Origin of the sequence: Rhodobacter aestuarii, from assembly GCF_900156655.1 — a bacterium.
GTDB classification, from domain to species: domain Bacteria; phylum Pseudomonadota; class Alphaproteobacteria; order Rhodobacterales; family Rhodobacteraceae; genus Rhodobacter; species Rhodobacter aestuarii.
Genome location: NZ_FTOG01000012.1, coordinates 1 through 56,897, shown reverse-complemented (window position 1 = coordinate 56,897; position 56,897 = coordinate 1). Strand labels below are relative to the sequence as shown.

Below are 56,897 nucleotides of genomic sequence, written 5' to 3'. Positions count from 1 at the left end.
CCGCGCTTCAATATCGAGGATATCGATCCGGCGCTTGGTTCTGGCGCCCATCCGGCCTTTATCGTCAATGGTGTGGCGCGCAGTGAGATTTTCGTCGGAAAGTATCTGGCCTCGGTCCATGATAACCACGCCCTGTCCCTGCCGGGCCAAGACCCTGCGGCCTCTATCAATTTCGACACTGCCGATGCCCGCTGCAGCATCAAGGGGCCGGGATGGCACATGATGACCAATGCCGAATGGTCTGCGGTTGCGCTGTGGTCGTGGAAAAACGGCACCATGCCGCGCGGCAATACGTATTTTGGGCGCGATTATGACCAGAAATACGAAACTGGTCGGCGGCAAGACGGTGCCGCGCCCGGCGATGCGACCGGCAGTGCGCGCACTCTGACTGGCTCCGGCCCTGTGAGTTGGTTGCATGATGGCAGCCCGGCAGGCATCGCTGACCTGACCGGCAACGTGTGGGAATGGCAGCGCGGCCTGCGCCTCGTGGATGGGGAAATCCAGATCATCCCTGACAATGATGCAGCGGCCACAAACGCCGACCACAGCGCCACCAGCGCGCTCTGGCGGGCCATTTTGCAGGATGGGACGCTCGTCGCTCCCGGCACGGCCGATACGTTAAAATGGGATGCCACTGGCGCAACTGGGACGGGCAGCCCTCAGCTTGCCACCGCAGTAACAAGCCAGTCAGACGGAAGCACTTATATGTTCGCGATGTATAAAGATCTCGGTGCGGCATCTGGCGTCACGGCTCCTAACCTGCTGAAACTTCTGGGGGCCTTCCCGCATGACACCACAATAGAGCGAGGCCGCGTCTATGTTCGCAATATCGGAGAGCGTCTGCCGCTCCGTGGGGGCAACTGGGGCAACGGCGGCGATGCCGGCGTCTTCGCCCTCAGCCTGAGCGGCCCGCGTTCGCGCGTGGACGCGGGTATCGGCTTCCGGCCCGCTTTCGTGATCTGACATCTGATCACCTGATTTCTGCCGGGGTGGGCGATAGCCCGCCCCTTGACCTTGAACCAACGAAGGAGGCTGCGGTGGAAGACCTTAAGATCCGCCGTAAATGCGAGGACATGATCGCATATGGCTATATTGTGTTGCGGCAATTTCCCAAGGCTGAGCGCCACGTGCTCAGCCAAGAAATCCGCAACACGATGTGGAGCCTGCTTCGTTTGATCATCATCTGCAATAAGCGGTACTTCAAGAAGACCACGATGCAAGATCTGGATGCGGAGCTCGACTTGCTGCGCAGTCAGGTCAGGATGGCCCAGAAGCTCGGATACCTCTCCTTTAAAAGCTACGAAGTCTGGAGCCGCCATCTTGATGAGATCGGCCGCATGATCGGCGGCTGGTTCAAGAGCTTGCAGGAAAGGGGCGCGGGTAATGTGGCTTGAGCGTCTGCCGATCCGTGGGGGCAACTGGAACAACGGCGGCAATGCCGGCGTCTTCGCCCTCAACCTGAACAACCCGCGTTCGAACGTGAACGCGAGTATCGGCTTCCGGCCCGCTCTCGGGGATTGCCAGAAGTCGCAGCCTCAAGGGGCTGCCTCCAGCGCACCTTCGAAAGGACCCGCGCTCCTCGGCCAAGCGCCGAAAAACGTGAACAGGCCGGAGCGGGACAGTATTCGCCTTATGGTGCTGACCCCTCGCTCCGGCCGCTCTCGCAATGGCGGCGACAATGGCTAAAACTTACAAGAACATATTTGAGCGCATGACAACATTTGAGGCTCTGCATCGCGCCTATGGCCGCGTCGTGAAGGGTCGTCGCCATCAGATGGATGTGATCCGCTTCGAGGCAAGCCTTGAAAGCAACCTGATCGAGATCCAGAACAGCCTGCTCTGGAAGAGCTACCAAACCGGGCCTTACCGCAACTTCAAGGTCTTCGAGCCGAAAGAGCGTGACATCGCTGCGCTGCCAATCAAAGATCGCATTGTGCAGCATGCGCTGGTCGAGGCGATTGACCCGATATGGGCTGCGCGCTTCATTTTTGACACCTATGCCTGTCGGCCGGGAAAGGGCACCCATGCGGGCGCCGATCGCGCCCAGGCGTTTCTGCGCGCAACCCTGCGCGAGCACGGGCAAGTGTTTGTCCTGAAGGCCGACATTGCCAAGTATTTCCCATCGATCTGCCATGACGTGCTGAAGCGGCTGATGCGCCGTCGCATTGCTTGCGATGACACTCTGTGGCTGATTGATAACATTATCGACAGTACGGCCGAGGCTGGCGACCCTTTGCCGCGCGGGATCCCGATCGGCAACCTGACCTCGCAACTCTTCGCGAATATCTATCTTCACGAGCTGGACGAGTTTGTGAAATTCGACCTCCGCGAAACGCAGTACCTGCGCTATATGGATGACTTCGCCATCGTTGGGCATGACAAGGCGCATCTCCATGTGGTGCGCCGTGATATTGAAGATTTCCTGCATGCCCGCCTGGGCCTGCGCTGTAATCACAAGACGCAGATATTTCCTGTTTCACTCAGCAACGGCCGTGCGCTCGATTTCCTCGGCTACCGTATCTGGCCGACGCACAGAAAGATCAGGAAGGACAGCGCAGGTCGGATGCGGCGCAAAATGAAGCGCATGGCGAGGCTCTATCACGAGGGCAAGATGACCTGGGATCAAGTCCATCAGGTCATCATGAGTTGGATCGGCCATGCCGGACATGCCAGCACCTACAAGCTGCGCACCCGCGTCCTGTGCGATGTGCCGTTCGTTCCGCCGCCGCTCGCTGTTTCGTATTCGGCGCCCGTGTCGACAGGGCCTGACGCAGGACCCGCAAAGGTATGCGGTGGGCGCATATGACGGTGGCGCGGGCGTGCCGGGTATTTTTGTCGTTTTGTGCCGTCCACGTGGTGCGTCCAGCACCCTATCTACCGTCAGGATCGCCCGCTGGGAAAAATTTCTCTGCCAAAGCTGGTGCGATTTACTGCCAAAGCTGGTCGCACGCTACAATCGGACAAACTGACAGAATAAAACCCTTTTAAACAAGGACATTCTGGATGTCATTCTATATCTTTGGATGGTAAAGTGGTGGCGAGGGGGGGACTCGAACCCCCGACCCCGTGATTATGAGTCACGTGCTCTAACCTGCTGAGCTACCTAGCCACTGGCGCGCTGACTAAGGGATGGCGCGCGGGGCGTCAAGGGCGAAATCTGCAAAAACTTGTTCGAGGGGCAAAGCCCGGGATGGTTCTGGAAATCGCGCCGCAAAACCACCCATGCGCGTTTGCATCCCCTGCCCCGGAGGATTGATTGCCGAAACCAAATGCGGCGTCAACAAACCGAGCGGACGCCCGCAGGGTGGAATTGCCCCCAAAAGCCCCCGCGCGGCATCCGAACCGGAAAGCGGGATCAATAAACGGTAACGGGCGTGCCCATCTCGACCGTGTCATAAAGCGCGATCACATGGTCATTCACCATGCGCAGGCACCCATTCGACACCGCATGCCCGATTGAGGAGGGTTCGGTCGTGCCATGGATGCGGATCGCCGTATCGCGCCCGTTTTGGTAAAGATAAAGCGCGCGGGCCCCAAGCGGGTTGCGCGGCCCACCGGGCATACCGGTTTCGGCATAGCGCGCGTAATGGCTGGGGGAGCGTTGCACCATTTCAGGCGTGGGTTTCCAGCTTGGCCATTCGACCTTGCGCCCCACCACCGCTTGGCCACGGAATTTCAACTCGGCCTTCCCCACCGCCACGCCGTAGCGCATCGCCTTGCCGGGCGCGGTGATGTGGTAAAGGAAGAATTTGTCGGAGACGACGATGATCGTCCCCACCGGGATCTCTGCCTTCACATCGACCGGGGTGGGGTAGAACTTCGGCGCAATCGGCCATTTCGGGGCTGCAGGCGCCACCTCCGGCGAGGCAGCAGGGGCCGCAACGGCAGGCAGACTGGAAGTTACCAGCGGCACCGTAGCGAGGCTGGCAAGAAAGGTGCGACGGTCCATGCGGGTCTCCGGGATCGTGGTCAAATCAGGCTAGCAAAGCGCCCTCTACCACTCAACGATAAAAGGAAAGATTCGGTTCCCGACTTTGGGTGGTGGGTCTTTCGCCCTGCCACCATGCAACAACGCACAAGAAGGTCGCGCCCCGAGCACAAGAAAAGCCCCTTGCCTGCCCCCTGCGCAGTGCTAGCTCTGAAGAGAAACAAGGCCCGATCAAATGCTTCTAGATATTGCCATTTTACTTCTCGCCGCCGCAGTGTTCGGGGGGATGTTTTTACCCAGCTTGCGCAATCGGCCCCGCTGGCGCGCGATGATCACTCCGCTGGCTTCCATTATCGGCTCGGGCTTTTTGGTACTGGGGCCAATTTTGCAAAGCCGCTTTGGCGTGCTGGCCCCTTTGGCGATGGCGGTGCTTTGTCTTGTCGCTTGGGCGTTTGGGGCTGCCATTCGCGTCACGATCGCGGCGGAATCCGAACAGGCGACCACGACAGTTGCCAGATTTCAGAGCCTTTCGCAGGCAATCCTTGCCTTTGCCTATGTGATTTCGGTCGCCTATTACCTCAACCTTTTCGGGGCTTTCGCGGTTGCGCTGACGCCTTGGAACAGCGAACTCGCCGCCAATCTGACGACGACGGCGATGCTCGCATTGATTGGGGTGGCCGGGTTTCGGGGCGGATTTCGCGCCTTGGAGCGGATGGAATATGGCTCGGTCTCGCTCAAACTGGCGATCATCGGCGGGCTGCTTGTGGGGCTCGCGGGGTATTTTGTGACGCGCGTCCATGCAGGGGCCTTGATCTTTAGCCCGCCCACGATTGGGGCTTGGGATGCGTTGCGCCTTGGCTTTGGCCTGATTGTCACGGTGCAAGGCTTTGAGACCGCGCGCTATTTGGGCAAAAGCTACGATGCCCCGACGCGGATCGCGGCGATGAAATGGGCGCAGATGCTCTCGAGCGCGATTTACATGGCCTATATCGGGCTGCTTGCGTTCCTCTTTGCCCCAACGAGCGAGATGTTGAGCGAAACCGCGATCATCGACATGATGCGCGTTGTCTCCCCGATCTTGCCGGCCATGCTGGTGGCCGCAGCGCTTGCAGCGCAACTTTCGGCCGCGGTGGCCGATACCTCTGGCGCGGGCGGGCTGACGGCGGAACTCAGCCGGGGCAAGTTGCCTCCGCAACCCGCCTATTTGGCACTGGTGGCGGCCGGCATTGTGCTGACGTGGAGCACCGATCTTTTTGCCATTATCTCTTATGCTTCGCGCGCCTTTGCGGCCTATTACGCGGTGCAATCGCTGCTGGCGGCCTTGCACAGCCACGGTCCGCGGCGGATGGGCTTTGCGGCATTGGCACTTTTGGGCGTGGCGATCACCGTTTTGGGCACCCCAGCTGAAGGCGGATAAGTGCCAGCTTAACCCGGCAAGACAAGGCAGGTTGCGCCAAGCCGGTGCAGCTTCGCGCCGGTGCCCATTTTGAAATGCATCAGACCGGCACCGGCTTCTGAGTTTACATCGCCCAAATCCAAAAGCCGCACACCGCGCGCTTTGAGCCGCAGCGCAAGGTGCCAAAGCAAAAGGTTATGGGCGCCAAGGGCACGCCCCTCTGCACCGCTCCAACCCAAGTGATAACTGGCAAGCGCGCCCGAAACGAGCGCCATCACCCCCGCGAGCCGCTGGCCTTGTGCGTCGCGCACCGAAAGTGTCAGCACGCCGTCGGGGACGGCCATCCCCCAAGCTGCAACAAAGCCGGGCGGCAGGGCACGATAGCCGCGGTCGTCCCTTTGGCGCGCCTCGGCCTTAATCAGCCAATCGGTCTCGGTTTCTTCGCACAGGCGCAGCTTTGCCTTTTCCGCCGCGACCAGCCGGTTGCGCCATTTGCCCTGCATCCCCGCGCGCAGTTCTGCTTGTGCGGGGTCAAGATCCCAATGCGCCTGATGACGAGAGGTAATAAGCGGCACAAGCCCAAAGCCTGAAACCGGCACCTCGGGCGTGGCAATTAACACCCCCGGAACCGCCCGCGCGAGCCGCCGCAGCGCCGCGCGCTGCAGATCCGGCGCAAGATCGGGCGCCAAAACCGGCCCGCGTGCGGCCAACCATAGCCCCGCGCGGCCAACCAACTGCGCCAAACCGATCCGTTGCGCCCCAAGCATAATCTCATAGCGGCGCAGCCCGCGCCCGCCACCCGCCGCAATTTCTCCGTAGCCAAAACGGTTTTGCAGCGCCGCTGCGGGGGCAAGCGCCTCCACGCCTGCCTCCCAAACGGGCGCTGCCCCAGAAAATTTGCGAAGCGCGATCTGTTCCATGGTTTCGTTAAACACCTGTTTACCTAAGCTTTGGTTAATGCCCGCAGGACGCACCTCAAGCGTTGATGAAGAAAGACCGCGAGCATTCGAATGACCAAGACCCGACCCGCCGCCGCCCGCAGACCGCGCCCTGCCCCGCCCGCCTCGGCCCCGCTTGACATCCCCGCCCCGCGCTACACACTTTGGGCCGCCCTGCTTTTGGCGATTTTGCTTTCTGGATTTTGGCTTGCGGCCGTGATCACATGGCAATTGATTGGCATCCTCGGGCTTGGCTGAAACCACTAGACACCGGCCCCGCACAGGCGCAGGAGGGGGAAAGACCTGCCGGAGCCCCTCGTGACCAAGCCCCCCTGCCCCGCCACACCAACGCCCACTCTTCCGACATCCGCTGCGCATCCGCCGATTGGCCGTGTGGCCCTTTGGATGCTCGGCGCGATTGGGGGCTTCACCACAATGGCCATGGCGGGCCGCGCCGCCGCCCCCTATCACGACACGTTCGAAATTATGCTTTGGCGCTCGGCCATTGGCATTTTCTTGGTCATGGCTGGCGCCGCACTGACCGGGCGGCTGGGCGACATTCGTGCCCGCAACCTGCGCCTGCATGGGGCGCGCAATATCAGCCATTTCATCGGGCAAAACCTGTGGTTTGCCGCGCTGCCGCTTATTCCGCTGGCACAGGTCTTTGCGCTTGAATTCTCCTATCCGCTGATCGTTGCGCTCGCCGCGCCGTTTGTTTTGGGCGAGGTGCTGACCGCGCGGCGCCTCTTTGCGGCGGCGCTTGGCTTTGCGGGGGTTTTGATCGTCGCGCAGCCATGGAGCGCGGGCACGGTGAACATTGGTACAGCCCTTGTTTTGGCGGCAGCCGTTGGCTTTGCTGGCTCGGCCCTTGCCACAAAAGAGCTCACCAAACGCGCACCCTTGGTAGAGATTTTGTTTTGGCTCACGGTGATGCAATTCGTCTTTGCGCTGATCTGTGCGCTTTGGGATGGGCAGCTGCGTTTACCCAATTGGCATTCGATCGGACCGTTGATTTTCATTGGTTTCGCGGGGCTTAGCGCGCATCTATGCCTAACCCGCGCACTGAGCCTTGCGCCCGCCTCTGTCGTGGCACCGTTTGACTTTGCGCGCCTGCCTGTTTCGGCTTTGGTGGGGGTTGCGATTTATGGCGAGCCACTCACCGCCGCGCTGGTGGTGGGGGCAGCACTGATCCTTTATGCGAACTGGATCAACATAAAATCTAAACCAAACCGTTGAGTTTACTTAATTTTCGTGTCCGTTCCGCCACAGCGCCCCCGCCGATTGTCACACAGACGTGACGTAAACGGAACGCAGAATTGATTCACCTGATCCGCATGCTCTAGGGTTTTGGGCAGGAGAGAGTGCAATAAACTCTGGGGATAGGAACACATGAAAAACATTCTGATGACGGCGAGCGCGCTGGCCCTTTGTGCCACCGCAGCCACCGCGGGCGGGATTGAACGGTCGAGCCAATCGGTCGGCATCCTGTTCGAAGAAGGCAATTACATTGAATTCAACGCAGGCCGTGCAAAGCCGAACGTTTCTGGCGTGCAAGAGGTAAACGCAGGCATAATGTCTTTGGCCGGGTCAAACTCGGGAGATATGGCCGAAAATTACAATACCTACAGCCTGAGCGCAAAATTCCGCATCAACGACAAGCTCGACTTCGCACTGGTCTTGGACGAACCGGTGGGTGCCGATGTTTATTATCCGATGGGCAGCAGTCTTGCTGGCTTTAACTACCTTTACGGGGGATCGACGGCAGACATCAATTCGCTCGCGACGACCGCGATGCTGCGTTACAAGTTGCCAAACAACTTCTCGGTGATTGGCGGCATCCGTCAGATCAGTACCTCGGGCACGGTGGCATTGTTTAACGGCTACCGCATGTCAACGGACACCCAAACAGACTACGGCTATTTGATTGGCGTAGCTTGGGAAAAACCGGAAATCGCAGCACGGGTCGCCTTGACCTATAACTCGGCAGTGACTCATCGCTTCAACGCCAATGAAGTATTCTTGGCGACCCCAGCTTTGAACGCGACGACCGTTTTTGAAACCGAAATCCCGCAATCCGTGAACCTTGAAGGACAAACCGGGATTGCCGCAAACACGCTGCTTTTCGGTTCGATCCGTTGGGTGGACTGGTCCGCTTTTGAAATCGCGCCGCAGCAGTATATGGCAGCTCAAGGCTTGGTGCCGGGGACGAACCCGGCCACCCACAGCGGTCTCGTGTCCTATGACGACGACAGTTTCACCTATACATTGGGAATTGGGCGGAAGTTTAACGAGACTTGGTCCGGCGCCGTTTTCGTCAGCCACGAGACGAGCAAAGGCGGCTATGCGGGGAACCTTGGACCGACCGACGGACAAACCGCCCTTGGGGTCGCGGCGACCTATACGCGTGACAACCTGAAGGTCACTGCTGGTGTTCGCTACGTAAAGATTGGTGGCGCCTCGACCGAGACGCCAGAGCAGGTGGTGATTGGCGGCGGTGGAAGCTGTAGCGCCGGTGGCGATTGCGGCACCTTTGCCTCCTTCGAAGACAACCATGCGGTCGCGTTCGGTCTCCGTGTTGGCTATCGCTTCTAAGCTCGAACACAGTCATTCAAAGGCCCCGCCAACGCGGGGCCTTTTGCTTTGTGCTTGGCACAAGTTCCGGGTGGCTGAATTTGCGTGGCTCGGCTAGCGTCGCGCCACCATGACTGCGCCCCGTCTTACCCCCTTCGTCTGGATGCTCCTTGGCGCGCTTGCGCTGATTTGGGGCACCTCTTTCTTGTCGAACCGCGCAGCCCTCGAGGGCGCGGGAGTGCTGACCGTTGTGAGCTTTCGCGTCAGCGGTGGGGCGCTTGCGCTTTGGCTTTATGTTGCGCTGCGCCGCCTGCCCCTGCCCGCCCATCGCGGCATTTGGGGGCGATTTTTGATCATGGGCGCGCTCAACAATGCCATTCCCTTTTCGCTGATCGTCTGGGGGCAGCAACATATTGAAAGCGGGCTTGCTGCGATTTTGAACGCGTCAACCGCGCTGTTTGGAGTGCTGGTCGCCAGCGCCGTCTTTGCCGATGAACGGCTGACGGTGCCGCGCCTTGCAGGTGTCGGGATTGGCTTTGCGGGCGTGGTGCTGGCAATCGGGCCAGAGGCGCTTTCCAGCTTCACCCTCACCTCGGCGGGGCAATGGGCGGTGGTGGGCGCCTCGCTGTCCTATGGGTTCGCGGGGGCCTATGCGCGCTTTGCGATCAAGGGGCTCGTGCCCGAGGTGGCGGCGGCTGGAATGCTGACGGGCGGTATGATCTGGCTGATCCCGGCGATGCTTCTGATCGAGGGCGTCCCAAGCTTTGACTATGCCACACCTGTTTGGGTGGGCATCGGCTGGCTGGCGCTTGGCTGTTCGGCGGTCGCCTATCTGATTTATTACCGCATTTTGGCGCTCGCCGGCGCAGGCAACCTGTCGCTTGTTACGCTGCTCATTCCGCCTGTCGCCATTTTGGCGGGCTGGGCGGTTTATGGCGAACGGCTTGGTCTGCTGGAGTTGGCGGGTTTCGCGGTTCTGGCGGCGGGGCTTTGGCTGCTCAACCGCGCGCCCAAAACCGCGTGACGCCGCCTGCCCGGCGCGTTAAACCTGCCCCGACACAACGCGAGACGAGGCGGGGATGATCTATAAAACGCGCGCGGACTGGCTTTCGGCAAACCGCAAACGGCTGCTGTTTTTCGGCATGTCGGGCTTGGGCAAAACGCACGTGTCCTCGATGCTGCGCGCGGCGCCCTCGGGCTGGTTTCACTACTCGGTCGATTACCGCATCGGCACGCGCTACATGGGCGAATATATCGCCGATAACTTCAAGCGCGAGGCGATGAAGAACCCGTTTCTGGCGGAACTGCTGCTGAGCGATTCCGTCTATATTGCCTCCAACATCACCTTCGACAATTTGGCCCCGCTTTCCACCTATCTGGGCAAGCCGGGCAGTCCGTCGAAGGGCGGTTTGGCGTTTGAAGAATATATGCGGCGGCAAAACCAGCACCGTCAGGCCGAACAATCCGCGCTGATGGACACGACCTATTTCATCCGCCGCTCGCAAGACATTTACGGCCTGCCGCATTTTGTGTGCGATTCCGGTGGCTCGATCTGCGAAGTGGTGGACCCCGAAGACCCGCAAGACGCGATCTTGAAAGAGCTTTCGTCGAACCTGTTGATGGTTTGGATCGAAGGCAGCGAGGAACACACCGACGAGCTCGTGCGCCGTTTCGACCGTGCGCCGAAGCCGATGTATTACCAGCCGCAATTCCTTGAAAAAGCGTGGCTCAAATACCGGGTGGAGCGGGGCTTAAAGGAAGAAGAGGTTAACCCCGATGACTTCATCCGCTGGACGTACCGCCAAGCTTTGGAGCATCGTCAACCCCGCTACGCGGCGATGGCGCGCAACTGGGGGGTGAAAGTGAAGGCTGCAGATGTCGCACTTGTGCGCGACGAGAAAGACCTTACATCCTTGATAGCCTCGGCCCTGCCAGCCTGACCGGCTCGCTTTGCGGCGCCGCGTAAGTACCTAAGTAACGGACCTAAAATGCCCATCACCTTGCCGGAGAACCTGCCCGCCTTCGATATTTTGTCGCGCGAAGGGGTAATGGTGATGACGCCGGAGCGCGCCGCAACGCAGGAAATCCGACCGTTGCGGATTGGGCTTTTGAACCTGATGCCGAAGAAGATCCAGACGGAGAACCAATTCGCCCGTCTGGTGGGCGCAACCCCCTTGCAGATCGACTTCCAGTTGATCCGCATGACCGAGCATCAAACCAAAAACACCGCCGCCGAGCATATGGAAACCTTCTACCGCCCCTTTGCCGAGGTCGAAGAAAGCGGTGAGAAATTCGACGGCCTCATTGTCACCGGCGCACCGATTGAGCATCTGGCCTTTGAAGAGGTCACCTATTGGGATGAGTTGCAGCGCGTCTTTGACTGGACCCAGACCCATGTGTTTTCGACTTTTGGCGTCTGCTGGGGCGGTATGGCGATGGCCTACCATTTTCACGGCGTGCAAAAGCATATGCTCGATGCGAAATCTTTTGGCTGCTTTCGCCAGCGCAACTTGGCGCCGACCTCACCCTTCCTACGCGGCTTTTCGGACGAGGTCTTGGTGCCGGTCAGCCGCTGGACCGAGATGCGGCAAGACGAGTTGGACGCGGCCGGGTTAAAAACGCTGATTGCCTCGCGGCGCACCGGCCCGTGCTTGGTGGAAGACGCCTGTCATAACGCGCTCTATGTCTTCAACCATTTCGAATATGACAGCACGACGCTGAAAGAAGAATACGATCGCGATGTGGCGGCGGGCAAAGAGATCAACGTGCCCGACAATTATTATCCCGAGGATGACCCGAGCCGGAAGCCGAAGAACCGCTGGCGCAGCCACGCGCATCTGCTTTACGGCAACTGGATCAACGCGATCTATCAAGACACGCCCTATGATCTTTCAAAGATCGGCAAGGGTGCCTGAGCCATTCGTTTTGCCTTTGGCTCGGGCAGGCCGTCCGGGTCTGGCGCGGCCCTTTGCGCAAGCTTCCAACAAGCCGTTCTGAGTAGATAAAAAACTGGCGGGCAAAGCACAGCCCTGCCCGCCAGTTTGGTCAGCTCGCTGCAACGCCATGCGTGCTCGGCGCATGGCCCATTTGCACGCTGGCGGCACCGGGCTGCGCCATGGTCAGTTGCACCGTATCAATCGCGATCATCTTCTCTTCATCGGTCGGCACAACCAAGGTGGCCGCCCGCGCGCTGATGGCGCTGATATTGGGGTGCCCCTTGCGCGCAATCTCATTGGCGCGCGGGTCGATCTCGACGCCTAGGAAGCCAAGCCCCTCGCAAACCTTCGCGCGGATCTCGGCGCTGTTTTCACCAATACCCGCGGTGAAGACGAGCGCATCCAAGCCCCCCATCGCCGCCGCATAGGCGCCAATGGTTTTGCGGATATGATAGACAAAGACATCCACCGCCAACTGGCACCGCGCATTGCCTTTGGCGGCCGCTTCGCTCACTTCGCGCATGTCGTTTGAAAGGCCCGAAAGCCCCAAAAGCCCGCTTTTCTTGTAGCAAATCTCTTCCACTTCTTCGAGGCTCATGCCCCGGTCTTTGACAAGGTGGAAAATGATCGCCGGGTCAAAATCGCCCGCCCGCGTGCCCATCGGAACGCCGCCAAAGGTGCCAAACCCAATCGACGTATCAATGGATTGGCCGCCTTTCACTGCATCCATCGTCACGCCATTGCCAAGGTGGCAAACCACCATCGACAGGCTCTCAATCGGACGGTTCAATAGATCAGCCGCGCGCTGGCTGACATAGCGGCACGAGGTGCCGTGGAAGCCGTAGCGGCGAATGCCGTGTTCTTGGGTCAGCTCATAGGGCAGCGCATACATATGCGCACGCGCCGGAATCGTTTGGTGGAAGGCCGTGTCAAACACCACCACATTGGGCGTGCCGGGGAACATCCGCTGCGCCTCTTCAATGCCGATGATATTGCACGGGTTGTGCAGCGGCGCATAAGACGCGCATTCATGCAGCGCTTTCATCACCGCATCATCCACCAACACCGAGCCAAAGAAGACCGAGCCCCCATGCACGGCGCGGTGCCCGATGGCGGTGATCGCGCGCGGGCATTCGATCACGTGATATTCGGGCGATTGCAGATATTCCATCATCAGCGCAAAGGCGGCGCGATGGTTTGGCACCGGGCAGCGGTGATGCTCGCCGCGATGGCCGACGAAATGGTCGATATAGCCTTCCGGTTCGCCGATTTTCGCAATCATCCCCGAAGCGACCACTTGCGCCAGATCAGGGGTATAGAGTTGGTATTTGAGGCTGGAACTGCCGCAATTGATAATCAAGATCATCGGGGTCGTCCTTGTGGGGTCAGGAATTAGGCAGCGCGACGGAAACCGCCGCGCCGCCGTGATCAAATGAAACGGCTCAGACCGGCAGCGGCACCAAAGCCCAGAAGCCCAAGAAGCTCAGCAGGTTGACCACAAAGGTCATCACCGCAATCGCGCAGGCCGGGGGGTCAACGTGAGTGTCGCCGTGGCACAGGAAGGCGCGGGCAAAGAATTCGCCCAGAAATGCGGAGAGTATACCGATCACCGCGCCCCAAACCACGCTGCCAGATGCCACACCGGCAAGCGCCGCCGGAAGCATGATGTGGTGCGAAACGGGGGTCAGCACGCCAAGGGTCAGGAACAGAAGGCTTGAAGCCGCGATGCCGAAGGCCAAAAGCGCACCGGGCACGCCATAGCTCACGCCAAGCCAGCCGCCCAGCAGCCCGCCGCCAAGGCCAATCACCGCGATCTGCGCAAAGCTCGATTGGAAGGCCAGCCATTTGGTGGCATCGGTCGGATGGAAGAAGCCCCGGCCCGGATCGGCCTTGCCGCAGAACCCGCAGGTGCCCCAAAGGAAGCGCGCAATGAAGGCAGAGATCACCACGCCCACCGCCGGAAGGTCGCTAAACGCCAGGCCCTCGCCAAAGCTCGGCACAAAGGTCAGCGCCCAGAAGATCAGATAGCCGACAACGCCGAAGATACCGCCCACCAGCAGCACATCGGGGCTGTTGAGGCCCATGCCCGCGGTCACGATGTTGCGCCCGCTATCAAGCTTGCCTTTCTTGGCGGCATAAGCGGCCGCGGCCACGCCCGCCGCAAAGCCACCGGTATGCGGGCCAAAGGCACCAAAGGGGATGCCAAAGAAATCCGTCGCTTCCGGCGCCACGGCGAGCTGGATCGCCACACCGATCATCGTCAAGAAGCCGACAAAGGTAAATGCCGGCAAAGCACCAATGGCGGCGCCGAATATACCGCCGCCAAAAGCGACGAGCAAACCAAGTAGTGACATTCTGGTCTCCTTGTATTTCCGGGCGGTCCTTGTTGGATTTTGTCCGGGTCATAGGGCTGTATTTATTTCAAGATGCCATTTGGCATTTGAAACGACAGTCTCCGAAATAAAGGCACGCCAAAATCGGCCCCGGAAAATTACATTTCCGAGTGAACAGCCCGACTTTATTTAAGACGTGATTTCCTCCGATCGCGGATATGCCGATCGGGCATCAAATTACGCGCGCGCCCGCCCATGGATCAAGATGAGCCCCTTGGCCAGTGCGGGTAGTTTCTTGCGACAGGATCACGAATCGTGTGCCCGACGCCCCTACCCCACGTAGAAAAATCCACACAACAAATTGATTACATTAGATTCTGACGCGGATCATGCGAGTCGCCCCACACTGCATTTTGCGCCCTTGCGCAACAGCTCCCACGCCCCACCGGGTCAGCCTTGCCATGCGCACCGGGGCAAGCTTGCGCTCCCCATGACAAGAAATTACCCGGCGCTGTCTTTTCTTGTTCTGCGCGGCACAAGGGTTTTCTTGACGCACGTCACAAAAGCAGGCGCTTCACACAAAAACACCAATGAACAAAGGGCTTGGCAAGTTATTCCCCTTCCATGTCAAGGCCGTCACGTTGCTGTTTAACACCCCCCGGCCTATTCCTTTTTCACGGCGCCGATGAACGGCACCGAAGGAACGGATCTTCATGAAACGCACTGTCGGACATAAAATCCTGATGATCGTCGGAGATTATACCGAAGATTATGAAGTGATGGTTCCGTTCCAAGCGCTCGAAATGCTCGGCTTCGCGGTGGATGTTGTCTGCCCGGGCAAACGCAAGGGCGAAACGATCCGCACCGCGATCCATGATTTCGAGGGCGATCAAACCTATTCGGAAAAACCCGGCCATCTGTTTCGGCTCACCGCCTCCTTCGCGACGGTCAGTCCGGAAGACTATGCCGGTCTCTATCTCGCCGGTGGCCGTGCCTGTGAATATCTGCGTCTCGACGCGCAGGTTCTGGCCATCGTGCGAACCTTCATGACGGAGAACCGGCCCGTGGCCGCGATCTGCCATGGCGCGCAGCTCCTGACCGCCGCTGACGTGGTGCGCGGACGTCGGTTGACGGCCTATCCGGCTGTCGAGCCCGAAGTGCGGGCGGCAGGAGCCACCTTCGTCGCAGTCGCGCCGGAGCAAACCGTGGTCGACGGGAACCTTGCAAGCGCACCGGCCTGGCCGGGGCATCAAACGCTGATGCGCGCTTTCGTGGGGCTCGTCGCTCCGACTCTTTTGACCTGACCGGCTTTCCGGCGCGTCGGCGTCGGGAGGCTTCCACAGCCTGGAGGATGCAATGATTGAGAAGGGCTTCACCCAACCCACCGACCGTATTAAACGGTTGAAGAACCAGATCCTGAACGCCCGGCCGCATGTCGAGGCGGAACGGGCGGTCTTGGCCACCGAGGCCTATAAGGCGACCGAAGGTCTGCCGGCGATCTTGCGTCGCGCTAAGGTGGTGGAGAAAATCTTCGCCGAACTGCCGATCACGATCCGTGACGACGAACTTGTGGTGGGCTCGATCACCATCAACCCGCGCTCGACCGAAATCTGCCCCGAATTCAGCTTTGACTGGGTCGAAAAAGAATTCGAAACGATGGCCGGCCGTGTCGCCGACCCGTTTGAAATCCCGAAAGAAACCGCCGCCGCGCTGCATGAAGCGTTCAAATACTGGCCCGGTCACACCACGTCGGACCTTGCTGCGTCGTACATGTCGCAAACCGCGAAAGATTGCATTGCAAACGGCGTCTTCACCGTCGGCAACTACTTCTATGGCGGCGTTGGCCACGTTTGCGTGGACTACGGCAAAATCCTGAAAATCGGCTTCTCCGGCGTGATCATGGAAGCGATCCGGCTGCGCGAGCAACTGGACGACAAAGACCCCGACACGATCAAGAAGAACCAGTTCTATACCTCGGTCATCATCGCTTACAAAGCCGCCATCGACTTTGCACACCGCTATGCTGACAAAGCCGCCGAACTGGCAGCCGCCTGCACCAACCCGACGCGCAAAGCGGAACTCGAGCAAATCTCGAAAAACTGCCGCCGCGTGCCGGAACATGGCGCGACCACCTTCTGGGAAGCTTGCCAGACGATGTGGTTCATCCAATGCATGCTGCAAATCGAAAGCTCGGGCCACTCGATCTCGCCCGGCCGCTTCGACCAATACATGTATCCCTACCTGAAAGCCGACAGCTCGATCAGCCGCGAATTCGCACAAGAACTGATCGACTGCATCTGGATCAAACTCAACGACGTCAACAAAACGCGCGATGAAGTTTCGGCCCAGGCCTTCGCTGGTTACGCAGTGTTCCAAAACCTCTGCGTGGGTGGGCAAACCGAAGACGGTCTCGATGCGACGAACGACGTTTCCTACATGTGTATGGATGCCGTCGCCCACGTTCGCCTTCCGGCCCCGTCCTTCTCGATCCGTGTGTGGCAAGGCACGCCCGATGAGTTCTTGCATCGTGCCGCCGAAGTTGTGCGCCTCGGCCTGGGTGTCCCGGCTGTCTACAACGACGAAGTGATCATCCCCTCGCTGCAAAACCGTGGCGTTTCGCTGGCCGATGCTCGCGACTACGGCATCGTTGGCTGCGTGGAACCGCAAGCGATCCACCGCACCGAAGGGTGGCACGACGCGGCCTTCTTCAACGTGGCCAAAGTGCTTGAGATCACGCTCAACAACGGCAAAGTGGGCAACACCCAACTTGGCCCGGTCACCGGCGACGCGAAAGACTGGAAATCGCTAGAAGACTTCTATGCAGCCTTCACCGGTCAGATGTCCTTCTTCGTCAAATACCTTGCCGAAGCCGACAACTGTGTTGACATCGCCCACGCCGAACGCGCGCCGCTGCCGTTCCTTTCCGCGATGGTCGATGACTGCATGGGTCGCGGCAAATCGGTCCAAGAAGGTGGGGCGATCTACAACTTCACCGGCCCGCAAGCCTTCGGTGTCGCTGACACCGGTGACTCGGTCTATGCGATGAAGAAATTCGTCTGGGACGACAAAAAACTCACCATGGCGGAACTGAAGGAAGCGCTGGACGCGAACTTCGGCATGGCGATGGGGGCGGATGCTCCGACCGGCGAAATGAGCGAAGCGCAAATCTACGAAGCGGTGAAAAAGGTGCTTGCCACCAATGCGTCGCTCGATGTCGCCGCGCTCAAAGACGAAGTCTATCGCACGCTCTCGAAAGGGGCCGCGCCTGTCGATGCGTCTAAATATGAAGGCATCCGCCGTCTGCTCGACTCCGCTGAAGCCTTCGGCAACGACAATGACGACGTCGACCTGATCGCCCGCAAATGCGCGCAGATCTACTGCAAAGAAGTGGAAAAATACACCAACCCGCGTGGTGGCCAATTCCAAGCTGGGATCTACCCGGTGTCGGCCAACGTGCTCTTCGGCAAGGATGTGGGCGCTCTGCCCGATGGTCGCCCGGCCAAGCTTCCGCTCGCCGATGGTGTGTCGCCGCGCCAAGGCAAGGACCGTCTCGGCCCGACTGCTGCGGCCAACTCGGTGGCAAAACTCGACCACTTCATCGCCTCGAACGGCACGCTCTACAACCAGAAATTCCTGCCCTCCGCTTTGGCTGGTGACACTGGTCTGCAGAACTTCGCATCGCTTGTGCGGTCCTACTTCGACCACAAAGGCATGCACGTGCAGTTCAACGTGATCGACCGCGAAACCCTGCTGAAAGCGCAGAAAAACCCCGAGGATTACAACGACCTCGTGGTTCGGGTGGCTGGTTACTCGGCACAGTTCGTCGTGCTCGCCAAAGAAGTGCAAGACGACATCATCAGCCGCACCGAGCAAGCGTTCTAAGCTCTCCCGCAGGCCCCGCCAGCCCATGGCGGGACCTGCCCTCCGGGGGGCATCGGCTACTCTCCCCTCCCGAGCCGATGCCCTCCGGGCCGTCCCTTCCACCAACAGGTGTTCCGATGACCCGCTACCAAACCTTCACGCCCCGCACCGAGATCGTCTTCGGCGATGGGCTGCTGGAGCGCCTGCACGCCTACCGTGGCCAGCGCGTCGGCATTGTGACCGATGAATTCATGGCCAAATCCGGCCCGCTTGATCGGGTGATGAGCTTCCTCGATGGCTGCGAAGTGAAAGTCTTCGCCGAAGCCATTCCCGAACCGCCGCTCGCCACCGTTTCGGCTGGGGCCCGCCTGTTTGCCGACTTCCGCCCGGATGTGGTGCTCGCCCTTGGTGGTGGTTCCCCGATTGATGCCGCCAAAGCGATCTTGTCTGTGGTGCGCGGCATGGACCCGGCGCATCCGATCCGCCTTGTGGCCATTCCCACCACCTCTGGCACCGGCTCTGAAGTGACCGCCTTTGCGGTGATCTCGGATCCCGCCAACAACCGCAAATTCCCGCTGATTTCCCCCGATCTGATCCCCGATGTGGCGATCTTGGACCCGGAATTCGTGCGCACCGCCCCGCCCAAAGTCACCGCCGATACCGGCATGGATGTGATCACCCATGCGATTGAAGCGGTTGTCGCCAAGGGCGCCTCCAACTTCACCGATGCCTTTGCCGAAAAATCGCTTGAGCTGGCCTTTGCGGCGCTGCCCAAAGCCTTTGACAATGGCAATGACATCGCCGCCCGCGATGCGATGCACCAAGCCTCGTGCCTTGCGGGGATGGCCTTCACGGAAGCGGGCCTTGGTATCAACCACGGCCTTGCCCATGCCATCGGCGGGCAGTTCCACCTCGTGCATGGCCGGATCAACGCGATCTTGCTGCCGCATGTCATCGCGTGGAACGCCGGGCTTGAGGACAACGCGCCCGAGACCCGCGAAACCGCCGCCCGTTATGCCCGCATCGCGCAACGCGTCGGGCTGGATGTGCCCGGCACCCGTGCGGGTGTTTTAGCGCTCATCCGCGCCATCGAAGCGCTGAACGCGCGCTTTGGGATCCCCGCCAGCTTGCGGGGGCTCGGCCTCGATATCGGGGCCTACCGTCGGGCGATCCCCGACCTTGCGGCAGCCGCATTCGCGGATGCCTGCACCGCGGGCAACCCGCGGCGTCCCGGACTTGCGGAGCTGTCCATGCTCCTTGACCGGGCCGGCGGTTGAATCGGGGAGGAGCACGCCTGGCACAGCGAAAAGAACCCGATTTCCCCAATTTAACCAACGTATGAACACCGGAAACCAAGGAGAAAGTCATGCAACAAGAAGCACTCGGAATGGTCGAGACCAAGGGTCTGGTCGCCGCCGTGGAAGCCGCCGATGCAATGGTCAAATCGGCCAATGTGGCGATGGTTGGCTATGAAAAAATCGGCTCGGGCCTCGTCACCGTGATGGTGCGCGGCGATGTCGGCGCGGTCAAAGCCGCCACCGACGCCGGTGCTGTGGCTGCCGAAAAAGTCGGCTCGGTCGTGTCGGTCCACGTGATCCCGCGCCCGCACACCGAAGTCGAAAAAATTCTGCCGGCGCCGAAAGCCTAAGACCCAGCCTAGGAAGGAGGATCAACGATGAAAGACGATCTCGTTGAAAAACTGATGGGTGAGGTTATGGCGAAGATGGGGGCCACCGCCCCCGCCGCGGCCCCCACCTGCGAAGCGGCCCCCGCGCCGAAAGCAGCGCCGAAAAAAGCCTGCAACCTGACCGAATTCGTTGGCACCGCCATCGGCAACACGGTCGGTCTGGTGATCGCCAATGTCGACCCGCTGCTGCATGAGCAGATGAAAATCGACAAGAAATACCGTTCGATCGGTATTGTCGGTGCGCGCACCGGTGCTGGCCCCCATATCTTCGCCGCCGATGAAGCGGTGAAAGCGACCAACAGCGAAGTGGTTCTGATCGAACTGCCGCGCGACACCGAAGGCGGCGCTGGCCACGGCTCGCTCATTCTGTTTGGCGCGGAAGATGTGTCGGACGCGCGCCGCGCGGTCGAAGTGACGCTGTCGGAACTCAACCGCACCTTTGGTGACGTGTATGGCAACGCGGCTGGCCACCTGGAATTCCAGTACACCGCCCGTGCGTCCTATGCGCTCAACAAAGCCTTCGGGGCGCCGCTTGGTCAAGCCTTCGGCATCACCGTGGGCGCGCCCGCCGCGATTGGGGTTTTGATGGCCGATACCGCCGCCAAAGCCGCGACCGTGGAACCGGTGGCCTATTCGTCGCCCGGCAACGGCGGCACCAGCTTCTCCAACGAAGTGATCCTGTGCTTCACCGGCGACTCCGGTGCGGTGCGTCAAGCGATCATCGCCGCGCGCGACGTTGGCAAGCAGGTGCTCTCGGCGCTTGACGGCACCGAACTGGTCTCTTCGACCACGCCCTACATCTAAGACTGAAAGGAAATCGTCATGTCGGAACAAAGCCTTGGACTGATCGAGACGCTTGGCCTGACAACGGCTGTGGCTGCCGCAGATGCGGCGATGAAATCGGCCAATGTCACGCTGGTCGGCTATGAATTCGCCAAAGGCGACGGCATGACGATGGTCAAACTCCGCGGCGATGTGGGGGCGGTGAAAGCCGCTATCGCCGCGGCAGAAGCGGCTGCGGGGCGCGTCGGACGGGTGGTTGCCACTCGGGTCATCGCACGCCCCGCCCGCGGTCTCGCTTTGATCGTTGACAGCCAAGAAACCGTTGGGTTGGCCAAAGCCGAAAGCGGGGACGCCCCTGCCGAGGTCACGCCGCCCCAAGCGCCCGTGCAAGAGGCGCTTACGCTCTCGGAAACGCCCGATGCGGGCGTGACCGAAACGCCGGTCCCCCCGGCGGCGGAGGTCCCGGCCACAGCCCTGGAAGAGACCCCCGCGCCGGAGCCGACCGCCGAAGTTGACCCCGAAATCACGCCCGAACCGGTGGTTGAGACCGCCGCGCCGGAAGCCGAGACCCCCGCGCCCGAAGCGGTGAGCGAACCCGCCCCGGTATCCAGCCCGGAGGCCGCGCAAGAGCCGGAGCCGAAAGCTGAGCCCGCGCCGAAACCCGCCGCCAAACCCACCCATTCGGGCCGTCCTGGCCGGGGGCCGAAGCGCCGCTAAGCCCCCCTGCCCCTTTGTTGAAAGATGTCCGCTATGTCCACAACCTCCACCATGATTGAGCGCATCGTCGCTGAACTTTTGGCCCAAGGCCAAGCCGCTGCGGCGGCCACGCCGACAGGTGCCCGCGACCCCGCGCTGATCCCGGTGGGGGTCTCGAACCGCCACATCCACCTCTCGCGCCCCGATATGGACGTGCTCTTTGGCCCCGGTGCCAGCCTCACCCGTATGAAAGCGATGAAGCAGCCCGGCCAATATGCGGCCAAAGAAACCGTCACCCTGCGCGGCCCGCGTGGTGAGATCGGCAAGGTGCGGGTGCTTGGGCCTTTGCGCAAAGACACCCAGATCGAGGTTTCGGTCGCCGATGGCTTTGTTTTGGGCATCAAGCCGCCGATGCGGATGTCGGGCAAGCTCGATGGCTCTGCTGGCATCACCGTGGTTGGCCCCAAAGGCAGCGTCACCAAAGAGAGCGGCGTGATCGTGGCGATGCGCCATATCCACATGCGCCCCGAAGATGCCCAGCGCCTGAACGTCAAAAACGGTGAAACCGTTGATGTGCTGGTCGATGGGCCGCGCGGGGGCGTGATGCACAATGTGGCCGTGCGCTCCGACGAGGTCTCTGAGACCGAAATGCATATCGACATCGAAGAGGCCAACGCCTTTGGCCTGAAAAACGACGCGCTTGTGCGGTTGCGCAAGCTTTGAGGACCCCCGCCATGCCCGGCATCGACGACACCCTGCGCGCCTTCGGAGATCTTGTCCGTACCGGCGCCATCCTGCCCCAAGAGGCACGCGCCCAAGGGCCGCTGCGGGTGGGCGTCGATCTGGGCACGGCGAACCTTGTTTTGGCGGTGGTCGATGCGGCGGGCCAACCCGTTGCAGGCGCCACGCAACGTTCGGGCGGCATCCGCGACGGGATCGTGGTCGATTGGCCTGCCACCGTGCGCGCCGTGCGGCAAATGAAGGCCGAGTTGGAAGCCCGCCTTGGTCAACCGCTGCCCCGCGCCGCCACCGCCATCCCCCCCGGCATCCACCCCGGCAGCTCCAAAGCCATCGGCAATGTGCTTGAGGCGGCGGATTTTGAACTCGCAGAAATCATTGATGAACCTGTTGCTGCCGCGCGCCTTTTGGGCCTGCGCGATGGCGCGGTGGTCGATGTGGGCGGCGGCACCACCGGGATCTCGGTTCTGGAAGGGGGCAAGGTGCTCGCCTCGGTCGATGAGGCCACGGGCGGCACGCATATGACGCTGGTTTTGGCGGGCGCGATGCGGCTCAGCCTTGAGGCCGCCGAAGCGATGAAACACGACCCCGCCCAAGCGGGCGAGGTCTTCGCGCTGGTGCGCCCCGTGGTCGATAAAATGGCCGCCATCGTGGCCGAGGTTCTGGCGCGCTTTCCGCGAATGGACACGGTGCATGTGGTCGGCGGGGCCTGCAGCTTTGAGGGTTTCGTTCCGGTTTTTGAAAAGCATCTGGGCCGCAAAGTTATAAAACCCGCCGAGCCGCTTTTGGTCACACCCTTGGGCATCGCGCTTTACGAGGGGGCCCGGTGATGGATCTCGACCGTATCTTGATTGATCTGCTTTCAGACAAGATCGTTGCCGCGCTCAAAGCCCGCGCCACGCATGGGATCGTGCTTTTCTCGGACACCGATCTGGGGCTGGAACCCGCGCTGAGCGGGCTGGAAGGCCTACGCGCCAAGGGCTGGACGATGGAATGGCAGGCTGCACCCGCCTTTCGTGACATGCTCGCCCCCCGCCTGCCCTTCGCGGAAGCCCCCGCACAGGTGCAACTGGTGCGGGCGGGCCTTGTGCTGGTGCCGACGCTGAGCCTGTCGCTTGCCGCAAAAGTCGCCACCGGGATTGCCGATGACCCGCAATCGGCCCTTTTGGGCGAGGCGCTGGATCGCGGCCTGCGGATTGTGGCGGCGCGCGATGGTGTCTGCCCCGGCGCGCGTGACCGTGCGGCCCGTGGCCTGACCCCGCAAAACCCTGCCCGTCGCGCGCTGATGAGCGGGCATCTGGAAAGCCTTGCCGCGCAGGGGGTCGAACTTTGTTGGGCCGCGCGCTTGGCCCACACCGTTTTGGGCACGCAAGAGGCCGCTGCGCCTGCCGCCGTGGCGCAAGACACCGGCATCTTCGGCTGGCAACAGGCCCGCGCCTATGGCGCCCCCGTTTTGCGCCTTGGGCGCGCCGTTTTGCTGACGCCACTTGCCGCCGACATTTTGGCCGCGCGCGGCATCGCGATTGAGAGAGAGTGAGGATCAACCATGTATCTCGCCAAAGTCATCGGACGGGTCGTCGCCACCACCAAGGATGTGAGCCTTTCGGGCGCGAAACTCTTGATCGTGCGCCGCCTCGACGCGCAGCTTTCCCCCGAGGGCTGGAACGAAATCGCGGTCGATACCGTGGGCGCGGGTGATGGTGAAACCGTCATTGTCACCACCGGCAGCGCCGGGCGCTTTGCGGGCACCTTTGACCATTCGGTGGTCGATGCCTCGATCGTCGGCATTGTCGATACGGTCGAATGCCAACGCGGGGTGGAGGGCTAAGCGATGTCCACGCTCGACACGATCTTGGCCACCGAACTCGCCGCCCGCCGCCCGCTGACGCTTTCAGAAGCCACGCGCATCGCGGCTTTGGCCGAGATCGAGGCGCGCCGGATCGCCCTGCCGGTCTGCATCGCGCTGTGCGATGCGGCTGGCGAGCCGCTCTTGTTCCACCGCATGGACGGCGCGCTGCCCGCCTCGATCACGCTGGCCCCCGCCAAGGCGCGCACCGCCGCGCGCTACCGCATGGGCACCGATGAATTGGGCCGCCAAACCCAACCGGGCGCGATGCTTGAGGGGTTGGGCGCCGCCGAAACCGGCACGGTGTTGTTTGGCGGCGGGCTGCCGATTTGCGCAGGTGCGGCCGTTCTGGGCGCCATCGGCATCAGCGGCGGTACAGTTGAGCAGGATATGCAGATCGCCCAAGCGGCGACCCGCGGACATTGGGGCGCGGCCCTTACGAAAGGACAAGTAAAATGAAAGACATAGACATTGAAAATGCCGTCGCCCGCGTGCTGAGCGGCTATACCGGCCCCGCCGAAACCCCCGCCCCCGCGCCCACCTCCAAACCCGGCACCACGGGTTGCGTCTGGGAACCTGTCAAAGCCGTTGACCCGGTGGATGATATCATCGGCGGCATGTTGACGCGCGCTTTGGGCGAGCGCAATTGCTCCAACTGCAAAGCGGGCGATTGCCAAGGCAAAGCCGGGTGTCTGTCGATCTCGGATGCTGAAGCACTGGAACTCGGCGATGGCGTCTTTGCAACAATGGACGAGGCGGTGAACGCCGCTGCCGAGGCGCAACGCAAATACCTTTTCTGCACGATGGGTGACCGCAAACGCTTTGTGGAAGGCATCCGCGCGATCTTCACCGATGAAGCGGTGCTGGAGCGCATCTCGCGGCTGACGGTCGAGCAAACCGGCATGGGCAATCTGGCCCATAAGATCATCAAAAACCGCCTTGCCGCCGAAAAAACCCCCGGTGTGGAAGACCTGACCACCGAGGCGCAAAGCGGCGACGATGGGCTCACGCTGGTGGAACTTTCGCCCTTTGGCGTGATTGGGGCGATCACCCCCACCACCAACCCCACCGAAACCGTGATCTGCAACTCCATCGGCATGTTGGCGGCGGGCAATGCGGCGGTCTTCAGCCCCCACCCGCGCGCCAAGGGCGTGTCGCTTCTGGCGATCAAACTGATTAACCGCAAGCTGGCGGCACTCGGCGCGCCCGCAAACCTTGTGGTGACGGTGCAGGCCCCCTCGATCGACAATACCAATGCGATGATGGCCCATCCGCAAGTGCGGATGCTGGTGGCCACCGGCGGCCCCGGCATCGTGCGCACGGTCATGTCGACCGGCAAAAAAGCCATTGGCGCTGGCGCGGGCAACCCGCCCGTGGTGGTCGATGAAACCGCCGATATTCCGAAAGCCGCGCAAGACATCGTCAATGGCGCAAGCTTTGACAACAACATGCCCTGCATCGCGGAAAAAGAGGTGATCGTTGTCGATCAAGTCGCCGATTTCCTGATCTCGGAAATGCAGCGCAATGGCGCGTGGCTGGCCTCTGACCCGTCTGTGGTGGAGCGGCTCGCGCAATTGGTGCTGACCGAAAAAGGCGGCCCGCAAACCGGTTGCGTCGGCAAATCAGCGGCGTGGCTCTTGGGCCAGATCGGCATCCAGGTTGGCCCCGACGTGCGCCTGATCATTTTGGAAACGACCAAAGATCACCCCTTCGTGCAAGAAGAACTGATGATGCCGATCTTGCCGGTGGTGCGCGTGCCCGATGTGGACACCGCGATTGATCTGGCCGTCGATCTGGAACACGGCAACCGCCACACCGCGATGATGCATTCGACCAATGTGCGCAAGCTGACGAAAATGGCGAAACTCATCCAAACCACGATCTTCGTGAAAAACGGCCCCTCTTACGCCGGGATCGGGGTGGGCGGCGAAGGGTATACCACCTTCACCATCGCCGGGCCGACAGGCGAGGGCCTGACCTCGCCGCGCTCCTTCGCGCGTCGCCGTAAATGCGTGATGGTCGAAGCGCTGAACGTGCGCTGAGACCCAAAGATCGAGGACAGAGACATGCAAATTCGCATCATCAACGCCCCGCAGGAAAACCTGTTCGACATGCTGTCGCGCCGCGTCGCGCCACATGTGCGCAAATGGGTTGAAGAGCATCCGGTCTCGGCGATGGGGCTGGTGCAGGCCTCGGTCCCCGATCTGTTCTACTTCGCCGATATCGCCTCGAAATCGGCCAATGTGATGGCGGTGGAGCTGTTTGGCACCTGCCCGCAGACCACCACCACCTTGGCCGTTTTGGGCGAAACCTCGGCCGTGCGCGCGGCAATGGCCGCCATCGAAGAGGCCAGTGGCCCCGCTTTCTGAGCCCTCCCCCACAGGGTCAGACCCCAAATAAGGAAGTCCCTCATGTCCGTCATTGACACCACCGCCGAAGGCACCGTCTTCGATATTCAGCGCTATTCGATCCATGACGGGCCTGGGGTGCGCACCATCGTCTTTTTAAAGGGTTGCCCGCTGCGTTGCCGCTGGTGTTCCAACCCTGAATCGCAGGCGCCGGAACCGGAACTCTTCTTCCGCGCCTCGGCCTGCATCGGTTGCGGACAATGCGTGCCCGTCTGCCCGGTGCAGGCACTCTCCAAGGCCAATCCCGGTTTTGTGGATCGGTCGAAATGCATCAAATGTGGCGAATGCACCAAGGTCTGCCCGACCGAGGCGCTTAAACGCACGGGCCGTCGCATGACGCTGGCCGAAGTGATGCAAGAACTGCGCAAAGACGCGATCCATTACCGCCGCTCGGGCGGGGGCGTGACGCTTTCGGGCGGCGAGCCGCTGATGCAATCCGCCTTTGCCAAACAAATCCTGATGGCCTGCCATGAGCAGGGCTGGAACACGGCAATGGAAACCACGGGCTGTACCACGCGCGAGGTGATCCGCGATGTGATCCCGCATGTGGACAATTTGCTGATGGATATCAAAGCAATCGACCCGGCGGTGCATCAGGCCAATACCGGCGTCGATAACCGCATCATCTTGGAAAATGCGCTGATTGCCGCCTCGCTCAGCCCCAATCCGGTGGTGCGTGTGCCTGTGGTGCCCGGCGTGAATGATAATGAACGCGAAATCGGCGCAATTGCCCATTTTGCGACGCTGATGCCCAAGGTCAGCACGGTGCATCTGCTGCCCTATCACAGCTTTGGTGAGAACAAATACACGCTCCTTGGCCGTCAAAGCCCGATGGGAGCCACCAAAGATCTGCGCCCTGAATCGATCCTGCCGCTCAAAGCTGTGGTCGAGTCTGCGGGGCTCAATTGCGTGATCGGCGGCTAGTCCCTATCCACACAGCACATAAAGTGCAAACAAACCAGCCAGACAGGCCAAAAAATCATTCAAAAACAAGCCGGAAAATTGCGCTAAGTCATGTTGCATACTAGTTTCCGCGCTAAGTTTTGGGGCGAAAGAGCCGAGTCGGAACGGGGTCGGAGCAAGGCCGGGAAACCGGGTGCCTAGGATGTCTGGTCAGCATCCCCGGCAGCTCCCTCTCACCGCTGTGGGAAGCGGCGGAACTGGAAGGGGTTAGCATGGGAAGTGGCATACCGTTTGGGCATTCTGCAGGGTCGGTGCAGGATGTGCTCACGATGGGCTCTGGTGGCGCGCGGGTTGCCACAGAACCGGGCGGCGCGGGCGATCATACAAGCCCTGCCGAAAAAGCAGCCCGACGCCGCAAGCTTGCGGACCTGATGAGCACGGAGATGCTGCAAAAGGTCCAAGACAATTTCTCCGCCGCTGTCGGTGTTGCGATGGTGATTGTGGACCCCGATGGCGCGCCAGTGACGCAGCCCTCGGGGTTTTCGCCATTTTGCTCGGCGGTGCGCAAACGCCCCGATTGGCGCGAGCGCTGCTTTCACTGCGATGCGGTCGGCGGGCGCACCGCGCTGTCGACCGGGGAACCGGCAATCTACAAATGCCACTGTCAACTTGTGGATTTTGCCGCGCCGATCATCATGCGCGGCGAATATCTGGGCGCAGTGATCTGCGGGCAGGTCAAACTCGACAAACGCCACAGCGGCCCGGATTTCGTGGACCTGTCGAACATCTTCCCCACCGAAGGCTCATGGAGCGAAAACGACGGGCTTTTAAAGCTGCACAGCGAGATTGGCGAGATCAGCTATGAGCGGCTGCGCTCTGCCGCCTATTCGCTTTATTACATCGCCTCGCATATCGTCGAAGAAAGCTATTCCAACGGTGTCACGCAGGAGCTTTACGCCAAAAACCTGCGGCTGGCGGAGGAATCCCAGCGCCGGGCGGAGTTGGAGCGCCTTCTGCGCGAGGCGGAATTGCAGGCGCTATCTTATCAGGTGAACCCGCATTTCCTGTTCAATGTGCTCAACACGATCGGGCGGCTGGCCTTGGTCGAAGGCGCGCCGGAAACCGAGACCACCGTGCATGCTTTTGCCGATATGATGCGCTACATCCTCAAGCGCTCCGGCTCGCAATTCGTGCCGCTGCGCACCGAGGTGGAGCACGTCCGCAACTATCTCTATTTGCTCAAAATCCGGCTGGGCGACCGGTTCGATTTCACGCTTGATGCGACGGAAGAATTTGACAATGTGCTGAGCCCATTCATGGTGCTGCACCCGCTGGTTGAAAACTGCATCAACTACGCGATTGAGCCGATGGAAAGCGGTGGCTTGATCGAGGTGTCGCTTTATCGCGATGGCACCGATGTGATCATTGACGTGGTCGACAATGGCCCCGGCATCAATGCTGAGCGCCGCGTAGAGGTGTTGCGCGGTGAGGCCGATCATGGCGGGCGCAAGAGCATTGGCGTCTACAACATCCATGCCCGGATGAAGCAGTATTTCGGCGATAGCCATGGGGTCGAGATCATGAGCCCGTTCCGCCAAGGCCGGGGCACGTTGGTGCGGCTACGCCTGCCGCTCGAATTCGATCCTTGCGATTTCTAAGACCGGAGGCCCCGAATGGCCGATATTGTCATCGTCGAGGACGAAGAACTGGAACGCCGCGCTTTGCGCACGATTTTGGAGCGTGAACTGCCCGATGTGCGGGTGGTGGGCGAGGCCAAGAACGGCGCCGAGGCGGTGCAGTTGATCGAAAGCGTGCACATTGATCTGATGTTGCTCGACATCCGCATTCCACGCCCCAACGGCTTGGAACTTTTGGAGATGTTGCGCACCAAGCAATTGCCCACCAAGGTGCTGATCATCACCGCTTACGATCATTTTGAGATCATGCAAGCGGCCATTCAGCAACGCGCGGATGGCTTCCTGCTCAAACCCGTGCGCACCGAAACGCTGCTCAAATCGGTGCAAGATTGTCTGCAGATGGTACCGACAGAAACTATCCGCCCTGCTCCGGTGCCCTCGCCCCGTTTGGGCCCCGCCCCCTACCCCGCCCAGCCTGACGCAGTAAGCCCCATCGCCTCGGTACAAGACCCGGCGACGATGCGCGAGCGGATCGGCGCGCTGGTGCAGGCCCATGCCTACCGCGATTGCCTGACGCTGGTGCGCCGCCAGATCGAGGCGCTCCACGCGCATCGTGAAACCGCGCCACGCCAAGGGGTGCTCGACCTTTCGGAGATTTTGACCGACCTTGTTGCCTGCACCGGACGCCCCCTGCCCGACGCTTTGGCGCGCAAGATCGACGCGCTGACCGCGCAAAAGCTCGACCAGCGCAACCACTACAAGGTGCAGGAATTGTTCAGCGAAATCACCGATCTGCTTTTTGCCGATGATGAGGATCATGGCAGTTCCGCCGAAGCGCGCATTGAAACGGTGCGCAACTATATCGAGCGCAATCTGAACAAATCCGTCACGCTCGAAGATGCGGCAGAGCATGTGCACATTAGCCCCTGTTACCTGAGCCGGTTGTTCCACAAGCACATGGACATGACCTTCATCGCCTATCTGAAGGAACGCCGGGTTGAGCGCGCAAAGGAATTGCTGGCAGGGTCCAGCCTGCCCATCGTCAATGTGGCGTTGGATCTGGCCTATCAGGACGCGAACTACTTCTGCAAAGCGTTCAAAAAGGCGGTTGGCGTCTCCCCCACCGAATACCGCCGCCAATGCCTGCCCAGCACGCCCCCGGCCTAAGCACCGCGTTGCGGGCGCGCTGAGCCGCGCTTGCCGATCAGCCGCAGGCGCTTATAGTAAAGCACCGTAACATCGGCTGGGAGGGGTTCATGTCTAAGCATAAGGACAGCGCAAAAGGCGCGATCGAGATCCCACATGTGGGCGACATCTCGCATTACCTGCGCAAAGAGGCGCCCGAGGCGATCCGCAAAGCGATTGAGCATGCCGACAAGGATGAAATCCTCTCAAAAAGCTACCCCTACCGCACCGAGCTTTCCAAGAAAGACTACAAAGAGGCGATGGACCGACTTCAGGTCGAACTCGTCAAAATGAGTTGGGGCCTGAAGGAAGCCGGGCGCCGCCTTGTGGTGCTGTTTGAAGGGCGCGATGCGGCGGGCAAAGGCGGCACGATTGAGCGCATCCGCGAAAACCTCAACCCGCGCCAAGCCAATATCGTCGCACTCCCCAAACCGACAGAGCGGGAGGCGACGCAGTGGTATTTCCAGCGCTATGTCGAGCGGCTGCCCGCTGCCGGGGAAATCGCGCTTTTTGACCGCTCTTGGTATAACCGGGGCGTGGTTGAACATGTGTTTGGCTTTTGCACCCCCGAACAGCGCGCGCATTTCTTTGCCCAGCTTCCGGGCTTTGAGAAAATGCTGGTCGATGAAGGGATCACGCTGGTCAAACTTTGGCTGTCGGTCGACCGGGCCGAGCAGCTCAAACGGTTCTTGGCGCGCGAAAAAGACCCGCTCAAACAATGGAAACTGAGCTGGATCGACGTTGAGGGGCTGAAGAAATGGGATGCCTATACTGTTGCCATTTCCGAGACCCTGCGCCGCTCTGATACCGCCTATGCGCCTTGGACGGTGATCCGCTCCGATGACAAAGGCCGTGCCCGGATTGCCGCCATTCAAACGGTGCTGATGGCGCTGGATTACCCCGGCAAGGACATGGAGGCGATTGGCACGCCCGATCCGGTCATTTGTGGGGGCATTGACCACGCCGATGGCTAAGGAAGGTTTGGCAAAGCAAGGCTACCATCACGGCAATCTACGCCAAGCGCTGGTGACAGCGGCGCTGGAACTGATTGCCGCGCGTGGCCCGCAGGGGTTCACGCTGTCGGAAGCCGCCAAGGTCGCGGGCGTGACCCCGGCGGCCGTCTACCGCCATTTCGCGGGCCGCGAAGATCTGATCGCGGAATGCGCCCGCCAAGGCTATGCGATCTTTGCCGATCTGATGGAACATGCGTGGAATGACGGCCAGCCTTCGGCGCTCGCGGCGTTTGGCGCCACGGGCCGCGCTTATCTGGCCTTTGCCAAGAAATTCCCCGGCCACTACATGGCCATGTTTGAAAGTGGGCTGTCGCCCAACCGCTCGCCGGAATTGGCCGCAGGCGCCGCGCGGGCCGAAGCGGTCACGCTCAAGGCGACGCAAGCACTTTCAACCCATATCCCCGAAAGTCGCCGCCCGCCCGCCAGCATGGTGGCCGCGCATGTGCGCGCGCTTTCGCATGGGGTGGTGGAGCTTTACGCACGCGGCACGCCGGGCGGGCAATCCCCCTTCTCGCCCGAGGAATTGCTCGAAAGCGGCATCGGCGTTTATCTGCGCGGATTGGGGCTGATCGCGCCCGATTGAGGCTTAGCGGAACGCCGTCGCAAAGGCCCAAAGGCCAAAGCCCGCCATCGTCAGGCTGGAAATCCGCGCCGTCCAAAGCGCGAAGGCCGGCGGCAAACGGTGGTGCAACCCCGCGACCAAACCGGCTAGAAACGCCCACCACACCATTGAACCGAGAAAGACCCCAATCACCAGTGCGACAAGCGCGCTGGTCGCCGTGCCCTGCGCCAACCCGAGCGCCGCGAAAATGCCCGCAAAAAGCAAGATCGTCGGCGGATTGGTGATCGTCAGCCCATAGGTCACGATCGTGGTGCGCAAAAGCCCGCGCGTTTCAGGCGCTTTGGCTGCTTTGGGCGCATGGCTGTCGCCGCGCGGCCAACCGCGCCACGCCAGCACCATCAAAAACGTGCCGCCAATCAGCCCTAAGGGCAGCGCGATCTGTGCCACCACACCTTCAAAGACCGCAAAACCGGTGGCCGCGAGCGTGGCAAAGCTCAAATCCGCCAAAGCGGTGCCCAAACCGCCCGCAACACCCGCCCAAAACCCGCGCGCCAGCGTGCGCTGAATGCACAAAGCCGCCATCGGCCCAACCGGGGCCGCGATCGCAACGCCAATCGCCAAACCCTTCAAGAACATTGTCAAAATCAGCATCTCAGCCCCTCAGCCGGAATGGCGGTTCGACCACGGTCGAAAGCGCCAGCATCGTTTCTGACCGCGCGATCCACCCTTCCGCCTTCAAAAGCGCCAAAAATTCTTCCACCGCGGCCAAAGACGGCATCCGCACCTGCACCAAATAGGACCACGGGCCAGTGACATGGTGGCAGGCTGTCACCTCGGGGCGCGCGGCAATGAAGCTGCGAAAGCCCGGCTCATCCGCCGCCTCGGGCAAGGCCACCCAGACAAAGGCACTGACCGGCAGCCCCAAAGCCTCGGCGTCCAGATCCGCCAAATAGCGCCGCACCACGCCCCGCTCCGAAAGCCGCCGCAGCCGATCATTGACCGCCGAGGTCGACAAGCCCACCTGCGCCCCGATCTGCGCCATGGATTGGCGCGCATCCGCACTCAGAAGAGTGCAAATCTTTCTGTCAATCTCGTCCATGACCGGAATCTCTATCGCCAAATAGGTCAGATCCCGGATATTCGCCGCATCCTGAGCAATGGCAAGCCCCTTCCGGTAAGCGCCGAAATTTTTCCGATATTTGCCCCACCCACCCCCATTAAGCCGCAAATTTTCCGGCACAGATACCGCCTCCCAGCCCCAATTCGACTGCACCGCACCGATTGCCGATCTGTTGATGTCAAAAAAATGAAAAAACCGGTTGCAAGCCCCGAAGCGGCGCGCTAAATCCCCGCCTCACGAAGACCCCTGACGCGGAGAGGTGGCAGAGTGGTCGAATGCGGCGGTCTCGAAAACCGTTGTCGGTGCGAGCCGACCCAGGGTTCGAATCCCTGTCTCTCCGCCATTCGCCTAAGATGGTAAGTAGATAACATCCTGACAAGACAGGCTCTTTTCTGAAGGCTGGGAGAGGCGCCCCCAAATCTGCTATACTTTTTGCTATACAATTTGCTATACATTGACCCCAGAAATCGGGGTGTGAGCATGGCAATCGTAACACGCAAGGGCACCACAAAAGGCATACTACACCTCCACAAACGCGTGCCAAAACGCTACGCCTCCGTCGAGCATCGTAAATTTGTATGGGCGAGCCTTCACACGGATTCCAGATCGACTGCGGAGCAAAAAGCTGCGGCGATGTGGACCAAATGGTCGCGGCGTGGGAAGCGAAACTTGCAGGTGACACGACCGACGCAGAAGCACGCTTTGAAGCAGCGCGCGATCTAGCTGAGGCGCGCGGCTTTCGATACATGCGCGCCGAACAGGTCGCAAAAGTGCCTCTCGAAGAGCTTCGCGATCGCTTTGAGGCGATTGAGGGCTTTAAGGACACCCCGGCCAAGCCAGACATGCGCGACGCTGCCGCCCTGCTTGGCGCGGAGAAGCAGCCTCCCCTTTCGGTGAGCAAGGCGCTTGATCTTTACTGGACGCTCGCCAAGGACAAGACGTTTGGCAAGTCAGAAGACCAACTGCGACGCTGGAAGAACCCACGCATCAAGGCTGTGAAGAATTTCATCGCAGTGGTGGGCGACAAGGCGCTTCAAGACATCAGCGGCGATGACATGCTCGATTTCCGCAACTGGTGGATGGAGCGACTTGAAGAGGAAGACCTGACGCCCAACAGCGCAAACAAGGATCTGATCCACCTTGGCGATGTTCTGAAAACGGTCAACACCATGAAACGGCTCGGCCTAGATCTGCGCCGCAGGCGCCCGCCATCGCCGGGCAGCAATATCGCCATATCACGCAGTGCATTGGCCGCTTTTTCGCCGGCATCACCGGGAAAGAGCGCGCACCAAGTTTCTGTAGGGATGTATGCGCGCGTGGCATCATACCAACCTTTAATCTCACCTTGGGCCAGTGAAGGTGCATGAATCTCCTGCAGATGCGCATGCTCGGTCTCAAGGAAGCTCTTCAAGCACATCACAAACGCATCGGCGGCATCGCGTTTTTCGCCGAAACGACGTTCATACCAGTCGAGGAAAGCGGCGCGTGCAGCGTCGCTCGCATCGATTTCGCCCCAGCCGGTCAGCTCCATCTCGGTCGCGAGCCACCCGGCTACGGCAAGGATCGCGAAGCGACGGGCGACCCGCTGGATTTGACCATCTGCAGCGCTCGGCAACTCTCGCACCCAGGCGTTCGCGTGACGACGCACTATGTTTGCGATCTTCGCGCCAGAGTCCGACTTCATTGGCACCGACAGTCGCTGCGCAAAGATGCGTCCGACCGCACCATGGTGCTGTTCGGTATCCGCACGCAGGGCATCAGCAAATGCCGCCGCGTCCGAGGCACCGTGCAGATCGTCGAAGACACCATAAGTTCGGGTATCAGCTTCGATGTCGATCAAGCGCACTTCGTGACCGATCTTCGCATCGCGCTTAGCTTCTTTGAGCTTTTCTTCGACACTGATTTCACCCGAGGAGATGAGCGCGAGGCGCCAAGACGCGGCTTCGGCGAGCGTCGCGTTTTTTGTCATGCGGCTTTTGGCGCGACCATTGGCGAGCATGTAGATCGCTTCATTCAGCGCGTTCGGCGCGATTTCAGCGATCTCGTCGAGCGGCAGGACCATATCGTTGAGCGCTTTCGCCGTGCCCTCGAGACCATTGGTCGTGGCGCGCCACTGTCCGATCAACCCGCTCGACCCCCAGACCGAAGCAGCGAGGCGCAAGAGCGTGGTTTTGCCGCTCGAGGAAGTGCCGCGAAAGTGCAACCCGCCGCCCTCGGCGTTGATCCCCCTGAGCAAAGGGCCGGAGAAGGCAAGCGACACCGCGAGGATCATCAGCGGGTTGCCCACGCATTTTTCACCGATGTTTTCGCGCCAACTCTCGACCGTGCCTTTTTCTTTGAGATACTGGGACACCCCATGCCCATGCTCGAGCATGGGCAGAACGTTTTGTTGGCCGATCACGGTGTCACCAAGCACGAAGCTCTGAAAACGCTCATCGGACCAACCAAAGCGGGGAACCGATGTCAGGCGCGCTTTGGGCTTCGAGCACCGCAAGATTTCAAACAGGCTCTCTTTGGCTTTTTTTGAACTACCGAGCGACAGACCGTGATCTTGGAGGCGCGCGAGAACTTCTTTGGAGCTGCTGGTTAGAGCCGAGCGCAGCACCGGCACATCGTGCCATCGACCGTCATCATCACGCACTTGAATAAGAAGGCCCCAAGAACGATTGTCGTGATCCGCGAACTTCGCTTCGATGCGAAGCGGGGAGCAGATTAAAACCGGATCTGCATCGTCACCAAGCGACGCATAAACACCGTCTTCCCAAAGTTCGTAGCCAGGCGGCATCCCACTTTCAGTTTCGATTTGTTGCGCGGCTTTTTGATTGGCGCTGGACGTCGAGGGTGCCGGGACCGATGACATTTCAGCATCAATCGTCTTTTCCGCGACGGAATCGTCCGTCTTTTGGGGGATTTCGATCACTTTGGGGCTGGTTTCGTTTGCCGACGATGGGGCCGGCATGTCTTGGCTCGCAGTCGCCAAGACAGCGTGATCGCGCACGGGCATGTTGATGACATTGCCGTTGGCGGCTTGGGGTGCTTCAGTCGCGGGGATCTGAGCGTTATTAATGGAGAAGTTCATTTCTTTGCTTTCTGCGCAGTGCGCTTTGAACATAGGGGATCGTTCGCGGCCGTCGTGACCGCGTTCGTTTCGATGCTTTTGGGGATAGGTGCCGATTTCGGCGGGTGCCCGGACTGCGCTGCGCGCGGGGACTTTTATGGGGGCAAATAGTCTAGCTTGGTTAGATCATGCGGCAGGTTCTTTCTTGTGATCTGCGGGGAGAGGCGAGGTCGCGAAACAAAAAACGCGTTACAGTCACAAAACTCTGGGCACGCATCATTCATGCCCGTGGAACGGGGTTGTTCCGGGTTCGTCATCGCATTGCGCGATATAATCGTTGAGGGCGCTCAAAGGAGCGCAAGAGGCCGTCCGGGGTGAACGCGAGACTCACCCGGGTCGATAGCAATGTATTTTCATGAGGGCGCGCGGTGACGCGCTTATTCTTCTTCTTCGCCGTTTACGAAGACGATGTTCATTCTGTCCAGCATACCACCTGGCCGCACCATCCACTCTTCAACGGTGCCGAAGAAGATATCTGCTTTCCACCGCGGAAGTGAAAAGCGGAATTCTTTCCGGAGCTCGGCAATCATCGCGTTCAATTCTGTGACCGTCGCGAAGGCAGCGCGCTTGGTCTCTGGGTCACTGAGATCGGAGTTCTCGATTTCAGCAATCCGTGCGCGGATCTCGTTTATCTTGTATTCGTTGACACGGTCAGCGAGGTCAGACGCTGCGTCGAGCATGCAGCCGATTAACACCTCGGCTTTACCAAGCGAACTGCCGCGGGACGCGCCGAAAGGATTGCTGAACTCGTCTGCATCGAGATCCCCTAGATCATCGAGAGTTACACTTTCAGGGCCGCTGTCATCTTCGAAATAGAGTGGCTGGATGCCGGCAAGCTCGAGCGAATTCGCGTATTGTGAATCGTATTGATCATCGAGCGTAAAGACCTCGAAGAAGGGCTTTTGGAACACTGCTGTATTCTGCGTCGACGGTTTTTTTAGTTCCGCTTGCTTTTTTGCTTTCTGGCGCTCGCGGTAGCGGCGCACCTTCTCTGCGTTAGACAGGGCCATCGTGATTCTCCGTTGCGGGAGTCAATGGTTACACCGACACCGACACCGCCGCTATAGGCATTTGCGCACTGCGACAATTTGGCCATTGACAGGCGTTATATTCCACTCAGGAATAGCAAATCAGCTATAATTCGTGAGATTCCGCCTCACGCTGCACGCGATATAGCTGATTGCATATATTTACTTGCATCAGCACGGGATCGGTGCAGAATATAGTCATCACGCTATAAGGATGGGCATGATGATGGCCTCAGATCGCCTGATCAGCTCGGCGCAGGACGCTGGCAAGCTTATTCAGGAGCGGCGGCGCGCCTTGAAGATGAGCCAAGAGGTGCTGTCATCGCTCACCGGTGTTGCACAACCAAACCTTTCAAAAATCGAACGCGGGGGCTCCAGCGCCACCCTCGACACCTATCTCCGCCTCTTCGCGGCGCTTGGGATCGATTTGCGCGGCGAGGCTCGGTCATGAAGCTTGATGTCTGGCTTGAGGCTTTCGCGGCACCGGTGGGCACGCTTTCGCGCCATGACGACAAAAGCCTCACCTTTACCTATGCCCCAGGCTCGCAGCCTACGCAGCGGATCTCGATGTCCTTGCCGCTGCGCGATGAACCCTACCGCGATGCTGACGCGCGCGCTTTCTTTGGCAACCTGCTTTTCGAAGGGCGCGAGCTTGACCGCGTGATGGCCGTGCATGGGCTTGATCGTGATGATATTGGCGGGCTTCTGGAACATCTCGGCGCTGACTGCCCCGGCGCGCTTTCGGTGACGCCTGAGGGCACCGGCCCCGGCAAGCGCCCTGGCGTCTTCCCCGATGATTACGAGGAAATCGAACCGGCACGCCTGCTTTCCATTCTGCGCTCACTGCACTTCTACGGTCGGCTGCCCGATGACACCCGAGACCCATCGCCGATTGCCGGTGTGCAGCCAAAGCTTGCGCTGGTGGCGCGTGACGGGCGGTATTATGTGCCGCGTGCGGGGTCACGCGCGCCCTCCACGCATATTCTCAAGGTCTCGCCCCGCACTCAAAGCGAAACCACGCGCCATGAAGCGGCACTGCTGACATTGGCGCGCACGGTCGGGCTTGATGTGGCCGAGCCAGTGCCCCTCACCTTTGAGGATGATGAGACCGGCGCAGAGATCAACGCGATCCTCTCGACGCGGTTTGATCGCAGCTTCGAAGGGGCAAAGATCACCCGCACACATTGCGAGGATTTCTGCCAAGCGCTTGGGCTGCCCAAGGAGCTCAAATACGAACGTAACGCGGTGCAAGAGGATCGAAAGTTCAGCCTGCGCGCGATTAGCACGATCGCAGAGCGCAGCGCCGCGCCAGGGCTGTTCCGCATGACGTTTTTGCAGCAGATGCTCTTCAACCTGATGGTCGGCAACACGGACAATCACGGCAAGAACGGCACGATCCTTTACAAGGGCACGTCCGGCACCCTTGCACCGCTCTATGATGTGGTCCCGGTGATTCTGGACCGCACGGTAACGCATCGGCTTTCCTTCACGCTGGGTGGCGCTGAATGGAGCGAAGATGTGACGATGGAGCGCTTGATGGACGCGATGCGCGATTTGGGCTTCGCACGCCCGCGCCTCGACCGCCCGACGCGGCTGATGCTGGAACGCCTTGCAAGCGAAGGCCCGGGACAGCTGGGACAAGTGGGACCGCTTGGAGATAAAGCCCTCGCCGATGCCGTGGCCGCGCAGATGACGGTTGTCGAGGAAGGGCTCGGGCTCGGCCTGCCCATCGCACCACGCGACTATTACCCACGGCTTGTGCGCGATGAGAAACCTGAGGGCGGCACGGGTGGCTGGGGCGGCTTGAGTTAACCGGCGGTATTGGGCTTGATCGGCTTTGTTGAAAGCCAGTCGTTTGGAGTGCGTTGGTTCACTCAACACAAAGACATGCGCGCTAGTGCACCACCTCGAGGCGCAACTGTTCAATGTCACGTTTAGGCGGATTGCCGAACTGGCGCGCGTATTCGCGACTGAACTGTGACGGGCTTTCATACCCTACCTGATGCAGCTCCTTCGCCGAACTTCGTGCTGGTCGTCTTGCATGCGTCCAACCTGCAAGAGTCGTCGTTCACTGTCGTTGGCGCGCGTCGGGCAGGCTTGTGTCAATCTCGCAATACTTAGCCGCCTTGACCTGACTTCAGGCTCGGATCCGTCGCGCCCGGCTCTGCGACACTATTGCGCGAGAATGGGCTTTGGGGCGACGCTGATCGCATTGTAATCATTACAATCATTGCACCTAGACGTGCCTCCCCCAGTTCCCAGATCGCCGATTATGCTATTTTACGCTGCTGTTTTGCTCCTTTCCTGCGCCTATGGCATCAGTCTTCCACTGATTGCGATCGCGCTTGACGGGATGGGCGCGTCGACGCGGCTCATCGGTCTTTCGGCGGCCATGCCCGCTTTGGGTTGGCTCGCGGGGCTTCCTCTGATCCCCTTGGCGCTGCGCCGACTGTCACTCACACGATTGGCGCTGGGGCTTCTGGGGGTGGCATTCGCTGCTTGGGGCGCGATGGCTTTCATGGCAGATCCTTGGCTTTGGGTCGGAGCGCGGTTTTTGTTTGGCGGGGCACTCGGTCTTATCTACAGGCTGATTGAATATTGGCTCACCCTCACGGTGCCCGAAACGCGGCGCGGACGTGAAATTGGCTTTTACAATGCAACCTTTCTTGGCGGCATCATCCTTGGATCGGCTCTGCAACCGCTGCTTGGCATCGGTTTTCTGGGCTTCGGCTCTGTGGCCGTGCTGATTGCGAGCGTCGGCGCGGTGCTTTTGCGCCGTAACCTGCTGCCCGCGCCAAAGGTTCATCTGTCTTGGCGCCCGCAAGATTTTAGCACGGCACTGCGTCTTGCCCCGCTTGCCATGGCCGCTGCCCTCGCTTTCTCGATGTATGAAGATATTCCCGCGTATCTTCTGTCGCTCTTCGCGCTGCACCAAGGTATGGGCGAGGGCGTCGCGGCGCTGACACTCTCGGTCTGCGCACTTGGCGCGCTCTTGGGCGCGGTGCCGTTTGGGATGCTCTCCGACCGGATCGGCCGTCGCCCGGTGCTTCTGCTCGCCTCAGGCATCGGGCTTGGCGGCGCGGTGGCAGTGCCGGTTCTGGCCGCGGTCTCTACCCCGCTTTTCCTTGCCGGGCTGTTCCTTTGGGCCTTCGGCATTGAGGGGATTTTCGGCGTGTCGCTTGCCCTTCTGGCCGACCATTTCCGCGGTGAAGACTTGCTACGCGCCAATCTCGCCTATGGCGTGGTCTATGCGTTCGGCGCGCTGATTGGGCCACTCTTTGCCGCAAACTTGATGCAGGCGATCGACCCACAAGGCGTGTTCGTTGCCGCGGGGCTGATCTTCACCGGGTTGATCCTCCTCACGCTCACGCTTTGGAGACGGCCATGAAATCGCAGGCTCTTCTTGATCTGGCCGTGGCGCTGGCGCAAGCCGACGACCCCTTTGCCCCTTTCGCGCAGTTCCTCGCGGCGCGCGGCGGGCGCGGCTTCTTTTACGGCTTCGCGGCGCTTTCGAGCGACCTGCACCAGATCGGCTACACCGACGGGCTGCATTTCCACCATTCCTACAGCGCCGAATGGGAGGAGGCCGTCGGCCCGCAGGCATTAATCGACAACGACCATTCGATCGAGGCGATGGACCGTGGCGCGCGCATGGTCGAATGGATGCCGATGGACTACGCGCCCTTCCTCGCCACGCTCTCGCCCAAACAGCGCAAGCAATTCGAGATCGAGGCCGATCTGGGTATGATCTGCGGCGCCTCGCTTTTGCTCGACGGCCACCGGCTCGGCTTTTCCGGCATGGGGCTCTGGACCGAAACCCAGCGCACACACGAGATGTTCCGTCTACACTGGGATCGGTTCGGGGCCGAACTGACGGCGGCCTCGAACCTGCTCGATGTCGCGGTGCGCGAGGCGCGGCCAAACCTGCTGGTGCGGCTGACCCCGCGCGAGATCGACTGCCTCGCTTGGCTTGCGCATGGGCTGCGGCCCTCGGAAATCTGCTACCGGCTCGGGATTTCGGAAAAGACCTTTGAAAAGCACATCGCCACCGCCAAGGCCAAGCTAAAATCGCGCACCCGCGATCAAGCTTTGGCGAAGGCAGTGCTGTTGAACCTGCTTCCGCTATAGCAGGCGCGCCACATGGGGATTTTTCCCCAATAGGGGCAATTGTCACAGGTTTGTTATCTTCGCGCCAAGCGCGCCCGCAAGCGAGAGGCAGATGCGCTTGCGGATTTGATAAACCCTTGTGAGATTACAACGCGCCCGACCGGTATCTGATCGAGGTTACAGCGTCACACATAGAGAGCGACGCAACGACGATGGTTGACAACCGAAGCCGCCCTGAGGCATCAATGCCGCGATGAAAACGCAACGGACATACAGTCGCTAACTCACGGGGTGGGTAAACCGGTCGGGGACCGGAGGCGACTGCTAATCGTTCTGTTCTTCCAAAGAGAATGTGGTTCGAGACCACTGCCCACCGCCAAGGGTCATCAATCCGATCAGTTTGAAGGCCGCCAGTCGTGCAAGCCTTTGACGGCACAGATTTGACGTCTATAGCTGACAGATCTTCTTTCTGCGCACTGCGTCATGAGGCAGCCCCGTAACACCGTGATCGCGCTGAAGGGAGTGGAGGACATAAGCGCCCCAGTATGGCTGGCACCAAACGCACCCCCATCGCAGCTGCGCCATCCTTCTAGGACTTCGATATTGCACGCCCAGAGCATGGCCCCTCAGAGCCCCGGAGCGAGTCACTGGTGAGTCTGAGGTGCTTTCTGCACCCCACCTACCAGACGCGCCACAAGCGCAGCCAGTGACTCGCTGCGGGAGTCTGGGAGGGCCTTGGGTGGTGGTCCCCGTCTAATTTAACCGATCAGAGATACGGGGGCCGGAGATCACAGCCTTTGGCGGCCATTTCAACGAACGCTGGCGATCAATCCCGCTGTGCTGCCATTCCCCGGCGGACCGGGGCAGCATTCACCCGATGAACCGGTCACGCTGGATGGCCCTTGCGACCGGCTGCGGACTCTGGCTACGAGGGCGGCATGACATTGCCGACCAACGCCCCGCTTCCTTTCGCAAAAACACGCACGCGGCCCTTGCTGCTGGGGCACCAGTTACGGGTGCTGCGCAATAGGCAAAAACGCTTGAAAGGCCGCGTCGCATTGGTGCCCGAGCTGGATCTCAGCGCCTATCGGTTCCGCGCCGTTTTTGACTGGATCGAGTTTCGGGTGCATTTCACCAAGCAAACGCAGGCCCGGTATGTGCAAGATGTGTTGCGGCGTTTTCTCGACCGGGACAGCCATATCGCTCCCGCAGACGAGGGATTGGGCGGTGTCTTCACAGAATGCCGGATCAAGGTGCAAGAACCCCCAAGCATGGCGGTGGTCACGGCGATCCATAAAGCGCTGCAAGATACGTTCGGAGAGGCATCACAGTCGCGCGTGACAGGCATGGAGATCAGTGTCGATGCCTATCCCACCGATCCGGCTGATAACGCGCGTGCGACTCTTTTGGGCGCGATGCAGCGCACGATCTGGACCGACCGGAGCATCTGGGCAGCAACGATGAGCCGCCCGCGCTCGGTTTTCGCAAAGGGGAAGAAAGGGGTTCAGAGGCTCGTGCGCCCTGGTCGTGCGCAAGAACCCGATCTCTTGGGCTTCGTGCCGGAGGATCACCTGCCACCCGCGATAGATGGCACGATGTATCTTGGCGCCAAAACCGACCCAGTGATGATCCGCCTGATGGATAAGGTGATCGACACGCAGCACCCCACGACCGGCCCGGTTCAGCTTGAAGAGGGCCGACAGCGGGTGAGGATTGAAGCGACGCTGAAAGACGGGGAACTGGGCGCGATCGGCGTTTCAGACATTGCCTCGTTAAAAACACTCCGACCAAGCAAGCTTCAAAAACGCTACTTTCAGTTCAAACTGCCAACCTTCTCGCAAGACCGCAAAGTCACAAGAGGTGTCGAGGCGCTGCGCAATACGAAGCAGAACTGGCGTGCACAGGTGTATCTGAGAACCGGGGTGATCGGTTTGATGCGCATGGATTGCGCAACGGAGCTTTACGCGGCCACACAAAAGCGCAGCGTAACGAAGATGGTGCGCGTGCTGACAGGCAAGAAAACCGCCGCGCGTCGACGAAATTTTGCAGGCAAGCGTCTCACGCCACCGTTTGTTGCTTGGGAAGAGATGAACAAGGTGGTGAACGTGGCTCTTGTAAGCCTAGAGAAGCGTGAGGCTACGGCTTGGGGGAGGTATGGTGTGTAGGGGTGAGGGTGTGGTGAGTAGATGGGTGTATAGTAAGCACTTATAGAGCAGTTAGAAGGAGCGATATTGCGATGATATCGGTCATTCCTTTCGGGGAAGGCAAATCGCGATCTGGCAGCACCCTGACGCGACCCCAGATCGGTTGAAAAAAGCTGCACAAATTTGCACCTGCGCCTTTGTGTGCGCCTGTAGGGCGTGCCAAGAGTGGAGGGCGCAGGCACGCAGCCGCAAGGCAACAGACCGCGCCCGGCGCGCCAACACTCCACCCCTTCGATAAGCAAATTCGAGACGCCCGGCGGCGTTGCTTCACCGCTCTACGTGCGAAACCTTCGCCAGACTCACTGGGGCGCGCGCTGAGCGACATCCACAGTCTTTCAGGTGGTCACAGTGCTGCGCGCACATCAGACTCGCCAGTGACCGCCCCACGCGCTCTGACAGATCAAGCAGAAGGTCCGTTGGTGGATCTAGCTATTTAGCTGGTCCGCAACAAAGCTACGGAGCTCTTTAGCTGCTTCGGTTTTTCCCCGGACCTGCGCCACGCCTCCTTTCGGTTGCGGTGCTGCGCAGACAGACCACCAAAATCGAAATCCGCGCCATACGCATCAAAACGCGCGTGCCTCTTTCGATCGTATTTTGCCTTATTTCGATTTTGGGTGCCGTTTCCTGCGGTCCGTTTCGTAAGGGAAGAACGGCCCAAAGTTGCTTTTCTGAGGGGGCTTCAGGTTGCATTTTGGGGCCGAAAAAGTGTTTTCGGTGATTTTTGTCAACCTGATGGCTCGAAAGCCCTTATTTTATTGGGTTTTGTGGTTGCGCAAGGTTGCGTTTTTCGGGTCTTTTGCGCAAAACGCAACCTCTTTTGGGGTATTTTGTTACAGCTTTGTTATCGTTTTGCCCAAAAACGCAACCAAAAGGCAACCCAAACGCAACCTTCTGCGGACTGCGTGATGAGAGCCTAGGCGATCTCATGGCCCTTGGTTCATCGAAGAGCGCCATACGCTTGGTGGGGCGGTCTGCCCGTCTGGTCTCATGGGCCCAACGGCTTGCCCCCCTTTCCCCGGTTCCTTGCTGGGCGCGTCAGGGGGCAGTCGGGCCGCCCAGATCTTCAAGGATCGGGCAATCGGGGCGAGCATCGCCGCAGCAAGCCTCGGCCAGATGGCGCAAGGTGTCAGCCATTGCCTGCATCTCGGCGATCTTGCGCTCAAGGCTTTCGACATGGTCAAGCGCGAGCCGTTTCACATCGGCGCTGTGCCGATCCCGGTCGCCCCAAAGGGCGAGCAATTCCTCGATTACCGGCACGGGAAAGCCTAGATCGCGCGCGCGGCGCACGAAGCGCAGAATTTGCACCTCGCGCGCGCCATAGCTGCGATAACCCGAATCCGTGCGGGCCGCCTCGGGGATCAGCCCGATCGATTCATAGTAACGGATCATCTTGGCCGAAACGCCCGAGGCCTTGGCCGCGTCACCGATATTCATGTTTGACCTCCTTGGGGCGGTGCAAAGCGCTTGAGCCGCAGCGCATTGCCCAGAACGAAGACAGAGGAAAGCGCCATCGCCCCGGCGGCGAAGACGGGTGAGAGTAGCAGCCCAAACGCTGGCCAAAGCGCCCCGGCCGCCAGTGGTATCAGCGCGGTGTTATAGGCAAAGGCCCAAAACAGGTTTTGGCGGATATTGCGCAGCACCGCGCGGGACAGCGCAATCGCCTCGGGCACCGCGCCCAAACGCGGCGACATCAAGACCACATCGGCGGCCTCGATCGCGATATCGGTGCCACTGCCCACGGCAATGCCAACATCGGCGGAGGCCAACGCCGGGGCATCGTTGATACCATCGCCCACAAAGGCAAGCGGTCCGATGCGTTTCAGCCGGTCAAGCGCCTGCACCTTACCCTCTGGCAGCACTTCGGCCACCACCTCGTCAATGCCAAGCTGCCGCGCCACCGCCTGCGCGGTGCGGGTGGTGTCGCCGGTGATCATCGCCACTTTCAGCCCCAGCCCATGCAGCGCGGCAATCGCTTGCGGGGCGCTGTCGCGCACCGGGTCGGCCACGGCCAGCACCGCCACCACCTGCGCACCGCGCGCCGCGAAACTCGGGGTCTTGCCCTCTTCGGCAAATTGCGCGGCTGTCTCGGCCAGTGGGCCAGGGTCCAGCCCCAGCGTGGCCATGAACCGCGCCGAGCCGATGGCAAGCCGTGTTCCGTTCAGATGTGCACAAACGCCCTGTCCGGTGTGGCTTTCGAACCCGTCGATTTGCGGCAGGGACAGCCCGTTCTCTTCGGCGGCAATGACCACGGCGCGGGCAATTGGATGTTCTGATTTTGCCTCCAGTGCGGCGATGGCGGCCAGCACCTCTGCGCGGGTTTGATCAGGCGCAAGCACCAGATCGGTCAGGCGTGGTTTGCCCTCGGTCAGCGTGCCGGTCTTGTCAAAGGCCACCACGCGCACATCTTGCAAAGCCTGAAGCGCGGCACCCCGCCGAAACAGAATGCCCATCTCCGCGCCCCGCCCGGTGCCCACCATGATCGAGGTTGGCGTGGCCAGCCCCATCGCGCAGGGGCAGGCGATGATCAGCACCGCCACCGCATTGACCAAGGCAAAGCTGAGCGCAGGGCTTGGCCCGAAGATCAGCCACACCGCAAAGGTCAGCGCAGAAAGCACCATCACTGTCGGCACGAACCAAAGTGTGACCCGATCCACCAGCCCTTGGATCGGCAGCTTGCCACCTTGCGCCTCTTCGACCATGCGGATGATCTGGGCCAGCATTGTCTCTTGCCCCACGGCGGTGGCGCGCAGCCGCAGCACGCCGGTCTGGTTCACAGTGCCGCCCGTGACCTGATCGCCGGGGCGTTTTTCTACGGGGACGGGTTCGCCCGTCAGCATGCTTTCGTCGATCCAACTTGTGCCCTCGGTCACCGCACCATCGGTGGGCACCCGTTCGCCGGGGCGCAAATCGATGATATCACCCGCCTTCAGATCGGCCACGGCAATCTCTTGCACATCTGCGGCGCGCACCACACGCGCGGTGCGCGGTTGCAGCCCCACCAGCCGTGCGATGGCCTGCGAGGTGCGCCCCTTGGCGCGCGCCTCCATCCAGCGACCAAACAAGATCAGCGTCACGATCACCGCCGCGGCTTCGTAATAGACATTCACCGTGCCTGTGGGCAAAAGCCCCGGCGCAAAAGTCGCCACCAGCGAATAGCCCCAAGCCGCAAGTGTGCCCACGGCCACAAGGCTATTCATATCGGGTGCCGCCTTGAAAAGCGCGGGCACCCCCTTGCGATAGAATTGCGCCCCCGGTCCGGCCATGACGGTCGTGCTGAGCGCGGCTTGCAAAAGCCAACTGCCTTGTTGGCCAAATGTCTGCATCGCCACCGCATGGACCGGGGCAAAAAGATGGCCGCCCATTTCGATCAAAAAGACGGGCAAAGTCAGCACTGCCGCCACCAGCAGATCGCGGCGCAATTGCTCGGCCTCTTCCTCGCGGCGCGCGCTGGCGGTTTCAGCCGGGCCCGCCGAAGCCGTGGCCAGACGGGCCGGATAGCCAAGCTGATCGACGGCGGCAATCAGGGCCGCAGGCGCCGCCGTGCCGGTGATCTGCGCACGTTCAGTTCCCAGATTGACGCTTGCTTTTGTCACGCCCGGCACAGCCAACAGTGCGCGCTCCACCCGCCCGACACAAGACGCACAACTCATCCCCTCGATCTCAAGCGCGACTTCATGGGGCCGAACATCATAGCCCAGCCGTTCGATGGTGCCGACCAAAGCCGCGCGGTCAAGCGCCTCGCCTACGACTTCGGCTTTTTCGGTGGCAAGGTTGACATTCGCCGACTGCACCCCCGGTGCCGCCCGTAAGGCGCGCTCCACACGCCCGACGCAAGACGCGCAGGTCATCCCCTCGATTTCGAAGCTGAGCGTCATCGCCGTGTCAGATCTGGTGGCAGTATCTTTCATCGCGGCCTCCTGTGTAGGTTCGGTCCGCTGCACAAATTAGGGCTTCCAATCATGGGAAGGTCAAGAGGCCCACGATTTCGTGACCGAGCCGACCGAGGCTTGACCTTCCAACTGTGGGAAGCCCTATTTCAAATCGCATGATCCGCACCCAGAAAGGAGCCCTCATGCAGTTCCACATCGAAACCATGACCTGTGACGGTTGTGCCCGCGGCGTGACCAAGGCGATTCAAGCGGTTGATCCGAGTGCCGTGGTGCAAGCCGACCCGCCGAGCCGCAAAGTAGAGGTGACCAGTTCCGCGCAGCGCGCAGCTTTGGCTGAGGCCCTGGCCGACGCGGGGTTTGCGCCAACCTGATAGCCCGGCGCGCTGATCAGCGTTGAAAACAATGGTCTTGGCGCGCCATCCATGCGATCAAGATATGGCGGTTGCCCCGCGATCACCTTTAGACACGAGATAACCTTGCGCTGCCTTGCCTTGTTCATATGTTTGACCTTGGGCCTTGTCATGGTTCTTGCCCCGCAGCCTGCGGCGGCAATGGCCCATGAGGGGATGCCGCATGGGGAAGCGGTAATGGCGCTGACCATTGCCACTGATTGCGCCGACTGCCCCGATACAGCGGGCGGACAGGCGGGACAGGATTGCACGCAAAACGGTTTGTGCGCGAGCTGTGCGGGGTGCGCCGCCCCCGTTATGCAAGGGACGGCTTTCGCTCTGCCCGGCGCGGTTTTGCGTCTGAACCAACGGCCTCACGCCTTGCCACCGGCTGACGCACAAAGTGCCTTAGCCCCGGACCCCCGTCCACCCCGCCTGTAAGACTCCTGCATCGCGCCCATTGCCTTGGGCTGTTTCCAACACGACGGCAATTCAGCGCCGTCAACGCATGAGTCTTCTATGAAACACACGCTTCTTTTGGCGGGTGGGGGCACGGCCCTCGCGCTTTCCGCCGCACTCCTTCTGCAATCGCCGGTCACCGAGGCGCAGGCCAATCCGCGTCCGCTGTCTGAACTTGCGCTTGGCGCCCCAATCGTTGAAGCGCAATTGCCCGAGACGTTGTCGCCGCAAGCCCAGATGGGCCAGCGCGCCTTCGACGCTGTCTGCGCCGCTTGTCATGGCTCCAATGGCACCGGGCGCGCGGGGATGGGACCGCCCTTGGTGCACCGGATCTATGAACCGGGTCACCACGCGGATGCAGCATTCTTCCTCGCAGTGACGCAGGGCGTGCGGGCACATCACTGGCCCTTTGGCAATATGCCACCGCAAGCGGGTCTAACGCGCGCCGATGTGGGCAATATCGTGACCTATGTCCGTGAACTGCAGCGCGCCAACGGGATCGAGTGACATGCAAAATTTTCATCTGACACGCCGCGCCGTTCTGGCCGGGCTGGGCGCGACGGCGCTTTCTGCCCGAGCGGGATTTGCCGATCCTGCCCCGATCCCGCTCACCGCGCAGCGCGCGCTGGCCCAAATCGCTCCCGAGGGATACCCCCAAACCGAGGTTTGGTCCTATGACGGGCGGCTTCCGGGGCCGGAGCTGCGCCTTGCGCAAGGCACACGTCTGCAGCGGCGCTTCGTCAATAGTCTTGAGGTGCCAAGTTCGGTGCATTGGCACGGGATACGCATCGAGAATGCGATGGATGGCGTGGCGGGGCTGACGCAGGAGGCCGTGGCCCCCGGCGCCAGCTTCGATTACGATTTCGTCGCCCCCGATGCGGGAACCTATTGGTATCATGCCCATACCCATTCGATGGAGCAGGTCGCGCGCGGCCTGTCTGGCGCGCTGATCGTCCAAGAACGCGACGCGCCGGATGTTGATCGAGATGAGGTGCTGATGTTCAACGATTGGTTGCTCGATCCACAGACCGCGCAAATCGCGCCGGATTTCAGCCATCCGATGGATCTCAGCCATGGCGGGCGCTTTGGCAATCTGATTGGGACGAATGGCCGCTTTGCCCTGACCCTGCGCGCCAAACGCCACGAACGCTTGCGGTTGCGTCTGATCAATGCCGCCAATGCACGTATTTTCGTGCTGCGTTTGACCGGGCTTTCGGGCTGGCAGGTGGCGCTCGACGGGATGCCGCTGCCCGCGCCAGAGCCCGTCGCTCAGGAGATCGTGCTTGCGCCCGCTCAACGTATCGACCTGATCGTCGATGTCACTGCGGAAGGGCAAGAGGCCGCAATCGAGCGGCTTGGCAATGATGCGCAGTGGTCTCGGCAGGTTGGGGTCCAGATTACCGGGGCGGCAAGCCGAAGCCGCCGAGCCCCGCCCGCAGCCTTACCCCCGAACCCGAAAATGGACCGACCCGATTTGGCGCAAGCGCGCCCGCTTGAGATGAAGATCGAGGGTGGTGCAATGGGCCGAATGCCGATGAGCCGGATGCGCGGACTAATGCAAAGCGGCAAGTTTTGGACCCTTGGCGGTCAAGCTGGCCCGGTCGATCCCCCCTTCGCGCGGCTGTTCTTGGGGGAACCGGTGCGGCTGCGGATGGTCAATGACACGGCCTTCCCGCATGCGATGCACCTCCACGGGATGCATTTCCGCGAAGTGCTGGAAGGGGAACGATTTGGGCCGATGCGCGACACGCTCCTCACCGAGGCCGGAGCAAGTCACGAAATCGCCTTCACAGCAGACAACCCCGGCAAATGGTTGCTGCATTGCCATATGCTGGCCCATGCGGCGGCAGGTATGACATCGTGGATCGAGGTGAGCTGAGATGGTGTCAAAAGACGTGAATATGAAACAAACGGTCTTGCCGAGTGTCCTGATCATCGGCTGGACACCGAGATGAATGTGCTGAGTTCGATAACGAAGGGGCAAGCGCTTTCGATGCCGAAGCTCTCAGCAAATAATGCTGCACCATCGCCATTGGGTGCCTCGCCTCTCAGGACTGGAGGGTTCGCGCATCCCCAACCGGCTGGCGCTGGCTGCATCCCCATAACGCCCTTGCCTTTTCCCTAGGACTTCGGTCTCGCTGCACTTCCCATCGTCGTGCATGCAAGTCCCACCCGACGCGGTGCGCGCGCTTCGATACGGTCGTCTCATCAGCAATAAACGTGAGACAAAACCAATGACCACACCGTTCAAAAACAGCGAAGTCGCGCGCTTCATCACCGACCGCGTTGACGCCTTAGCGCATCGCAAAACCCAAAGCGAAATCGCCGCCGAGGCAGGCTTTGCGAATGCGAATTTCGTGTCGATCCTCAAATCCGGTAAGAGCAAGTTACCCTTAGACCGGGTGCCGTCGCTGGCAAAAGCGCTCGAGGTCGATCCGGCCTATCTTTTACGCATCGCGCTCGAGCAGGCAGTGGGTGCGACGGCGGCAAAGGCCATCATCGAGATCTTCGGTTCGCCGGTCACGGCCAATGAACGCGCTTGGCTTGAGGAGTTGCGCGATGCGTCTGGCAACAGCGATCCGCGCATGACCGCGCGAGGGCGGACGACCCTGCGGGGTATCTTCAGCAAATGACCGATCTCTTCATCACACCGATGGGACCACTGGGACAGTGGGACCAGCTTTCTGAAAATGAGAAGGCGTGGATCGAATTCATCCGGGTGATCAGTGCGGGGCGCGACCCAAAGATCACACCAGAGCGCGTGCGCAAGCTGCGTGAACTTCTGGATGCGGGATGAGGCGTCGGAGCGGTGGTTCTGACCAGACTGACGCAAAACCAGTCCCACCTGGTCCCAAGGTTCGCGTCGTTCTTCTGCGCTCTTTCAGGGTAGTCCCGGCGCACATTGGCCGCAAACGCGCCACTTGCCCGCTCGGATTGATCCTATCGGTGCTTTCAGCAGTGGAGGAATTCTCCTCGCCCGCATAGCGTCTCAAACGAATGCTGCCACCGACCCCACACGCGCCGGTGGCAGCCCGATAATGCAAAAGGAGCCGAACATGCCCAGCGATCCCTTCTTTCATCCGGTTTCTGGCTTTGATTTGCCGCGATATGCGGGTGTGCCCACCTTTATGCGGCTGCCCTATGTGGCGCTTGACGATCCCCGGCTGCAAGAGGTGCAGATCGGTCTAATCGGGAGCCCGTGGGATTCTGGCACCACCAACCGCCCCGGTCCGCGTCACGGGCCACGGCAATTGCGCGATTGCTCCACCATGATCCGCGCGCAAAATGGCGCGACCGGTGTGCGCCCCTTTGAGGCGATGAATTGTGCGGATCTGGGCGATATTGCCCCCAACCCGGCCGATATCCACGATGCGATGGCACGGATCACCCGGTTCATGGAGGTGATCATGGCCCACGGCATCCTCCCGCTCACCGCCGGGGGTGATCACCTCAATTCGCTGCCGATCCTGCGCGCGCTCGGCAAAGCGGCACCGCTTGGCATGATCCATTTCGACAGCCACACCGATCTGTTCCACAGCTATTTCGGCGGCAATATGTATACCCACGGCACGCCCTTCCGCCGCGCGATCGAGGAAAACCTGCTCGATCCCAAGCGGGTTGTGCAAATCGGCATTCGCGGCACCACCTATGACAGCGAGGACCGCGACTTTGCCGCCAGCGTTGGCGTGCGGGTGATCCCAATCGAGGAATTTCATCAGCGCGGGGTGGAAGACGTCATGGCCGAGGCGCGCGAGATCGTCGGCACTGCGCCCACCTACCTGTCTTACGACATCGACTTCATTGACCCGGCCTTCGCACCGGGCACGGGCACGCCCGAGATTGGCGGGCCGAATTCCTTCCAAGCCCTGCAGGTGGTCCGCCTCCTTGATGGGGTCAACATCATCGGGGCCGATCTTGTCGAGGTGTCACCGCCCTTCGACCCAACGGGCGGGACCGCATGGCTTGGGGCTTCAGTGATGTTCGAAATCCTGTGCCAAATGGTAAGCACAGCCTGACGCGGTCGCGGGGTCAATCCTGGGCGGGGTTCTTCTGCCACCGAGCACAACCAGCCTCACAGCATGGGACAACGGGACAACGGGACAACGGGACAACGGGACAACGGGACAACGGGACAACGGGACAACGGGACAACGGGACAACGGGACAACGGGACAACGGGACCAGCATTCCTGCGAATGAAGCGCAAGGATAAAACGCGCACCGAGCGACAAAGGAGGGATGGGGCGCCGGAACGGTGGACCTCAGCCATTCCCCAGTAATAGGGCCCCTCTTCTCTTTCTAAGGCCATCAAAACTTGCTATACATTTTGCTATACAAAGCGCAATACCGCCAAAATCTTTTTCATTTTATTTCAATTGCTTAACCGACAAGCGCGCCCAAAAAGAAGGACTGTCTCTCCGCCACTTCCCCCTGAAACGATTGAATAAAATCCCTCTTTCAGGATTATACCCGCCAACGCACCCGCTTTTAATTTTGCGCTTGGTTGCTATGGCACGCGACATCGTTGAAGGTCGCCGAGAGTTGCTCCATGTGGACCGCTTCCCCCGACGCGATTTGTCGGGAGACCTTGGCGTGATCGACATGGATGCTTTGAGCGTCATGCGACTTTGGACATTTCGGGACAACTTGCCCGTCCGTGACGGTTTCACGACGGACTGGCTGTCGCGCAATACAACCAGGAATTACCCGCGTGCGGTATCGCCGAGCCCAAGTTCAAACCAGCTTGCGCTTACCGAGGCAAGCTCAGCCGTCGCAGCCCGCAAAGAAGATGACGTGAAACCCACCCTTGCCCCATAACAGACCGACGATCCAGTATCTGAGATTGCTCACTTCTCGATGGTAAACCTGGCTCAGATCTGAGCAGATTACCTTATTACTTGTTCTCTGGACGGTTAGAACAGTAGCGTCAGGCGTTATCTATTTGGTTGAGCATTACGGTAGAGGTATCGTGCTGAAAATTTGACGGCGCGGCTTCAAATTTCGCGTCCCGAACAGGCCTTTCCAACCCTGGCCAAGGCCCTTACCCAGAAACGCTACACGCCCTTGCGCGTTCGGACGATACCTTGGGTGGCCGACCGCTTTGCGGCGGACAGCGTTACCCCGACCGGCCGGTAAGGGCCGACCATGTCTGCGAGGCCAAGACCAACGTGAGGGGCGGTTTCCGGACCTTGACGTTGCGGCATCGCACCCGCAGCAAATTGGCGAAAGCGGATGCGGCCTCTCGCCTGTCATCGAAGCAGCCCCGCCTCGGCACGCACCCGCCTGTCACACGCGTGCCAACCCACTGCGTCAGTTTCCCTCTTGCGTGACCTGCCCTTTTGGGTAGGTTTGCGCCATCTGATCTTACGAGTGCATTGCATGGCCCAACTTTCCCAAGAGGCCCGGATGGGCCGCCTGTCCACGGTTTTGGGCCAAGATGTATTGGTTTTGCAGCGCTTTTCCGGCGTCGAGCGGATGAGTGATCTGTTTGATTTTACAGTCGATTGCTTAGCTGCGAGCAGCGATATCGACTTTGACGCCTTGATCGGCCCCCATGCCACTGTGACGCTGGAAACTACGGGCGGCGAGCGGGCTTTTGATGGCATTGTGACCGAGGCGCGCTGGTTGGGCGCGGGCGAAAACGGGCAACGCTATAGCTTGCGGCTGCAGCCTTGGTTCTTTCTGGCCACCTTGCGCCGCAATCAGCGGATTTTTCACAACAAGACCGTGGTCGAGATCGTCTCGGAAGTGCTTTCGGACCATGCCGCGGCGGGCGCGTTTGAGGTGCAGCTTTCGGGCAGCTACCCCGTGCTCGAATATACGGTACAGTTCCGCGAAAGCGATTTTGCCTTTGTCTCGCGGATGCTTGAGCGGCACGGTATTTCTTATCATTTCCAGCATGTTGAGGGTGCGCACACTCTGGTGCTCTCGGATATGGTGGAAAGCCATCCGAACATCGGCACCCGCCCCTACCACCCTGATGAGGGGCATCACCAAGAGGAGGTGGAGCATTTCTGGGCATGGCGTCCGGCGCGGCGCGTGACCACCGGTGCGATCAAGCTCACGGACTATAATTTCAAGACGCCGAATGCCGCGATGGTCACGCATGCGACAGGCGATGCGGCCTATGCCCAAGGCCAGATCGAGAGCTATGATTGGCCGGGCGATTACCTTGACCAAGGCCGGGGTAAGGTGCTTGCACGACTTGGGGCTAGTCGCGAACGCGGCCAAGACAGGCGGTTTGAAGCCGAGGGGGATATTCCGGCCCTTGCGGCAGGGACGCGAGTCACGCTGGCGGGCGACACCGTGCCGGGGACTGGCGCAGAATATCTATGCCTGAGCGCGACCCATTCCTATACATCGGATAATTACGGCACAGGGGGCACAGAGGGTGACGGTTTCGCCTATTCTGGGCAGTATGTGTTGATGCCCTCAACCGCGCCGATGCTGCCCGAACTCAAAACCACCCGCGCCGATGTGCGCGGGCCCCAGACCGCGAAAGTTGTGGGCGAAGGCGAGATCGATTGCGACGAATATGGCCGCATCTTGGTGCAATTCCATTGGGATCTCGACGGTGCCTATTCGATGCGCTGCCGTGTCAGCCAAAACTGGGCGGGCGCGGGCTGGGGCGGCATGGTGATCCCGCGTATCGGCATGGAGGTTCTGGTCGAATTCCTCGACGGTGACCCGGATCAACCGCTCGTCACCGGCTGCGTTTACAATGCCGCAAACATGCCCCCTTACGACTTGCCCGCCAACAAGACCCGTTCGGCTTTCAAGACCAAGACCCATCAGGGACGGGGTTTTAACGAATTGATGTTCGAAGACAAGCTGGGCTTCGAAAAGATCTATCTACACGCAGAAAGAGACCACGAAATCCATATCGAGAACAACCGCGCCAAGCGTGTCGACGTTACCGAGATCGAGTCGATCGGCAATTGCAAGCTGAGCGAGATCGGCAAGGATCTGGTCACGCAGGTCGGCGGTGACGCGATGGTGGTGATCGGGGCCAGCCGCGTGCAGTTGACCGCGCCCCAGCCGATGCCACCCTTTGACGAGGGGCTTTTGCAACAGGCCTACAGCGCGACTGTACCGCGCGGCGCGGATCCGGGACGCGGGCACTATCGTGTGATGGTGGCCAAGTCTTTCAATCAGCAAATCGGGACACAAGCGACGACGCGTGTTGGCGACAGCGCGTCACTGGTTGTGGGCACCGGCTATCACCTCAGTGTCGGAGCATCGGCGAAGGAGACAATCGGCAAGGATCGCTTCGAAACGATCGGCGGAGGACGCTACATGCATGTGAAGGACCAGATTGACTTGCGCTGCGGCGCGTCCCGGCTGGTACTCAAGAGCAATGGTGAAATCGAGTTGACCGGGGCGCATATCAAGCTCTCGGCCGGACGCATTGACCTGAACTGAAGGAAAAGCATGACCCTGTCACGTCCCGTAATCGTCTTCGCCGGAGCCGCTTTGGTCGCCGCAGTTGCAGCGTTTTTTATCGTCAGCCAGCGCCAAATCCCCGCGCGTGACGGTCGGATCGCCTGTGACGGAACGTCCGTAGGGCTTGGGGCGGAAGCCCCTTGGCAATATGTGGCGCTGTTTTCCTACGACTGCGCTGCCACCGCTCCGGTCGCAGACCGGGACGCGCGGGTGCGGCTTGCGCTGGATTACGGCTATCCCTCGCTGCTTGTGCGCGATATCGGTGAGGCCGAGACTGCGCAGATCGTTGCAGCAGCGATCGAAGAGGGGGATCGTGGCTTTTTTTCGGCCGATCCGCACATTGCGGCGCGTGTTGCGTCTTGGCCCGAGGCGTTGCGGCCACCCGCGGTGGAGGCATTTTTGTCGACCTTGCCGGGGCTGGTCGCCGCCACCAGCGGCCCGTTCGACGGCCCTATGCTTGATTCCGCGCCGCTCTGGCACGAGTCACATTTTGCACCTCAGATCGTGGAGTTCTGCGCACGCGGAAACTGTCAGGACGGGGAACAGGGATGCGGAGGCCCGGTTTTGAGGGCTGCGAAAGCGCGTGTGGCCCAATCTGCGGCGGCCCTGAGTGCGGTGCAGGCGAGCTGCCAACCGTCCTTCGAGTGGCTGCGCGCATTGCGCCGTGCTGGACTGGTCGATACGGCCTGCTCTTCGGCCTTTCAGATCAACGGCGTGATGCAGGGCCGTCTGGAACTCGACGCGCCCTGCTACGATCCTCAGCGCGGTCTGGGATCATTGCCCGTCTCGAGCCCGGCTGACACGCTGAGGTTCTTGCGGCACGTCCGCGGAAAACGCCCCGATGCCGCGACGATGGAGATCGTGGCGGAATATTTCCCCGAGATTGCAACCTATCTCGCGCAAGAGTGACAGAACGGCCAGCATGGGAGAACAGGATGGGGGAAAACCCGCAGTGGTTGGAGAATTTTTTGGAAAAGACGAGCTTTGATTTCTCCAAGGCTCAGGACTGGCGCGCGTTTCTCAACGAGCGTCGTGAAGGGGGAAGCGGACGTTCCGCCGATGGGCTGCAGTTGCGCGATATCAAAAATTATGCGCCCGGAACAGCGTTCATCAGCACCCATGGTGCGCCAACCCCTATTCAGTTCCATGTCCGGACACAGGGATCGGGCTTCGCTTTGCCGTCGGGAGTGCTGCATGTTTACCACCCGGACGCCTCCTGGACCTACAAGGTCACGAGCTTCTATGTCGGTCCGCCGACAAGTTCCCTCGATTTTCGCATGGAAGCGGGCGGAGGCGGCTCCCCGAGTTCTCCGATGTGGGGCTCCATTTACTATATCGTTTTGAAATCCAGTGATTTACCAGGGCAAAAGCAGGCAGAAACGATTGGCAAGCGGGCGCTGCGCGAGGCCGTCAAGGGTTTGAACGGGGTGACGCGATGGGGCTTTCGGCTTCTTGCGATGGGTGAGGCGTCCTATAGCCTTTCGGTCAAGGTCGGAGGAGGGGAATGGGTGCGGGATGAATTCATGCCACAACAGGCGCTGACTGAGGCTGAGATTGCCCAGCTCAAGGACTTGGCGGACCAAGCCTACGACTACCTGAGAGACTGAGTGGTTAAGACCAGATTGAACCGCCCCGGGTTTGCCGGAGGCTTATTTGGGTTAGTTACGCGGCCATGGCTTCAGCTTCCAGAGCTTCGTAGAAATTGGCCTCTGCTTCTG

53 protein-coding genes, 2 tRNA genes and 1 pseudogene (1 of these 56 running past the window's edge) are annotated in these 56,897 nt (G+C 60.6%); 44 read left to right on the top strand and 12 right to left on the bottom strand.

Annotation, left to right across the window (positions count from 1 at the left end; translation table 11 throughout):
• The 4 genes from BW967_RS15870 to BW967_RS15855 form a co-directional block, all read left to right on the top strand.
• Window positions 1–963: the 3' portion of an SUMF1/EgtB/PvdO family nonheme iron enzyme gene (locus tag BW967_RS15870; RefSeq protein WP_076486079.1), read on the top strand. It extends 117 nt beyond the left edge of the window; only the last 963 of its 1,080 coding nucleotides appear in the window; its start codon lies off the left edge, out of view; its stop codon occupies window positions 961–963.
• A gap of 74 nt (window positions 964–1,037) precedes the next feature.
• Window positions 1,038–1,394 (top strand): diversity-generating retroelement protein Avd, encoded by a 357-nt coding sequence (gene avd / locus BW967_RS15865; protein ID WP_076486078.1) that lies wholly within the window; start codon window positions 1,038–1,040, stop codon window positions 1,392–1,394.
• Complete coding sequence (locus tag BW967_RS15860; protein ID WP_076486077.1) at window positions 1,384–1,686, top strand: hypothetical protein; 303 nt, start codon at window positions 1,384–1,386, stop codon at window positions 1,684–1,686. Before avd ends, BW967_RS15860 begins: the two co-directional genes overlap by 11 nt.
• On the top strand, window positions 1,679–2,806 hold the full coding sequence (locus tag BW967_RS15855; protein ID WP_083952291.1) for an RNA-directed DNA polymerase: 1,128 nt from the start codon (window positions 1,679–1,681) through the stop codon (window positions 2,804–2,806). Before BW967_RS15860 ends, BW967_RS15855 begins: the two co-directional genes overlap by 8 nt.
• Window positions 2,807–3,032: 226 nt before the next feature.
• On the opposite strand, the gene BW967_RS15850 is transcribed toward BW967_RS15855, so the two are convergent.
• Both BW967_RS15850 and BW967_RS15845 read right to left on the bottom strand, forming a co-directional pair.
• Window positions 3,033–3,109 (bottom strand) — tRNA-Met (locus tag BW967_RS15850).
• A 246-nt stretch (window positions 3,110–3,355) separates the two neighbouring features.
• Window positions 3,356–3,949, bottom strand: a complete 594-nt coding sequence (locus BW967_RS15845) for a L,D-transpeptidase (protein WP_076486075.1) — start codon at window positions 3,947–3,949, stop codon at window positions 3,356–3,358.
• A 307-nt stretch (window positions 3,950–4,256) separates the two neighbouring features.
• On the opposite strand from BW967_RS15845, the gene BW967_RS15840 reads away from it, so the two are divergent.
• Window positions 4,257–5,345: a hypothetical protein gene (locus tag BW967_RS15840; protein ID WP_245826577.1), complete on the top strand. Its 1,089-nt coding sequence runs from the start codon at window positions 4,257–4,259 to the stop codon at window positions 5,343–5,345.
• A gap of 8 nt (window positions 5,346–5,353) precedes the next feature.
• Here the strand turns inward: BW967_RS15840 and BW967_RS15835 are convergent, their stop codons facing one another.
• Window positions 5,354–6,259 (bottom strand): GNAT family N-acetyltransferase, encoded by a 906-nt coding sequence (locus BW967_RS15835; RefSeq protein ID WP_175610470.1) that lies wholly within the window; start codon window positions 6,257–6,259, stop codon window positions 5,354–5,356.
• A 75-nt stretch (window positions 6,260–6,334) separates the two neighbouring features.
• Here BW967_RS15835 and BW967_RS18765 point away from each other — a divergent pair, with 75 nt between their 5' ends.
• From BW967_RS18765 to BW967_RS15805, 6 genes are all read left to right on the top strand, one after another.
• Window positions 6,335–6,520: a hypothetical protein gene (locus BW967_RS18765; protein ID WP_076486072.1), complete on the top strand. Its 186-nt coding sequence runs from the start codon at window positions 6,335–6,337 to the stop codon at window positions 6,518–6,520.
• A gap of 60 nt (window positions 6,521–6,580) precedes the next feature.
• A complete protein-coding gene (locus BW967_RS15825) occupies window positions 6,581–7,498 on the top strand; it encodes a DMT family transporter (RefSeq protein ID WP_245826575.1) in 918 nt (305 codons plus the stop codon).
• Between the two features lie 153 nt (window positions 7,499–7,651).
• Complete coding sequence (locus tag BW967_RS15820; RefSeq protein WP_076486071.1) at window positions 7,652–8,854, top strand: outer membrane protein transport protein; 1,203 nt, start codon at window positions 7,652–7,654, stop codon at window positions 8,852–8,854.
• Between the two features lie 109 nt (window positions 8,855–8,963).
• The gene (locus BW967_RS15815; protein WP_076486070.1) at window positions 8,964–9,857 is read left to right on the top strand and encodes a DMT family transporter; all 894 of its coding nucleotides are present in this window, start codon (window positions 8,964–8,966) and stop codon (window positions 9,855–9,857) included.
• A 55-nt stretch (window positions 9,858–9,912) separates the two neighbouring features.
• Complete coding sequence (locus BW967_RS15810; RefSeq protein ID WP_076486069.1) at window positions 9,913–10,773, top strand: ATPase; 861 nt, start codon at window positions 9,913–9,915, stop codon at window positions 10,771–10,773.
• Between the two features lie 48 nt (window positions 10,774–10,821).
• Window positions 10,822–11,748 carry a homoserine O-succinyltransferase gene (locus tag BW967_RS15805; protein WP_076486068.1) on the top strand — a complete coding sequence of 309 codons (927 nt, stop codon included), beginning with the start codon at window positions 10,822–10,824 and terminating at the stop codon, window positions 11,746–11,748.
• Between the two features lie 130 nt (window positions 11,749–11,878).
• Here BW967_RS15805 and BW967_RS15800 read toward each other — a convergent pair whose 3' ends face one another.
• Window positions 11,879–13,135: an acetate/propionate family kinase gene (locus BW967_RS15800; protein ID WP_076486067.1), complete on the bottom strand. Its 1,257-nt coding sequence runs from the start codon at window positions 13,133–13,135 to the stop codon at window positions 11,879–11,881.
• A gap of 76 nt (window positions 13,136–13,211) precedes the next feature.
• Window positions 13,212–14,123 (bottom strand): DUF7973 family transport facilitator, encoded by a 912-nt coding sequence (locus tag BW967_RS15795; protein ID WP_076486066.1) that lies wholly within the window; start codon window positions 14,121–14,123, stop codon window positions 13,212–13,214.
• Window positions 14,124–14,815: 692 nt separating this feature from the next.
• On the opposite strand from BW967_RS15795, the gene BW967_RS15790 reads away from it, so the two are divergent.
• The 18 genes from BW967_RS15790 to BW967_RS15705 all read left to right on the top strand — a co-directional run bounded on the left by BW967_RS15790 (window position 14,816) and on the right by BW967_RS15705 (window position 31,442).
• Complete coding sequence (locus BW967_RS15790; protein WP_076486065.1) at window positions 14,816–15,406, top strand: DJ-1/PfpI family protein; 591 nt, start codon at window positions 14,816–14,818, stop codon at window positions 15,404–15,406.
• 52 nt (window positions 15,407–15,458) lie between these two features.
• Window positions 15,459–17,984: a glycyl radical protein gene (locus BW967_RS15785; RefSeq protein ID WP_076486064.1), complete on the top strand. Its 2,526-nt coding sequence runs from the start codon at window positions 15,459–15,461 to the stop codon at window positions 17,982–17,984.
• Between the two features lie 116 nt (window positions 17,985–18,100).
• Window positions 18,101–19,240 carry a 1-propanol dehydrogenase PduQ gene (locus BW967_RS15780; RefSeq protein ID WP_076486063.1) on the top strand — a complete coding sequence of 380 codons (1,140 nt, stop codon included), beginning with the start codon at window positions 18,101–18,103 and terminating at the stop codon, window positions 19,238–19,240.
• Window positions 19,241–19,329: 89 nt separating this feature from the next.
• Complete coding sequence (gene pduA, locus BW967_RS15775) at window positions 19,330–19,611, top strand: propanediol utilization microcompartment protein PduA (protein ID WP_076486062.1); 282 nt, start codon at window positions 19,330–19,332, stop codon at window positions 19,609–19,611.
• A gap of 27 nt (window positions 19,612–19,638) precedes the next feature.
• Window positions 19,639–20,454 carry a propanediol utilization microcompartment protein PduB gene (gene pduB / locus BW967_RS15770; protein WP_076486061.1) on the top strand — a complete coding sequence of 272 codons (816 nt, stop codon included), beginning with the start codon at window positions 19,639–19,641 and terminating at the stop codon, window positions 20,452–20,454.
• 18 nt (window positions 20,455–20,472) lie between these two features.
• The gene (locus BW967_RS19105; protein ID WP_076486060.1) at window positions 20,473–21,150 is read left to right on the top strand and encodes a BMC domain-containing protein; all 678 of its coding nucleotides are present in this window, start codon (window positions 20,473–20,475) and stop codon (window positions 21,148–21,150) included.
• Between the two features lie 33 nt (window positions 21,151–21,183).
• Window positions 21,184–21,852, top strand: a complete 669-nt coding sequence (locus BW967_RS15760; protein ID WP_108188651.1) for a phosphate propanoyltransferase — start codon at window positions 21,184–21,186, stop codon at window positions 21,850–21,852.
• Window positions 21,853–21,863: 11 nt separating this feature from the next.
• A complete protein-coding gene (gene eutJ, locus BW967_RS15755) occupies window positions 21,864–22,697 on the top strand; it encodes an ethanolamine utilization protein EutJ (protein WP_076486058.1) in 834 nt (277 codons plus the stop codon).
• Window positions 22,697–23,404: a hypothetical protein gene (locus BW967_RS15750; protein WP_076486057.1), complete on the top strand. Its 708-nt coding sequence runs from the start codon at window positions 22,697–22,699 to the stop codon at window positions 23,402–23,404. Before eutJ ends, BW967_RS15750 begins: the two co-directional genes overlap by 1 nt.
• 9 nt (window positions 23,405–23,413) lie before the next feature.
• The gene (locus tag BW967_RS15745; RefSeq protein WP_076486056.1) at window positions 23,414–23,695 is read left to right on the top strand and encodes a EutN/CcmL family microcompartment protein; all 282 of its coding nucleotides are present in this window, start codon (window positions 23,414–23,416) and stop codon (window positions 23,693–23,695) included.
• Between the two features lie 3 nt (window positions 23,696–23,698).
• On the top strand, window positions 23,699–24,172 hold the full coding sequence (locus tag BW967_RS15740; RefSeq protein ID WP_076486055.1) for a GlcG/HbpS family heme-binding protein: 474 nt from the start codon (window positions 23,699–23,701) through the stop codon (window positions 24,170–24,172).
• Entirely contained in the window at window positions 24,169–25,755 is a 1,587-nt protein-coding gene (locus BW967_RS15735) for an aldehyde dehydrogenase family protein (protein ID WP_076486054.1), read from the top strand. Before BW967_RS15740 ends, BW967_RS15735 begins: the two co-directional genes overlap by 4 nt.
• 24 nt (window positions 25,756–25,779) lie before the next feature.
• A complete protein-coding gene (locus tag BW967_RS15730) occupies window positions 25,780–26,082 on the top strand; it encodes a BMC domain-containing protein (protein ID WP_076486053.1) in 303 nt (100 codons plus the stop codon).
• 42 nt (window positions 26,083–26,124) lie between these two features.
• The gene (locus BW967_RS15725) at window positions 26,125–27,045 is read left to right on the top strand and encodes a glycyl-radical enzyme activating protein (protein ID WP_076486052.1); all 921 of its coding nucleotides are present in this window, start codon (window positions 26,125–26,127) and stop codon (window positions 27,043–27,045) included.
• A 251-nt stretch (window positions 27,046–27,296) separates the two neighbouring features.
• Window positions 27,297–28,682 (top strand): sensor histidine kinase, encoded by a 1,386-nt coding sequence (locus BW967_RS15720; protein WP_245826573.1) that lies wholly within the window; start codon window positions 27,297–27,299, stop codon window positions 28,680–28,682.
• 15 nt (window positions 28,683–28,697) lie between these two features.
• Entirely contained in the window at window positions 28,698–29,828 is a 1,131-nt protein-coding gene (locus BW967_RS15715; protein ID WP_076486051.1) for a response regulator transcription factor, read from the top strand.
• 89 nt (window positions 29,829–29,917) lie between these two features.
• The gene (gene ppk2, locus BW967_RS15710; RefSeq protein WP_373455194.1) at window positions 29,918–30,820 is read left to right on the top strand and encodes a polyphosphate kinase 2; all 903 of its coding nucleotides are present in this window, start codon (window positions 29,918–29,920) and stop codon (window positions 30,818–30,820) included.
• A gap of 7 nt (window positions 30,821–30,827) precedes the next feature.
• Window positions 30,828–31,442: a TetR/AcrR family transcriptional regulator gene (locus tag BW967_RS15705; RefSeq protein WP_076486050.1), complete on the top strand. Its 615-nt coding sequence runs from the start codon at window positions 30,828–30,830 to the stop codon at window positions 31,440–31,442.
• A gap of 3 nt (window positions 31,443–31,445) precedes the next feature.
• On the opposite strand, the gene BW967_RS15700 is transcribed toward BW967_RS15705, so the two are convergent.
• Both BW967_RS15700 and BW967_RS15695 read right to left on the bottom strand, forming a co-directional pair.
• The gene (locus BW967_RS15700; RefSeq protein ID WP_076486049.1) at window positions 31,446–32,072 is read right to left on the bottom strand and encodes a LysE family translocator; all 627 of its coding nucleotides are present in this window, start codon (window positions 32,070–32,072) and stop codon (window positions 31,446–31,448) included.
• Between the two features lies 1 nt (window position 32,073).
• Window positions 32,074–32,520 (bottom strand): Lrp/AsnC family transcriptional regulator, encoded by a 447-nt coding sequence (locus BW967_RS15695; protein WP_083952294.1) that lies wholly within the window; start codon window positions 32,518–32,520, stop codon window positions 32,074–32,076.
• 274 nt (window positions 32,521–32,794) lie between these two features.
• Between BW967_RS15695 and BW967_RS15690 the strand changes: the two genes are divergently transcribed.
• Window positions 32,795–32,884 (top strand) — tRNA-Ser (locus tag BW967_RS15690).
• A gap of 690 nt (window positions 32,885–33,574) precedes the next feature.
• Here BW967_RS15690 and BW967_RS15685 read toward each other — a convergent pair.
• The gene (locus BW967_RS15685; protein ID WP_175610469.1) at window positions 33,575–35,620 is read right to left on the bottom strand and encodes a DUF927 domain-containing protein; all 2,046 of its coding nucleotides are present in this window, start codon (window positions 35,618–35,620) and stop codon (window positions 33,575–33,577) included.
• A gap of 416 nt (window positions 35,621–36,036) precedes the next feature.
• Window positions 36,037–36,669, bottom strand: a complete 633-nt coding sequence (locus tag BW967_RS15680; RefSeq protein ID WP_076486047.1) for a hypothetical protein — start codon at window positions 36,667–36,669, stop codon at window positions 36,037–36,039.
• Window positions 36,670–36,910: 241 nt separating this feature from the next.
• On the opposite strand from BW967_RS15680, the gene BW967_RS15675 reads away from it, so the two are divergent.
• Window positions 36,911–37,138: a helix-turn-helix domain-containing protein gene (locus tag BW967_RS15675; protein ID WP_175610468.1), complete on the top strand. Its 228-nt coding sequence runs from the start codon at window positions 36,911–36,913 to the stop codon at window positions 37,136–37,138.
• Window positions 37,135–38,499, top strand: coding sequence for a HipA domain-containing protein (locus BW967_RS15670; RefSeq protein WP_076486045.1), 1,365 nt, complete (start codon window positions 37,135–37,137; stop codon window positions 38,497–38,499). Before BW967_RS15675 ends, BW967_RS15670 begins: the two co-directional genes overlap by 4 nt.
• Window positions 38,500–38,581: 82 nt before the next feature.
• Here BW967_RS15670 and BW967_RS19040 read toward each other — a convergent pair.
• Window positions 38,582–38,686 (bottom strand): annotated as a pseudogene (locus BW967_RS19040) (AraC family transcriptional regulator); the annotation flags it as partial.
• Between the two features lie 273 nt (window positions 38,687–38,959).
• Between BW967_RS19040 and BW967_RS15665 the strand changes: the two are divergent.
• The 3 genes from BW967_RS15665 (at window position 38,960) to BW967_RS15655 (ending at window position 42,959) form a co-directional block, all read left to right on the top strand.
• Window positions 38,960–40,075 carry an MFS transporter gene (locus BW967_RS15665; protein ID WP_083952289.1) on the top strand — a complete coding sequence of 372 codons (1,116 nt, stop codon included), beginning with the start codon at window positions 38,960–38,962 and terminating at the stop codon, window positions 40,073–40,075.
• The gene (locus tag BW967_RS15660; RefSeq protein WP_076486043.1) at window positions 40,072–40,815 is read left to right on the top strand and encodes a helix-turn-helix transcriptional regulator; all 744 of its coding nucleotides are present in this window, start codon (window positions 40,072–40,074) and stop codon (window positions 40,813–40,815) included. The genes BW967_RS15665 and BW967_RS15660 overlap by 4 nt, the downstream gene beginning before the upstream one ends.
• Window positions 40,816–41,732: 917 nt before the next feature.
• Window positions 41,733–42,959, top strand: coding sequence for a hypothetical protein (locus tag BW967_RS15655; RefSeq protein ID WP_076486042.1), 1,227 nt, complete (start codon window positions 41,733–41,735; stop codon window positions 42,957–42,959).
• A 1,074-nt stretch (window positions 42,960–44,033) separates the two neighbouring features.
• Here the strand turns inward: BW967_RS15655 and cueR are convergent.
• Together cueR and BW967_RS15640 are read right to left on the bottom strand one after the other, a co-directional pair.
• Window positions 44,034–44,432, bottom strand: a complete 399-nt coding sequence (cueR, locus tag BW967_RS15645; protein WP_076486040.1) for a Cu(I)-responsive transcriptional regulator — start codon at window positions 44,430–44,432, stop codon at window positions 44,034–44,036.
• On the bottom strand, window positions 44,429–46,906 hold the full coding sequence (locus BW967_RS15640; RefSeq protein ID WP_076486039.1) for a heavy metal translocating P-type ATPase: 2,478 nt from the start codon (window positions 46,904–46,906) through the stop codon (window positions 44,429–44,431). The genes cueR and BW967_RS15640 overlap by 4 nt, the downstream gene beginning before the upstream one ends.
• Before the next feature lie 164 nt (window positions 46,907–47,070).
• On the opposite strand from BW967_RS15640, the gene BW967_RS15635 reads away from it, so the two are divergent.
• The 9 genes from BW967_RS15635 (at window position 47,071) to BW967_RS15600 (ending at window position 56,786) form a co-directional block, all read left to right on the top strand.
• Window positions 47,071–47,259 (top strand): heavy-metal-associated domain-containing protein, encoded by a 189-nt coding sequence (locus BW967_RS15635; protein WP_076486038.1) that lies wholly within the window; start codon window positions 47,071–47,073, stop codon window positions 47,257–47,259.
• A 537-nt stretch (window positions 47,260–47,796) separates the two neighbouring features.
• Complete coding sequence (locus BW967_RS15630) at window positions 47,797–48,243, top strand: c-type cytochrome (RefSeq protein ID WP_076486037.1); 447 nt, start codon at window positions 47,797–47,799, stop codon at window positions 48,241–48,243.
• Between the two features lies 1 nt (window position 48,244).
• Window positions 48,245–49,615, top strand: coding sequence for a multicopper oxidase family protein (locus BW967_RS15625; RefSeq protein WP_076486036.1), 1,371 nt, complete (start codon window positions 48,245–48,247; stop codon window positions 49,613–49,615).
• Window positions 49,616–49,895: 280 nt separating this feature from the next.
• Window positions 49,896–50,369, top strand: coding sequence for a helix-turn-helix transcriptional regulator (locus tag BW967_RS15620; protein WP_308811426.1), 474 nt, complete (start codon window positions 49,896–49,898; stop codon window positions 50,367–50,369).
• On the top strand, window positions 50,366–50,533 hold the full coding sequence (locus tag BW967_RS18760; RefSeq protein WP_170952586.1) for a helix-turn-helix domain-containing protein: 168 nt from the start codon (window positions 50,366–50,368) through the stop codon (window positions 50,531–50,533). Before BW967_RS15620 ends, BW967_RS18760 begins: the two co-directional genes overlap by 4 nt.
• Before the next feature lie 259 nt (window positions 50,534–50,792).
• Window positions 50,793–51,752 (top strand): agmatinase, encoded by a 960-nt coding sequence (locus BW967_RS15615; protein ID WP_076486034.1) that lies wholly within the window; start codon window positions 50,793–50,795, stop codon window positions 51,750–51,752.
• A 1,363-nt stretch (window positions 51,753–53,115) separates the two neighbouring features.
• On the top strand, window positions 53,116–55,158 hold the full coding sequence (locus BW967_RS15610; protein ID WP_076486033.1) for a type VI secretion system Vgr family protein: 2,043 nt from the start codon (window positions 53,116–53,118) through the stop codon (window positions 55,156–55,158).
• Between the two features lie 9 nt (window positions 55,159–55,167).
• Window positions 55,168–56,088, top strand: coding sequence for a hypothetical protein (locus BW967_RS15605; RefSeq protein ID WP_076486032.1), 921 nt, complete (start codon window positions 55,168–55,170; stop codon window positions 56,086–56,088).
• A gap of 26 nt (window positions 56,089–56,114) precedes the next feature.
• Complete coding sequence (locus BW967_RS15600) at window positions 56,115–56,786, top strand: hypothetical protein (RefSeq protein ID WP_076486031.1); 672 nt, start codon at window positions 56,115–56,117, stop codon at window positions 56,784–56,786.
• The last annotated feature ends 111 nt before the right edge of the window (window positions 56,787–56,897 follow it).

Coding starts and splice junctions, on each gene's coding strand:
- BW967_RS15665 (WP_083952289.1), top strand. CDS start 38,960: ATGCTATTTTACGCTGCTGTTTTGCTCCTTTCCTGCGCCTATGGCATC.
- BW967_RS15640 (WP_076486039.1), bottom strand. CDS start 46,906: ATGAAAGATACTGCCACCAGATCTGACACGGCGATGACGCTCAGCTTC.
- pduA (WP_076486062.1), top strand. CDS start 19,330: ATGCAACAAGAAGCACTCGGAATGGTCGAGACCAAGGGTCTGGTCGCC.
- BW967_RS15660 (WP_076486043.1), top strand. CDS start 40,072: ATGAAATCGCAGGCTCTTCTTGATCTGGCCGTGGCGCTGGCGCAAGCC.
- BW967_RS15810 (WP_076486069.1), top strand. CDS start 9,913: ATGATCTATAAAACGCGCGCGGACTGGCTTTCGGCAAACCGCAAACGG.
- BW967_RS15845 (WP_076486075.1), bottom strand. CDS start 3,949: ATGGACCGTCGCACCTTTCTTGCCAGCCTCGCTACGGTGCCGCTGGTA.
- BW967_RS15625 (WP_076486036.1), top strand. CDS start 48,245: ATGCAAAATTTTCATCTGACACGCCGCGCCGTTCTGGCCGGGCTGGGC.
- BW967_RS15630 (WP_076486037.1), top strand. CDS start 47,797: ATGAAACACACGCTTCTTTTGGCGGGTGGGGGCACGGCCCTCGCGCTT.
- BW967_RS15800 (WP_076486067.1), bottom strand. CDS start 13,135: ATGATCTTGATTATCAATTGCGGCAGTTCCAGCCTCAAATACCAACTC.
- BW967_RS15720 (WP_245826573.1), top strand. CDS start 27,297: ATGGGAAGTGGCATACCGTTTGGGCATTCTGCAGGGTCGGTGCAGGAT.
- BW967_RS15785 (WP_076486064.1), top strand. CDS start 15,459: ATGATTGAGAAGGGCTTCACCCAACCCACCGACCGTATTAAACGGTTG.
- pduB (WP_076486061.1), top strand. CDS start 19,639: ATGAAAGACGATCTCGTTGAAAAACTGATGGGTGAGGTTATGGCGAAG.
- BW967_RS19105 (WP_076486060.1), top strand. CDS start 20,473: ATGTCGGAACAAAGCCTTGGACTGATCGAGACGCTTGGCCTGACAACG.
- BW967_RS15685 (WP_175610469.1), bottom strand. CDS start 35,620: ATGAACTTCTCCATTAATAACGCTCAGATCCCCGCGACTGAAGCACCC.
- BW967_RS15815 (WP_076486070.1), top strand. CDS start 8,964: ATGACTGCGCCCCGTCTTACCCCCTTCGTCTGGATGCTCCTTGGCGCG.
- BW967_RS15700 (WP_076486049.1), bottom strand. CDS start 32,072: ATGCTGATTTTGACAATGTTCTTGAAGGGTTTGGCGATTGGCGTTGCG.
- BW967_RS15780 (WP_076486063.1), top strand. CDS start 18,101: ATGACCCGCTACCAAACCTTCACGCCCCGCACCGAGATCGTCTTCGGC.
- BW967_RS18765 (WP_076486072.1), top strand. CDS start 6,335: ATGACCAAGACCCGACCCGCCGCCGCCCGCAGACCGCGCCCTGCCCCG.
- BW967_RS15725 (WP_076486052.1), top strand. CDS start 26,125: ATGTCCGTCATTGACACCACCGCCGAAGGCACCGTCTTCGATATTCAG.
- BW967_RS15635 (WP_076486038.1), top strand. CDS start 47,071: ATGCAGTTCCACATCGAAACCATGACCTGTGACGGTTGTGCCCGCGGC.
- BW967_RS18760 (WP_170952586.1), top strand. CDS start 50,366: ATGACCGATCTCTTCATCACACCGATGGGACCACTGGGACAGTGGGAC.
- BW967_RS15795 (WP_076486066.1), bottom strand. CDS start 14,123: ATGTCACTACTTGGTTTGCTCGTCGCTTTTGGCGGCGGTATATTCGGC.
- BW967_RS15745 (WP_076486056.1), top strand. CDS start 23,414: ATGTATCTCGCCAAAGTCATCGGACGGGTCGTCGCCACCACCAAGGAT.
- BW967_RS15855 (WP_083952291.1), top strand. CDS start 1,679: ATGGCTAAAACTTACAAGAACATATTTGAGCGCATGACAACATTTGAG.
- BW967_RS15820 (WP_076486071.1), top strand. CDS start 7,652: ATGAAAAACATTCTGATGACGGCGAGCGCGCTGGCCCTTTGTGCCACC.
- BW967_RS15715 (WP_076486051.1), top strand. CDS start 28,698: ATGGCCGATATTGTCATCGTCGAGGACGAAGAACTGGAACGCCGCGCT.
- ppk2 (WP_373455194.1), top strand. CDS start 29,918: ATGTCTAAGCATAAGGACAGCGCAAAAGGCGCGATCGAGATCCCACAT.
- BW967_RS15605 (WP_076486032.1), top strand. CDS start 55,168: ATGACCCTGTCACGTCCCGTAATCGTCTTCGCCGGAGCCGCTTTGGTC.
- cueR (WP_076486040.1), bottom strand. CDS start 44,432: ATGAATATCGGTGACGCGGCCAAGGCCTCGGGCGTTTCGGCCAAGATG.
- BW967_RS15730 (WP_076486053.1), top strand. CDS start 25,780: ATGCAAATTCGCATCATCAACGCCCCGCAGGAAAACCTGTTCGACATG.
- BW967_RS15620 (WP_308811426.1), top strand. CDS start 49,896: ATGCAAGTCCCACCCGACGCGGTGCGCGCGCTTCGATACGGTCGTCTC.
- BW967_RS15615 (WP_076486034.1), top strand. CDS start 50,793: ATGCCCAGCGATCCCTTCTTTCATCCGGTTTCTGGCTTTGATTTGCCG.
- BW967_RS15600 (WP_076486031.1), top strand. CDS start 56,115: ATGGGGGAAAACCCGCAGTGGTTGGAGAATTTTTTGGAAAAGACGAGC.
- BW967_RS15695 (WP_083952294.1), bottom strand. CDS start 32,520: ATGGACGAGATTGACAGAAAGATTTGCACTCTTCTGAGTGCGGATGCG.
- BW967_RS15610 (WP_076486033.1), top strand. CDS start 53,116: ATGGCCCAACTTTCCCAAGAGGCCCGGATGGGCCGCCTGTCCACGGTT.
- BW967_RS15735 (WP_076486054.1), top strand. CDS start 24,169: ATGAAAGACATAGACATTGAAAATGCCGTCGCCCGCGTGCTGAGCGGC.
- BW967_RS15655 (WP_076486042.1), top strand. CDS start 41,733: ATGACATTGCCGACCAACGCCCCGCTTCCTTTCGCAAAAACACGCACG.
- BW967_RS15750 (WP_076486057.1), top strand. CDS start 22,697: ATGGATCTCGACCGTATCTTGATTGATCTGCTTTCAGACAAGATCGTT.
- BW967_RS15860 (WP_076486077.1), top strand. CDS start 1,384: ATGTGGCTTGAGCGTCTGCCGATCCGTGGGGGCAACTGGAACAACGGC.
- BW967_RS15840 (WP_245826577.1), top strand. CDS start 4,257: ATGATCACTCCGCTGGCTTCCATTATCGGCTCGGGCTTTTTGGTACTG.
- BW967_RS15675 (WP_175610468.1), top strand. CDS start 36,911: ATGATGGCCTCAGATCGCCTGATCAGCTCGGCGCAGGACGCTGGCAAG.
- BW967_RS15760 (WP_108188651.1), top strand. CDS start 21,184: ATGTCCACAACCTCCACCATGATTGAGCGCATCGTCGCTGAACTTTTG.
- BW967_RS15670 (WP_076486045.1), top strand. CDS start 37,135: ATGAAGCTTGATGTCTGGCTTGAGGCTTTCGCGGCACCGGTGGGCACG.
- BW967_RS15790 (WP_076486065.1), top strand. CDS start 14,816: ATGAAACGCACTGTCGGACATAAAATCCTGATGATCGTCGGAGATTAT.
- BW967_RS15740 (WP_076486055.1), top strand. CDS start 23,699: ATGTCCACGCTCGACACGATCTTGGCCACCGAACTCGCCGCCCGCCGC.
- BW967_RS15805 (WP_076486068.1), top strand. CDS start 10,822: ATGCCCATCACCTTGCCGGAGAACCTGCCCGCCTTCGATATTTTGTCG.
- BW967_RS15680 (WP_076486047.1), bottom strand. CDS start 36,669: ATGGCCCTGTCTAACGCAGAGAAGGTGCGCCGCTACCGCGAGCGCCAG.
- eutJ (WP_076486058.1), top strand. CDS start 21,864: ATGCCCGGCATCGACGACACCCTGCGCGCCTTCGGAGATCTTGTCCGT.